The sequence below is a fragment of the Pseudomonas sp. 8 R 14 genome (assembly GCF_900005955.1).
In the GTDB taxonomy this organism is placed as follows: Bacteria; Pseudomonadota; Gammaproteobacteria; order Pseudomonadales; family Pseudomonadaceae; genus Aquipseudomonas; species Aquipseudomonas marginalis.
Window position 1 is genome coordinate 1 of record NZ_CVTH01000030.1, and the last position, 52,164, is coordinate 52,164.

General features: G+C 61.2%; 50 protein-coding genes. 14 read left to right on the forward strand and 36 right to left on the reverse strand.

Annotation, left to right across the window (positions count from 1 at the left end; genetic code table 11):
- Positions 1-277, forward strand: a 277-nt coding sequence (locus tag BFQ01_RS04310) for a DUF3482 domain-containing protein (protein ID WP_141691244.1), incomplete at its 5' end; no start/stop codon positions are given.
- Here the strand turns inward: BFQ01_RS04310 and BFQ01_RS04315 are convergent.
- From BFQ01_RS04315 to BFQ01_RS04345, 7 genes are all read right to left on the reverse strand, one after another.
- Positions 274-828: a phosphonate degradation HD-domain oxygenase gene (locus BFQ01_RS04315; protein WP_065924339.1), complete on the reverse strand. Its 555-nt coding sequence runs from the start codon at positions 826-828 to the stop codon at positions 274-276. The two genes, BFQ01_RS04310 and BFQ01_RS04315, sit on opposite strands and share 4 nt — an antisense overlap.
- Positions 828-1,952 carry a TIGR03364 family FAD-dependent oxidoreductase gene (locus BFQ01_RS04320; protein WP_065924340.1) on the reverse strand — a complete coding sequence of 375 codons (1,125 nt, stop codon included), beginning with the start codon at positions 1,950-1,952 and terminating at the stop codon, positions 828-830. The genes BFQ01_RS04315 and BFQ01_RS04320 overlap by 1 nt, the downstream gene beginning before the upstream one ends.
- 130 nt (positions 1,953-2,082) lie before the next feature.
- Positions 2,083-3,096, reverse strand: coding sequence for a putative 2-aminoethylphosphonate ABC transporter substrate-binding protein (locus tag BFQ01_RS04325; RefSeq protein WP_065924341.1), 1,014 nt, complete (start codon positions 3,094-3,096; stop codon positions 2,083-2,085).
- A gap of 22 nt (positions 3,097-3,118) precedes the next feature.
- On the reverse strand, positions 3,119-4,825 hold the full coding sequence (locus tag BFQ01_RS04330) for a putative 2-aminoethylphosphonate ABC transporter permease subunit (protein ID WP_065924342.1): 1,707 nt from the start codon (positions 4,823-4,825) through the stop codon (positions 3,119-3,121).
- A 1-nt stretch (position 4,826) separates the two neighbouring features.
- Positions 4,827-5,891, reverse strand: coding sequence for a putative 2-aminoethylphosphonate ABC transporter ATP-binding protein (locus tag BFQ01_RS04335; protein WP_065924343.1), 1,065 nt, complete (start codon positions 5,889-5,891; stop codon positions 4,827-4,829).
- Between the two features lie 144 nt (positions 5,892-6,035).
- Positions 6,036-6,899: a LysR family transcriptional regulator gene (locus BFQ01_RS04340; protein WP_027606132.1), complete on the reverse strand. Its 864-nt coding sequence runs from the start codon at positions 6,897-6,899 to the stop codon at positions 6,036-6,038.
- A gap of 16 nt (positions 6,900-6,915) precedes the next feature.
- Positions 6,916-9,168, reverse strand: coding sequence for a heavy metal translocating P-type ATPase (locus BFQ01_RS04345; protein ID WP_065924344.1), 2,253 nt, complete (start codon positions 9,166-9,168; stop codon positions 6,916-6,918).
- Positions 9,169-9,252: 84 nt separating this feature from the next.
- Between BFQ01_RS04345 and cadR the strand changes: the two genes are divergently transcribed.
- Positions 9,253-9,693: a Cd(II)/Pb(II)-responsive transcriptional regulator gene (gene cadR, locus BFQ01_RS04350; RefSeq protein WP_027606134.1), complete on the forward strand. Its 441-nt coding sequence runs from the start codon at positions 9,253-9,255 to the stop codon at positions 9,691-9,693.
- Between the two features lie 44 nt (positions 9,694-9,737).
- Here cadR and BFQ01_RS04355 read toward each other — a convergent pair whose 3' ends face one another.
- The 3 genes from BFQ01_RS04355 to BFQ01_RS04365 form a co-directional block, all read right to left on the reverse strand.
- Entirely contained in the window at positions 9,738-10,571 is an 834-nt protein-coding gene (locus tag BFQ01_RS04355) for a thymidylate synthase (RefSeq protein ID WP_065924345.1), read from the reverse strand.
- Between the two features lie 52 nt (positions 10,572-10,623).
- On the reverse strand, positions 10,624-11,436 hold the full coding sequence (gene lgt / locus BFQ01_RS04360; RefSeq protein WP_065924346.1) for a prolipoprotein diacylglyceryl transferase: 813 nt from the start codon (positions 11,434-11,436) through the stop codon (positions 10,624-10,626).
- A gap of 65 nt (positions 11,437-11,501) precedes the next feature.
- Positions 11,502-12,284 carry a sulfite exporter TauE/SafE family protein gene (locus BFQ01_RS04365; RefSeq protein WP_065924347.1) on the reverse strand — a complete coding sequence of 261 codons (783 nt, stop codon included), beginning with the start codon at positions 12,282-12,284 and terminating at the stop codon, positions 11,502-11,504.
- A gap of 121 nt (positions 12,285-12,405) precedes the next feature.
- Between BFQ01_RS04365 and BFQ01_RS04370 the strand changes: the two genes are divergently transcribed.
- Positions 12,406-13,152: an NRDE family protein gene (locus BFQ01_RS04370; RefSeq protein WP_065924348.1), complete on the forward strand. Its 747-nt coding sequence runs from the start codon at positions 12,406-12,408 to the stop codon at positions 13,150-13,152.
- An 80-nt stretch (positions 13,153-13,232) separates the two neighbouring features.
- Here the strand turns inward: BFQ01_RS04370 and ptsP are convergent, their stop codons facing one another.
- Positions 13,233-15,512, reverse strand: coding sequence for a phosphoenolpyruvate--protein phosphotransferase (ptsP, locus tag BFQ01_RS04375; protein WP_027608425.1), 2,280 nt, complete (start codon positions 15,510-15,512; stop codon positions 13,233-13,235).
- A 22-nt stretch (positions 15,513-15,534) separates the two neighbouring features.
- On the reverse strand, positions 15,535-16,014 hold the full coding sequence (locus BFQ01_RS04380) for an RNA pyrophosphohydrolase (RefSeq protein ID WP_003176750.1): 480 nt from the start codon (positions 16,012-16,014) through the stop codon (positions 15,535-15,537).
- A 143-nt stretch (positions 16,015-16,157) separates the two neighbouring features.
- Here BFQ01_RS04380 and BFQ01_RS04385 point away from each other — a divergent pair, with 143 nt between their 5' ends.
- Complete coding sequence (locus tag BFQ01_RS04385) at positions 16,158-16,817, forward strand: histidinol-phosphatase (RefSeq protein ID WP_065924349.1); 660 nt, start codon at positions 16,158-16,160, stop codon at positions 16,815-16,817.
- A gap of 24 nt (positions 16,818-16,841) precedes the next feature.
- Here the strand turns inward: BFQ01_RS04385 and BFQ01_RS04390 are convergent, their stop codons facing one another.
- Together BFQ01_RS04390 and ilvA are read right to left on the reverse strand one after the other, a co-directional pair.
- Positions 16,842-17,258, reverse strand: coding sequence for a DUF2269 family protein (locus BFQ01_RS04390; RefSeq protein WP_065924350.1), 417 nt, complete (start codon positions 17,256-17,258; stop codon positions 16,842-16,844).
- Between the two features lie 41 nt (positions 17,259-17,299).
- A complete protein-coding gene (gene ilvA / locus BFQ01_RS04395; protein WP_065924351.1) occupies positions 17,300-18,814 on the reverse strand; it encodes a threonine ammonia-lyase, biosynthetic in 1,515 nt (504 codons plus the stop codon).
- 136 nt (positions 18,815-18,950) lie between these two features.
- On the opposite strand from ilvA, the gene rpiA reads away from it, so the two are divergent.
- The gene (gene rpiA / locus BFQ01_RS04400; protein WP_065924352.1) at positions 18,951-19,622 is read left to right on the forward strand and encodes a ribose-5-phosphate isomerase RpiA; all 672 of its coding nucleotides are present in this window, start codon (positions 18,951-18,953) and stop codon (positions 19,620-19,622) included.
- 18 nt (positions 19,623-19,640) lie between these two features.
- Here the strand turns inward: rpiA and BFQ01_RS04405 are convergent, their stop codons facing one another.
- From BFQ01_RS04405 to BFQ01_RS04420, 4 genes are all read right to left on the reverse strand, one after another.
- A complete protein-coding gene (locus BFQ01_RS04405; RefSeq protein ID WP_027608420.1) occupies positions 19,641-20,555 on the reverse strand; it encodes an SdiA-regulated domain-containing protein in 915 nt (304 codons plus the stop codon).
- Between the two features lie 121 nt (positions 20,556-20,676).
- Positions 20,677-21,603 (reverse strand): SdiA-regulated domain-containing protein, encoded by a 927-nt coding sequence (locus BFQ01_RS04410; RefSeq protein ID WP_065924353.1) that lies wholly within the window; start codon positions 21,601-21,603, stop codon positions 20,677-20,679.
- Between the two features lie 336 nt (positions 21,604-21,939).
- Entirely contained in the window at positions 21,940-22,605 is a 666-nt protein-coding gene (locus BFQ01_RS04415; RefSeq protein ID WP_027608418.1) for a fumarylacetoacetate hydrolase family protein, read from the reverse strand.
- A 22-nt stretch (positions 22,606-22,627) separates the two neighbouring features.
- Positions 22,628-24,022, reverse strand: a complete 1,395-nt coding sequence (locus BFQ01_RS04420) for an FAD-binding oxidoreductase (protein ID WP_065924354.1) — start codon at positions 24,020-24,022, stop codon at positions 22,628-22,630.
- Between the two features lie 366 nt (positions 24,023-24,388).
- Between BFQ01_RS04420 and serA the strand changes: the two genes are divergently transcribed.
- Positions 24,389-25,618, forward strand: coding sequence for a phosphoglycerate dehydrogenase (gene serA, locus BFQ01_RS04425; RefSeq protein ID WP_003176761.1), 1,230 nt, complete (start codon positions 24,389-24,391; stop codon positions 25,616-25,618).
- A 67-nt stretch (positions 25,619-25,685) separates the two neighbouring features.
- Here serA and BFQ01_RS04430 read toward each other — a convergent pair whose 3' ends face one another.
- Entirely contained in the window at positions 25,686-26,126 is a 441-nt protein-coding gene (locus BFQ01_RS04430; RefSeq protein ID WP_027608415.1) for a DUF4399 domain-containing protein, read from the reverse strand.
- A 134-nt stretch (positions 26,127-26,260) separates the two neighbouring features.
- On the opposite strand from BFQ01_RS04430, the gene BFQ01_RS04435 reads away from it, so the two are divergent.
- Complete coding sequence (locus tag BFQ01_RS04435; protein ID WP_051429424.1) at positions 26,261-26,785, forward strand: transporter substrate-binding domain-containing protein; 525 nt, start codon at positions 26,261-26,263, stop codon at positions 26,783-26,785.
- On the opposite strand, the gene BFQ01_RS04440 is transcribed toward BFQ01_RS04435, so the two are convergent.
- Together BFQ01_RS04440 and BFQ01_RS04445 are read right to left on the reverse strand one after the other, a co-directional pair.
- A complete protein-coding gene (locus BFQ01_RS04440; RefSeq protein ID WP_065924355.1) occupies positions 26,736-27,218 on the reverse strand; it encodes a DUF523 domain-containing protein in 483 nt (160 codons plus the stop codon). The two genes, BFQ01_RS04435 and BFQ01_RS04440, sit on opposite strands and share 50 nt — an antisense overlap.
- A 2-nt stretch (positions 27,219-27,220) precedes the next feature.
- A complete protein-coding gene (locus BFQ01_RS04445; protein WP_065924356.1) occupies positions 27,221-27,853 on the reverse strand; it encodes a 2OG-Fe(II) oxygenase in 633 nt (210 codons plus the stop codon).
- 131 nt (positions 27,854-27,984) lie between these two features.
- Here BFQ01_RS04445 and BFQ01_RS04450 point away from each other — a divergent pair, with 131 nt between their 5' ends.
- On the forward strand, positions 27,985-28,737 hold the full coding sequence (locus BFQ01_RS04450) for a DUF2059 domain-containing protein (protein ID WP_027608412.1): 753 nt from the start codon (positions 27,985-27,987) through the stop codon (positions 28,735-28,737).
- A gap of 40 nt (positions 28,738-28,777) precedes the next feature.
- Here BFQ01_RS04450 and BFQ01_RS04455 read toward each other — a convergent pair whose 3' ends face one another.
- Positions 28,778-29,719 carry an alpha/beta hydrolase gene (locus BFQ01_RS04455; RefSeq protein WP_065924357.1) on the reverse strand — a complete coding sequence of 314 codons (942 nt, stop codon included), beginning with the start codon at positions 29,717-29,719 and terminating at the stop codon, positions 28,778-28,780.
- 99 nt (positions 29,720-29,818) lie between these two features.
- On the opposite strand from BFQ01_RS04455, the gene BFQ01_RS04460 reads away from it, so the two are divergent.
- Both BFQ01_RS04460 and BFQ01_RS04465 read left to right on the forward strand, forming a co-directional pair.
- Positions 29,819-30,394: a DUF6436 domain-containing protein gene (locus BFQ01_RS04460; RefSeq protein ID WP_065924358.1), complete on the forward strand. Its 576-nt coding sequence runs from the start codon at positions 29,819-29,821 to the stop codon at positions 30,392-30,394.
- Between the two features lie 31 nt (positions 30,395-30,425).
- A complete protein-coding gene (locus BFQ01_RS04465) occupies positions 30,426-32,780 on the forward strand; it encodes a penicillin acylase family protein (protein WP_065924359.1) in 2,355 nt (784 codons plus the stop codon).
- Positions 32,781-32,813: 33 nt separating this feature from the next.
- On the opposite strand, the gene BFQ01_RS04470 is transcribed toward BFQ01_RS04465, so the two are convergent.
- On the reverse strand, positions 32,814-33,779 hold the full coding sequence (locus BFQ01_RS04470; RefSeq protein WP_065924360.1) for a GlxA family transcriptional regulator: 966 nt from the start codon (positions 33,777-33,779) through the stop codon (positions 32,814-32,816).
- 292 nt (positions 33,780-34,071) lie between these two features.
- Between BFQ01_RS04470 and BFQ01_RS04475 the strand changes: the two genes are divergently transcribed.
- Positions 34,072-34,713: an HD domain-containing protein gene (locus BFQ01_RS04475; RefSeq protein WP_065924361.1), complete on the forward strand. Its 642-nt coding sequence runs from the start codon at positions 34,072-34,074 to the stop codon at positions 34,711-34,713.
- Positions 34,714-34,824: 111 nt separating this feature from the next.
- Here the strand turns inward: BFQ01_RS04475 and BFQ01_RS04480 are convergent, their stop codons facing one another.
- The 7 genes from BFQ01_RS04480 to BFQ01_RS04510 all read right to left on the reverse strand — a co-directional run bounded on the left by BFQ01_RS04480 (position 34,825) and on the right by BFQ01_RS04510 (position 43,138).
- Positions 34,825-35,709, reverse strand: a complete 885-nt coding sequence (locus tag BFQ01_RS04480) for an ABC transporter permease subunit (protein ID WP_015886412.1) — start codon at positions 35,707-35,709, stop codon at positions 34,825-34,827.
- Positions 35,706-36,626 (reverse strand): ABC transporter permease subunit, encoded by a 921-nt coding sequence (locus BFQ01_RS04485; protein ID WP_027608406.1) that lies wholly within the window; start codon positions 36,624-36,626, stop codon positions 35,706-35,708. The genes BFQ01_RS04480 and BFQ01_RS04485 overlap by 4 nt, the downstream gene beginning before the upstream one ends.
- Positions 36,623-37,765 carry an ABC transporter ATP-binding protein gene (locus BFQ01_RS04490; protein ID WP_027608405.1) on the reverse strand — a complete coding sequence of 381 codons (1,143 nt, stop codon included), beginning with the start codon at positions 37,763-37,765 and terminating at the stop codon, positions 36,623-36,625. Before BFQ01_RS04490 ends, BFQ01_RS04485 begins: the two co-directional genes overlap by 4 nt.
- Positions 37,766-37,831: 66 nt before the next feature.
- Entirely contained in the window at positions 37,832-38,926 is a 1,095-nt protein-coding gene (locus tag BFQ01_RS04495) for a polyamine ABC transporter substrate-binding protein (protein ID WP_027608404.1), read from the reverse strand.
- Between the two features lie 154 nt (positions 38,927-39,080).
- A complete protein-coding gene (locus BFQ01_RS04500) occupies positions 39,081-40,175 on the reverse strand; it encodes a polyamine ABC transporter substrate-binding protein (RefSeq protein ID WP_065924369.1) in 1,095 nt (364 codons plus the stop codon).
- A 181-nt stretch (positions 40,176-40,356) separates the two neighbouring features.
- Positions 40,357-41,721 carry an aspartate aminotransferase family protein gene (locus BFQ01_RS04505; protein ID WP_065924362.1) on the reverse strand — a complete coding sequence of 455 codons (1,365 nt, stop codon included), beginning with the start codon at positions 41,719-41,721 and terminating at the stop codon, positions 40,357-40,359.
- A 58-nt stretch (positions 41,722-41,779) separates the two neighbouring features.
- Positions 41,780-43,138, reverse strand: coding sequence for a glutamine synthetase family protein (locus BFQ01_RS04510; protein ID WP_003176780.1), 1,359 nt, complete (start codon positions 43,136-43,138; stop codon positions 41,780-41,782).
- A gap of 597 nt (positions 43,139-43,735) precedes the next feature.
- Between BFQ01_RS04510 and BFQ01_RS04515 the strand changes: the two genes are divergently transcribed.
- Entirely contained in the window at positions 43,736-45,112 is a 1,377-nt protein-coding gene (locus BFQ01_RS04515; protein ID WP_003213894.1) for a glutamine synthetase family protein, read from the forward strand.
- A 214-nt stretch (positions 45,113-45,326) separates the two neighbouring features.
- Complete coding sequence (locus tag BFQ01_RS04520; RefSeq protein ID WP_065924363.1) at positions 45,327-45,956, forward strand: TetR/AcrR family transcriptional regulator; 630 nt, start codon at positions 45,327-45,329, stop codon at positions 45,954-45,956.
- A gap of 68 nt (positions 45,957-46,024) precedes the next feature.
- Here BFQ01_RS04520 and BFQ01_RS04525 read toward each other — a convergent pair whose 3' ends face one another.
- The 6 genes from BFQ01_RS04525 to ssuE all read right to left on the reverse strand — a co-directional run bounded on the left by BFQ01_RS04525 (position 46,025) and on the right by ssuE (position 50,696).
- Positions 46,025-46,240 (reverse strand): TOBE domain-containing protein, encoded by a 216-nt coding sequence (locus tag BFQ01_RS04525; protein WP_003176783.1) that lies wholly within the window; start codon positions 46,238-46,240, stop codon positions 46,025-46,027.
- A gap of 19 nt (positions 46,241-46,259) precedes the next feature.
- Positions 46,260-47,066 (reverse strand): aliphatic sulfonates ABC transporter ATP-binding protein, encoded by an 807-nt coding sequence (gene ssuB / locus BFQ01_RS04530; RefSeq protein WP_065924364.1) that lies wholly within the window; start codon positions 47,064-47,066, stop codon positions 46,260-46,262.
- Positions 47,063-47,851 (reverse strand): aliphatic sulfonate ABC transporter permease SsuC, encoded by a 789-nt coding sequence (gene ssuC / locus BFQ01_RS04535; protein ID WP_065924365.1) that lies wholly within the window; start codon positions 47,849-47,851, stop codon positions 47,063-47,065. The genes ssuB and ssuC overlap by 4 nt, the downstream gene beginning before the upstream one ends.
- A gap of 9 nt (positions 47,852-47,860) precedes the next feature.
- Positions 47,861-49,009 carry an FMNH2-dependent alkanesulfonate monooxygenase gene (gene ssuD, locus BFQ01_RS04540; protein ID WP_065924366.1) on the reverse strand — a complete coding sequence of 383 codons (1,149 nt, stop codon included), beginning with the start codon at positions 49,007-49,009 and terminating at the stop codon, positions 47,861-47,863.
- 25 nt (positions 49,010-49,034) lie between these two features.
- Positions 49,035-50,003 (reverse strand): sulfonate ABC transporter substrate-binding protein, encoded by a 969-nt coding sequence (locus tag BFQ01_RS04545; RefSeq protein ID WP_065924367.1) that lies wholly within the window; start codon positions 50,001-50,003, stop codon positions 49,035-49,037.
- 99 nt (positions 50,004-50,102) lie between these two features.
- Entirely contained in the window at positions 50,103-50,696 is a 594-nt protein-coding gene (ssuE, locus tag BFQ01_RS04550) for an NADPH-dependent FMN reductase (protein WP_027608396.1), read from the reverse strand.
- 256 nt (positions 50,697-50,952) lie between these two features.
- On the opposite strand from ssuE, the gene BFQ01_RS04555 reads away from it, so the two are divergent.
- Complete coding sequence (locus BFQ01_RS04555; RefSeq protein WP_065924368.1) at positions 50,953-52,158, forward strand: ISL3 family transposase; 1,206 nt, start codon at positions 50,953-50,955, stop codon at positions 52,156-52,158.
- Positions 52,159-52,164 lie beyond the last annotated feature (6 nt).

The window sequence follows — 52,164 nt, forward strand, 5'->3', positions numbered from 1 at the left end:
ACGCGAGCTGACCGTGGACGACAGCGTGCTGCGCCTGCTCGCCCTGCGCCAGCGCCAGTTGCTCAAGGCCCTGAACCTGCGCGGCCATGCGGCGATGCACAGCATCAAGGTCGATACGCCCCAGGACAAGACCTGGCGCGAAGGCAAATTGCCGGACGCGTTGCACAAGGCCCGCGCCCACCCGCAATGGTCGTCCCTCAACCCCCAGGCCAGACTGAGCCAGGCCGAACGCCAGGAACAGGTCGAAGCCCTGGCCCAGCGCCTCGACGAGACTTAAGCCGCCAGCAGCTGCCGGGCCTTGGCCTTGAGCACTTCCAGGTCGAGCACCGGCACGTGCATTGCCTTGGCCTGTTCGTCCCAGTGGCGCAGGCGCAGGCTGACCTGACACAGCGGGTCTTGCTCAAACGCCCGAGCCTCCTCGGCCGTCATCACGCCGCCCTGGTAACCCAGGGTGCGGCGGCTCGCCTCGCTCAAGCATGCGTAGTAGTCCGGCCGGCTGAACGTCAGGTAGCGCTTGGCCTGGACGTGGTACTCCACCAGCCTGGCCAGGCGCTCACTGAAGCCTGCACGGCGCAAATAATCCGCGCCCAACCGCTCATGGCTGACCACGCCATAACCGCCCATGTTCTCGCCACCCTGGCCACACAGATGGCCGATATCGTGGAAAAACGCCGCCAGCACCACTTCATCATCGAAGCCTTCGGCCATGGCCAACTGCGCGGCCTGGGACATGTGCTCGATCTGCGACACCGGCTCGCCGATGTAATCCGCCGCGCCGTGCTGCTCGTACAAAGCGAAGATTGTGGCAATCGCCTGTTCCGGGCTCATCACGCCGGCCCCCACAGGGTTGTGATATTGCGCTCGGCCATCGCCGGCCCCACGCTCATGCCCACACCGGTGTGCATCAAGGCAGCGCTCACGCCAGGTGCGGCCTGCACAAATGAAAACGGTGCCGGGCCCCTGGCGCCGTAGACGCCCTGCCAGCGTTCCATTACCTGGATCTTGCAACCCAAGGTCTGTTCGGCCAACTCGATCATCCAGTCATCCACCTGCTCGGCATTGAACGGCGAGGCATCGCTGCCGTAGTCGTGGGAGTCGCCGATGATCAGTTCGCCATGGGGCGTCGGGCTGATCAGCAGGTGAATCCCGTGCTCGTGCAAGTGCGGCGCCTCGCGCAGGATCTGCGCCTGTACCGGCGCGGCTTCAGGCAGGTCGGCAAAAGCGCCGTAGTGCACACAACTGAGGCCGGTGAGCAAGGCGTGTTGCAGGTTGAGGTTGAGTGCAGGCCGGGCGCGCAGCATTTGCAGGCGGCAGATCTGCGGGTTGAGTTCGGCGATGGCCTCGGCCAACAGGGTTTGATAATCGTGGCCGGAACAGACGATAACCTGCTCGCCACGAAAGCTGCCCGCCGTGCTGTGCACCTGGCCCGGTTCGACATCGCGCACCAGGGTGGAGAAGTAAAATTCCACACCCAGTTGCTGGCTCAGGTAGTGGATCAGCGCCGGTATCGCCTCGCGCGAATACAGTTGCTGGTCGTCCCGGCCATGCAGCGCGGCGCGGTGATGGCGGAACTGGCCGCCGTACAGATCCTTCAACGCCGCGCCTTGCAACAGGACGACGTTATAGCCGTGTTCACGCGCGCGGCCGGCGCAGAAGGCTTCCAGCAGATGTTCTTCGGCTTCGGTACGGGCGAACAGGTACGAGCCGTTGCGCTTGAGCTGCAGGCCGGCAACCCGAGCCCATTGCCCCCAGATATCACGGCTTTGCCGTGCCAGGTCAAGCATCGGCCCCGGCGGCTGCCCGGTGACCAGGGCCTGGCCGAAGTTGCGTACCGAGGCACCCAGGGGCGTGGCGCTGCGCTCGAACACCTTGACCTTGAGCCCGCGCCTGGCGGCGGCGTAGGCGTGGGACAGGCCGAGGATGCCGGCACCGATGATCAGTAAATCTGTCATGGAATATGCAACCCTCTGTAGGAGCGAGCTTGCTCGCGAAGAACGTCAACGATAAGGCAGCGCTTCAGGTTATCCGCGCCGTCTATTCGTTCTTCGCGAGCAAGCTCGCTCCTACAGGTAGAGGTGAAAATTATTGTTTCTCCGACTTGCCGTCATAGCGCTTGCGCCACTCAGCCAGGATGCTGTCGCGGTTTTTCGAGGCCCAGCCGAAGTCGTTCTTGATCAACCGCTGCTCGTAGTCAGCCGGCAATTCGGTCTGCGGCTTGGCGATCCCCGGCTGGGCGAGCACAGCGAAGTTGTCCTTGTACAGGTCCATTGCCGCTGTACTGGCGGAGAAGTCAGCGAGCTTTCTGGCGGCGTCCGCATGGGCGGTACCCTTGATCACGGCGGTGGCTTCGATGTCCCAGCCCAGGCCTTCCTTCGGCAGGATGATGTCCAGCGGTGCGCCCTGGCGCTTCAACTGCACGGCCGGATACTCAAAGGAAATACCAATCGGGAACTCACCGGAAGCCGCCAGCTTGCACGGCTTGGAACCGGAGTGAACGTACTGGCCGATGTTCTGGTGCAAGTCGTCCATGTACTGCCAGCCCTGCTTCTCGCCGAAGGTTTGCAGCCACGCGCTCACATCCAGGAAGCCGGTGCCGGACGAGGCCGGGTTGGGCATCACGATCTTGCCCTTGTACTCGGGCTTGGTCAGGTCTTGCCAGCTCACCGGCTTGGTCAGGCCCTGTTTCTCGGCTTCGACTGTGTTGAAGCAAATGGTCGCGGCCCACACATCCATGCCGACCCAGGCCGGTGGGTTGGCGGCGTCACGGTAATGCTTGCCGATCTTGTCCAGGTCCTTCGGCGCGTAGTTATCGAGCATGCCCTGCTGATCGAGGATCGCCAGGCTCGACGCGGCCAGTCCCCAGACCACATCGGCCTGCGGGCGGTCTTTTTCGGCCAGCAGCTTGGCGGTGATGATGCCGGTGGAGTCACGGACCCATTTGATCTCGACGTCGGGGTTGGCCTGCTCGAAGGCTTTTTTGTAGGTCTTTAACTGCTCGGCTTCAAGGGCCGTGTACACGGTCAACTCGGTCTTGGCGAAGGCATTCAGGCTGAATGCAGTGAGTACGGCAGCGACCAGCGCCAGGGGCTTGAACATGGAGCACCTCCTTCAGGGATATTTATTGGCCGGGCGCGGTCTGGCGCCAGGCTTGGGAGCGGCGCAAGGCGCCACGTGAAGCCCACGCCAGCAGCAGCGAAACGCCGCCTGAGGTGAACAGGATCAGGGTCGACATGGCCGCCGCGCCGCCCACATTGCCGGCGTCGTCCATGTTCAACACGGCGACGGCGGCGAGAATGGTGTCGGGGCTGTAGAGGAAGATCGCGGCGGACACGGTGGTCATCGCCGACACAAACAGGTAGCGCACGATGTCCAGCAGTGCCGGCAGGCAAATCGGTACCGTGACTTTCAAGTAATGGCGATACAGCGGCGCCTTGAGCGACAGCGCCGCCGCTTCGAACTCGGCGTCCAGCTGGCGCAGCGCGGTGGTGGCGGTCATCTGTGCGGTGGTCAGGTAGTGAGCAATGGTGCACACCACCAGCAGGGTCATGGTGCCGTAGAACACATGCAGCGGGTTGCCACTCAGGTTGAAAAAGAACACGTAGCCCAGGCCCAACACCAACCCAGGCACGGCCATCGGCACAAAGCTGAGCATGCGCAGCGCCAGGTTCAGGCCCTTCTGGCCCTTGGTCTTTTCCATCAGGTAGGCGCCGGTGAAGATCAATACGCTGCCGATCAATGCCGTGCACAACGCCAGGGTCAAGCTGTTGCGATAGGCCAGCCAACCGCCGCCGGCCGTGTCTTCGAACTGGTAGTGGCCGAGCGACAGCGACAGGTTGTACGGCCAGAACTTCACCAGCGAGGAGTACACCGCCATGCCGAACACCAGCAGCAACACGGCACTGATGAGCAGCACGATAAGCAGATAGGCGCTATCCCTCAGGCGCGACGGCGCCGGCTGGAAGACCTGGGCGCGGCCACTCATGGCATCGCCGTGGCGACGGCGCAACCAGGCGTCGACGCCAAAGCTGAACAGCGCCGGCAGCAGCAACACCATGCCGATCAACGCACCCCGACCAAACTGTTGCTGGCCGACCACCGCCTTGTAGGCTTCCAGCGCCAGCACCTGGTAATCCCCGCCCACCACCACGGGCACGCCGAAATCCGTAATGGTCAGGGTGAACACCAGGCAGAACGCAGCAAACACCGCCTGGCGCGTGGCCGGCCAGGTGATGCTGCGGAACGCCCGCGCAGGGCTGGCGCCCATGCTCGAGGCCGCGTCGAACAAGCGCGCATCGGCCAGGGACAGCGCCGACAGCAAAATCATCAGGGCATGTGGGAAGGTGTAGATCACTTCACCGAGGACAATGCCCCAGAAGCCGTAGATGTTGTCCGAGAGCAGCCCGCGCAACAGGCCCTGGTTACCGAACAGGTAGACCAGTGCAATCCCCGGCAGCATCGACGGTGCCATCAGCGGAAGCAGCGACAGGCCTCGCCAGAGGGCCTTGCCGGGAATCAACGTGCGTTGCAGGGCGTAGGCAAACAGGTAGGCCAGCGGTACGACAATGGCCGCCACGCTGAGGGAGACTTTCAGGCTATTGCCCAGCAGCCAGTGGAAGTTGGCGCTGGTGAGCAACGCCCGTGCGGCCACCAGGCCACCGCCCTGCCCGGTCTCGCTGCTGAAACCGCGCCAGAAGATCGCCAGCAGTGGTAGCAATACGGCGATGCCCAGCAGCACCAGCCAGAGCAGTTTGCCGCCGACCACGAAAATACGGTCGCCGGTTTCGGCGCGTGACGCTTGACGCGCCAGAGTCAAGACAGCGGCCATCTCAGGCAAACACCTGCAGGCTGCGCGGCGGCAAGGCTACCCAGATGTCCTGGGCGCCCAGGCGCGGCATGGCTTCCGGGGCCAGTTCGGCAAGCAGCGGATGGCCGGGCAGTTGCTCCAGCTCAAAGCTCATGCGGCAGCGGTTGCCGAGGAAAGTGATCTCGCGGACCTTGGCCGGGAACAGGTTCTCCTCATGCACCGACGGGTTGACGCTGATCGCTTCCGGGCGGCAGAACAACCGGCCGGACCTGGCCACGCCGGCATCCTCGGCCAGGCGCATGTTCATCCCGCCGACCTGGGCATGGCTGGCACTGTTGCGGCTGAACGGCAGCCAATTGCCCTGGCCGACAAACTCCGCCACAAACGGCGTGGCCGGGCGGTCGTAGATTTCCTGGGGCGTGGCGTATTGCTCGACCTTGCCGTTGTTCATCACGGCAATGCGGTCGGCCATCAACATGGCTTCGTCCTGGTTGTGGGTGACCATCAGGGTGGTGATACCCAGGCGCCGTTGCAGTTGGCGCAGCTCGGTGCACAGATGCTCGCGCACGCGGGCGTCGAGGGCCGACATCGGCTCATCCAGCAACAGCAATGACGGGGCCGGCGCCAGGGCACGGGCCAGGGCGACCCGCTGCTGTTGGCCGCCGGAGAGTTGGCCGGGGTACTTCTTTTCACTACCAAGCAGCCCCACCAGTTCAAGCATCTGGCCGACGCGCTGGCGCACTTCATCGCGACCGCTGCCGGTGAGGCCGTAGCCGATGTTCGCTTCGACGGTGAGATTGGGAAACAGCGCGTAGGACTGGAACAGAATGCCGTAGTCCCGCGCCTGGGGCGGCAGCAGGGAAACATCGTGGTCACCCAGGTAAAGTTCGCCGCTGTCCTGGCGTTCCAGGCCGGCGATGCAGCGCAGCAACGTGGTCTTGCCGCAGCCGGAAGGGCCGAGCAGGCACACCAGCTCGCCGGCAGCCACGTCCAGGGACACATTGTCCAACGCCGTAAAGGCGCCGAAGCGTTTCTGGATACCGCGCACTTTCATCGGCGCGCCGGGTTGGGTCAGGACTGTGTTCATGGTGGCACCTCATCAAACTGATGAAGGCCATGCTAGGCAGGCAATGCGTCGCTCTTGTGGCAGGAAGGCAAAAGGCGGCGATAGTGGTATTCGCAGATTTGTGTAGGACGCTTGGCGGTGGGCTGCCTGGTCTACCGCAAGGCTTTAGATCGGCGACATTTCCTGCGCCAACCCCAGAAACGCCGCCGGCAGACGAGCGCCTTTTCTTTCCTTGAGGCAGTACAGGTACTCGGGAATCTGCGGCGCATGCTCGAGGGTCAGCACCTTCAGCTGCGGGTCATGGGGCACTTCCTGGCGGGCGATGATGCTGATGCCGATATTGCGCAGCACCGCTTCGCGGATCGATTCACGGCTGCCGATTTCCAGCAGCGGCCCGTAACTGACGCCCGCACCTTGCAGCATCTCTTCCGTAAGCCGCCGCGTGGTGGAGCCGGCTTCACGCATCAACAGCGTATGCCCCGCCAACGCACTGAGGGGTACATGGTCGAGCTTGGCCAGTGGATGGTTGCGGTGTACCGCCAGCACCAACGGGTCGGTGCCCAATACACGGCGGATCAGGCGCGGGTCTTCGAGCAACTGCGAGGATGCAGCGACATCGACGCGGTAATCGTCCAGCGCTTCGAGTACCTGCTGGGAGTTACCGATTTCCACCGATACCTCCACCTGCGGCAGGCGTTCGCGAAAGGCTTTGACCAGGTCGAGGATGTAGTACGGCGCCGTCGCGGCAATCCTCAGTGCGCCCTGGACCTGGCCGCTGTTGCGCAGGAAAAACTCGATGTCCGCTTCCTGCTGCAGCAGCGTCTTGACCATCGGCAGCAGGCGCGCGCCCTCGTCGCTGACGGTGAGGCGGCGCCCGCCACGGTAGAACAGCTCGACGCCGTACTGGCTTTCCAGGTTGCGAATCTGGGTGGTAACGGTGGGCTGGCTCAGGCCGAGTTTTTTCGCCGCCTGGGTGATGCTGCCCAGGCGGGCAACCATAAAAAACGCCTTCAGCTCGGCACTCAGCACACCACCCTCTCATCCTCTATTTGCGCAACAGGCGCAGGCCATTGAACACCACCAGCAGGGCCACGCCCATGTCGGCGAACACCGCCATCCACATGGTCGCCATGCCGAGGAACGTGACCACCAGGAAGATCGCCTTGATCACCAGGGCCAGGGTGATGTTCTGCTTGAGGATACTCGACGTTTGCCGCGACAAACGAATGAATGCCGGAATCTTGCGCAAATCATCGTCCATCAAGGCCACATCGGCCGTCTCGATAGCGGTGTCGGTACCTGCTGCGGCCATGGCAAAGCCAATCTCGGCGCGGGCCAGGGCCGGGGCGTCGTTGATGCCGTCGCCGACCATGCCCACCCGGTGGCCTTGGCCGTAGAGGGTTTCGATGGCGTGCAGCTTGTCGGTGGGCAACAGGTCGCCCTGGGCCTGATCGATGCCGACCTGGGCCGCAATCGCCTGGGCGGTGTGGGTGTTGTCGCCGGTGAGCATCAGAGTCTTGATGCCCAGCTCATGCAGTTGCTGGATGGCTTCGCGGCTGCTGTCCTTGACTGTGTCGGCCACGGCGAACAGCGCCAGCGGGCCGGACTTGTCGAGCAACAGCACCACGGACTTGCCCTGTTTTTCCAGGGCGAACAGCTTTTCTTCCAACTCCGGCGAACACAGGCCGAGGTCTTCCACCAGGCGGTGGTTGCCCAAGTGATAGGTCTGGCCATTAATATCGCCGCGCACGCCGCGACCGGCCAGGGCTTCGAAGTTATCCACAACGTGCACCGGCAGGTTTTTATCCACCGCCGCATTGGCAATCGCCAGCGACACCGGGTGATCGGAGCGCCCGGCCAAACTGGCGGCCAGGGCCGGGGCGCTGTCTTCGACAGTGGGGAACAGTGCCAGGTAATCGGTTTGCACCGGCTTGCCGTGGGTGATGGTGCCGGTCTTGTCGAGGGCCAGGTAGTCAAGCTTGTAACCGCCCTCCAGGTACACACCGCCCTTGATCAGGATGCCTTTGCGCGCCGCAGCCGCCAGGCCGCTGACAATGGTCACCGGGGTGGAGATCACCAGCGCGCACGGGCACGCCACTACCAGCAGCACCAGGGCGCGGTAGATCCAGTCGAACCAGGCGCCGGCCATGAACAGCGGCGGGATCAGCGCCACACCCAGGGCGAACAGGAATACGGCCGGGGTGTAGATTTTCGAGAAGCTGTCGACGAACCGCTGGGTCGGTGCCCGCGCGCCCTGGGCCTGCTCCACCGCATGGATGATGCGGGCCAGGGTGGAGTTGTTGGCAGCCGACGTGACCTTGTACTCCAGGGAACCGGCCTGGTTGATGGTGCCGGCGAAGACCTTATCGCCGACGGTCTTTTCAATCGGCAGGCTTTCACCGGTGATCGGCGCCTGGTCGATGGTGGACTGGCCGGCGGTGACTTCACCGTCAAGGCCGATACGCTCGCCGGGTTTTACCCGCACGATTGCGTCCAGCTCAATGCTTTTGACCTCCATTTCAACCCAGCTTCCATCAGCCTGCCGAACCGTGGCCTGTTCCGGTGTCATCTGCATCAAGCCACTGATGGCATTGCGCGCACGGTCCAGGGACTTGGCTTCGATCAGCTCGGCCACGGTAAACAGGAACATCACCATGGCCGCTTCCGGCCACTGGCCGATCAGGACCGCGCCAGTGACCGCGATACTCATCAACGCGTTGATGTTCAGGTTGAGGTTTTTCAGGGCGATCCAGCCCTTCTTGTAGGTGGTGAGGCCGCCGCTGAGGATCGACACCAGCGCTACCAGCGCAATCACCCAAGTGGGCGCGGCGTTGGTGAAGTGCAGTACTTCGGCGCCCAACGCCCCCACACCGGACAACGCCAGCGGCCACCAATGCTTCTTGGCGGGCGGCTCGGCGGCCGGGGTGCCCTCCACGATCGGATCGGCCTGCATACCCAGGGATTTGATCGCATCGATGATCGGCGCGGTACTCGGCAGGTCATGGGTGACGCCGAGGATGCGGTTGATCAGGTTGAATTCCAGCTGCTGCACACCGGCCAGCTTGCCCAGTTTGTTCTGGATCAGCGTCTGCTCGGTGGGGCAGTCCATGGCTTCGATGCGGAAGGTACTCAGGCGCGAGCCGGCGGTGGGCGCCTCGCTCAACTGCACCAGCGCAGGCGCAGGCGTGCCGGAACAGCAGGAACCGCCATGGCCGTGATCGTGCACGGGGGTGAGTTTCTTCGGCCCATGATCATGGTCATGGTCGTGTTTGTGCGGGGTGTGAATGGAGTCGCTCATCAGGTCGCGTCCGTAAGGTGCCTGTTGCCAAGTAAAGACCCTGTAGCCACTATAGGGTCAAGCACCCATTTGGAGATTGCTGCAATGAAGATCGGCGAACTGGCCAAACTGACCGATTGTCCGGTGGAAACCATCCGTTATTACGAGAAGGAAGGCCTGCTGCCACCCCCGGCACGCACCGAGGCCAACTACCGCGTGTACACCCAGGCGCACACCGAGCGACTGATCTTTATCCGCAACTGCCGCAGCCTCGACATGACCCTGGAAGAGATCCGCAGCCTGCTCGGGCTACGGGACAGCCCCCAGGACCAATGTGAAAACGTGAATGCGTTGATCGACGAGCATATCCACCATGTAAAAGCGCGGATTGACGGGCTGCTGGCGTTGCAGGAGCAGTTGCTGGACCTGCGCCAACGCTGTGGCGGTGGGGACCACTGCGGGATTTTGCAGCGACTGGAGGTCAACGGCGGTGTAGCCGCCAGCGAGGCCGAGCCCTCACACGTAGGCAGAAGCCACGGGCATTAACCGCCCCTCCCACACAAGCCCACACCCTTAGACTGAGGCAGCCTTTAGATAGCCACGTCGGCCTTGATGCTTGGATCAGCGTCATAGCCCACGATTTCAAAGTCTTCGAACTTGTAATCGTAGATCGACGCCGGCTTACGCTTGATCACCAGTTCCGGCAGCTTCTTCGGCGTGCGCGCCAGCTGGGTGCGGATCTGCTCCATATGGTTGCTGTAGGCGTGGGTGTCGCCGGTGGTGACGATGATCTCGTGGGGAATCAGGTCGCATTGCTGGGCCAGCATATGGGTCAGCAGCGCCAGGGCGGCGGTGTTGTACGGCAGGCCGAGGAATACGTCGGAACTGCGGATGTACAACTGCATCGACAGATGGCCGTCATGTACGAACGCCTGGTACAGCAGGTGGCACGGTGGCAGGGCTTGCTTGCCGTTGCGCGCGTTTTCCTGCGGGCTCCTTGTTTCGTCCGGCAGGTATTCGACGTTCCAGCCGTGGAACAGGATGCGACGGCTGTTGGGGTTGGTCTTGAGCGTGTGCACCATGTAGTCGATCTGGTTGATCGTGCCGCCATCCTTGGTCGGCCAGGCGGTCCACTGCTCGCCATACACCGGGCCCAGGTCACCGTCTTCGGTGGCCCACTCGTCCCAGATTTTCACACCGTTTTCGTTCAACCACTTGATGTTGGTGTTGCCGCTCAACATCCAGATCAGTTCGTTGGCGATGCTTTTGAAGTGAAGCTTCTTGGTGGTCAGCAGCGGGAAGCCGTCGGCCAAGTTATGCCGATACTGACGGGCGAACACGGCCTTGGTGCCGGTGCCGGTACGGTCGCCTTTGGTCAGGCCATTGGTCACGACGTCGTTCAGTAGTTCGAGATATTGCTTCATGTCATTACCCGTATCGTTGAAGCCGAGACCTCGCGGGCCTCGGCATTCGAATTTAAAGCGCGGTGTGCTTCAGCGGTTGCGGGCGATTGTACGCCCACCACAGCAGGCCCAGGCCGACCAGGATCATCGGAATGCTGAGCACTTGTCCCATGGTCAGCCAGCCCCACGCCAGGTACCCCAGCTGGGCATCCGGCACGCGCACGAACTCGACGATGAAACGGAAGATCCCGTAGAACAGCGCGAACATGCCGGAAACGGCCATGGTCGGGCGTGGTTTGCGCGAAAAGAGGTACAGGATAAGGAACAGGGCCACGCCTTCCAACGCGAACTGGTACAGCTGCGACGGATGGCGCGGCAGTTGCGCCGGGTCGCTGAACGGCGGGAACACCATGGCCCACGGCACGTCGGTCGGCTTGCCCCACAACTCGGCGTTGATGAAGTTGCCGATGCGCCCGGCGCCCAGGCCGATCGGTACCAGCGGCGCGACGAAGTCCATCAGTTGGAAGAACGACTTGCCGTTGCGCCGGCCAAACCACCAGGCCGCGATCATTACGCCGATAAAGCCACCGTGGAATGCCATGCCGCCTTTCCACACTTCGAAGATCAGCGTCGGGTTGGCGATGTAGGCCGAGAGATCGTAAAACAGCACATACCCCAGGCGCCCGCCGACGATCACCCCCATCGACAACCAGAACACCATGTCGGAGAGCTTCTCCTTGGTCCAGGTCGGGTCGAAACGGTTCAGGCGCCGGGAGGCCAGCAGCCATGCACCGCCGATGCCGATCAGGTACATCAACCCGTACCAGTGGATTTTCAGCGGACCGATGGCCAGGGCCACCGGGTCGATCTGCGGGTAAGGCAGCATTGCGACTCCTCGTTAAATCATTCGTTATGGCAACCGGACCATGCCCGGGCGCGATTAAGCCTGCGTTACAGCAAAAAATTCAAACCGACACAAAACAGCAAGCCGGCGAACAACCGCTTGAGCAAGCGCGGCGACAACCGGTGCGCCAGGCGTGCGCCGAAACGGGCAAACACCATGCTGGTCAGGGCAATGCCCAGCAGCGCCGGCAAATACACGAACCCTAGACTATGAGCGGGCAACAGCGGGTCATGCCAGCCCAGAATCATGAAACTTAACGCACTGGCCAGGGCAATCGGCAGGCCACAGGCGGACGAGGTGGCCACCGCTTGTTGCATCGGCACGCTGCGCCAGGTCAAAAACGGCACGGTCAGCGAGCCGCCGCCGATGCCGAAAATCGCCGAAGCCCAGCCAATCACGGTACCGGCCACAGTCAGGCCGAGCTTGCCCGGCACCGTGCGGCTGGCCTTGGGCTTGACCTCCAGGGCCAGTTGCACGGCGATGATCAGGGCGAATACGCCGATGATCTTCTGCAAGTGGGGGCCGGAAATCGCCTCGGCGGTCAGCGCACCAAAACCGGCGCCGAGCAGGATGCCCACGGTCATCCAGACAAAGATCGGCCAACGCACCGCGCCACGTCGGTGGTGCTCACGCACGGCATTGACCGAGGTAAAGATGATCGTCGCCAGGGAGGTGCCCACGGCCAGGTGGGTCAGCACCTGCGGGTCGAAGCCCTGCAAGGTGAAGCTGAACACCAGCACCGGCACGATAATGATCCCGCCGCCCACGCCAAACAGCCCGGCGAGTACGCCCGCGCACGCGCCCAGCAGCAAATACAGCAGAAATTCCATGGGAGCCCCCAAACCAGGTCCGGCATGTTAACGGATGGAAGGCATGCGACCCAACTGGATACGATGGAACACCGCTGCCGGTGTGGGTAGAGTGGCAAAAAACACAAACGGGAATCGCCTGATGTGCCTGATTGTTTTTGCCTGGCGGCCGGGCCATGCCCAGCCGCTGATCGTCGCGGCCAACCGTGATGAGTTCTACGCCCGCCCCAGCCTGCCGCTGGCGCAGTGGCCGGATGCGCCCGAAGTCTACGCCGGCCGCGATCAGGAAGCGGGCGGCACCTGGCTGGGCGTGAATGCCGATGGGCGTTTTGCTGCCCTGACCAATATCCGTGATCCGCACCAGCCGCCGGCACGCAAGTCCCGCGGGGAGCTGGTGGCACGGTTTCTCAGTGGTTCGCTGCCGATTGACCAGTATTTGGCCGAGGTTAACGGCCGTTCGATTGAATATGCCGGGTTTAACCTGCTGGTGGGGACGCGGGAAGAGTTGTGGCATTACAACGCCAATCACACCGAGCCGACGCAGTTGAAAGCGGGCGTGTATGGGTTATCCAATGCAGGGCTGGATACACCTTGGCCAAAACTGCTTAAGGCCAAAGCCGCGCTGAGTGAGTTGCTGAACGATCCCCGGCCCGAAGCGCTACTGGAGATTCTGAGCGATCCGCAGATTGCACCGTTTGCCGAGCTGCCGGATACCGGCGTGGGGTTGGCGACGGAGAGTTTGCTGTCGAGTGTGTTTATCGCCAGCCCCAGTTATGGGACACGGGCGAGCACGGCGTTGATTGTGAATGCCGATGGCACGCGGCGGATGGTGGAGCGCAGCTTTGGACCGCATGGTGGACGGCTCGGAGAGGTAGAACTCAAGTTCTGACGCTGATGTACCCAGCAGCGCGCCCGACGCAGCCTCGCTTGCGCTCGACAGCTGCTACGGGCGGGGGCTGCGTATCGCCATTAAAGGGTCTTGGCAGACGCCGGGTTGATCATCCGCGTCAGCCCCAGGTTTTTCAGCGCCAATTGCAGCGAGCTGTGGATAACCTGCGGGTTGTCGATGGTCATCAACTCCGCCAGCAGATCCTTGGCCATGCTCAGTTCAACCTGGCGCAGCATCCACTTCACCTTCGGCAGGTTGGTGGCGTTCATCGACAGGCTATCAAAGCCCATCGCCATCAACAGCACCGCTGCCGCCGGGTCACCGGCCATTTCACCGCAGATGCTCACCGGCTTGCCTTCGGCATGGGCGTCGCGCACCACGTGTTGCAGGGCTTGCAGCACCGCCGGGTGCAGGTAGTCGTAGAGGTCGGCCACCCGTGGGTTGTTACGGTCCACGGCCAGCAGGTACTGGGTCAGGTCGTTGGAGCCCACGGACAGGAAGTCCACCTGCCGCGCCAGTTCCTTGGCCTGGTACACCGCCGCCGGGATTTCGATCATCACGCCAATCGGCGGCATCGGTACGTCGGCGCCTTCGTCGCGCACTTCGCCCCAGGCACGGTGGATCAGGTGCAAGGCTTCTTCCAGCTCATGGGTGCCGGAGATCATCGGCAGCAGGATGCGCAGGTTGTTCAGGCCTTCGCTGGCCTTGAGCATGGCTCGGGTCTGCACCAGGAAGATTTCAGGGTGGTCGAGGGTAACGCGAATACCGCGCCAGCCGAGGAAGGGGTTGTCTTCCTTGATCGGGAAATACGACAGTGACTTGTCGCCACCGATGTCCAGGCTGCGCATGGTCACCGGCAACGGGTGGAAGGCGGACAGTTGCTCGCGATAAATCGCCAGCTGCTCCTTCTCACTCGGGAAACGCTGGTTGATCATGAACGGCACTTCGGTGCGGTACAGCCCCACGCCTTCGGCGCCGCGCTGTTGCGCGCGCGCCACATCGGCCAGCAGGCCGGTGTTGACCAGCAGCGGTACACGGTGACCGTCGAGGGTCACGCACGGCAGTTCGCGCAAGGAATCGAGCCCGAGCGCCAGTTGCTTCTCTTCTTCCACCACCTCGGCGTATTGCTTGCGCAGGACTTCGCTGGGGTTGGTAAACACCTCGCCGCGATGCCCATCGACGATCATGTCGATACCGTCGACCTTGGAGTACGGCAGGTCCACCAGGCCCATCACCGTCGGAATGCCCATGGCCCGGGCCAGGATCGCGACGTGGGAGTTACCCGAACCCAGGACCGAGACCAGGCCCACCAACTTGCCTTCGGGCACTTCGCCGAGCATGGTGGCGGTCAGTTCTTCACTGATCAGGATGGTGTTGTCGGGGTAGACCAGGTTGGTGCTGCGGTCTTCCTGCAGGTAGGCCAGCAGGCGGCGGCCGAGGTCGCGCACATCCGAGGCCCGCTCGCGCAGGTAGGCGTCGTCCATCAATTCGAAACGGTTGACGTGATCGGTGACCACCTGACGCAGCGCGCCCTGGGCCCACTGGCCAGTCTTGATCACGGTCTTGACTTCGTTCCCGAGGGACGCGTCGTCGAGCATCATCTGGTACACGTCAAACAGCGCGCGCTCTTCGGGGCGCAACTGGGTGGCCAGCTTGGTCGACAGGTTGCGCATGTCGGCGCGCACGCCTTCCAGGGCCGTCTTGAACAGTTTGATTTCAGCGTCGATGTCGTCGACGTGCTTGTCCGGCACCACATCGAGGTCGGCCGGCGGCAACATGACCACGGCAGTACCGACCGCCGCACCCGGCGAACCCGGTACACCGACGAACTTGGCTTCCTGGATACCCTTGCCCTGGCCGCCCAGGCCGCGAATCGAGCCGGTGGCTTCGGCGTGGGCGATAACCCCGGCGAGCTGCGCGCTCATGGTCACGAGGAAGGCTTCTTCGCCCTCGTCGAACTGGCGACGTTCTTTTTGCTGGATGACCAATACGCCGACGACGCGGCGGTGGTGAATGATCGGTGCGCCGAGGAACGAGGCGTAGCGCTCTTCGCCGGTTTCGGCAAAGTAGCGATAACGCGGGTGATCGGCCGCGTTTTCAAGGTTCAGGGGTTCTTCACGCGTCCCCACCAAGCCCACCAGACCTTCATTGGGCGCCATGCTGACCTTGCCGATGGAGCGCTTGTTCAAGCCCTCGGTGGCCATCAGCACAAAACGGTTGGTCTCTGGGTCCAGCAGGTAAACCGAGCAGACCTGGCTGCCCATGGCTTCCTTGACGCGCAACACAATAATCCCCAACGCCGCCTTGAGATCCTTGGCGGAGTTAACTTCCTGGACGATCTTGCGCAGCGTATTGAGCATGGCTCGGGGTCGAACTCCGTCGTCAGTCGCGCGCTAAAAGGCGCGGGGCAAGCTCTTTGAGAGCGCGACGATAAACCTCGCGCTTGAATGTCACCACCTGGCCCAGCGGGTACCAATAACTGACCCAACGCCAGCCATCGAACTCCGGCTTACCGGTCAAATCCATCCGCACCCGCTGCTCGTTGGAGATCAGGCGCAGGAGAAACCATTTCTGCTTCTGGCCGATGCACAGCGGTTGGCTGTGGGTACGCACCAGGCGTTGCGGCAAACGATAGCGCAACCAGCCCCGGGTACAGGCCAGAATCTGCACATCTTCACGCTCAAGGCCGACTTCTTCGTTCAACTCACGGTACAAGGCGTCTTCAGGGGTTTCGTCGGGGTTGATTCCGCCTTGAGGAAACTGCCAGGCATCTTGGTTGATTCGGCGAGCCCATAGCACCTGTCCGGCATCATTCGTAAGAATAATCCCGACATTAGGACGGAAACCATCGGGGTCGATCACGGCAACAACCTCGCAAACGCATGTCGCCGCATTGTTCCACAAAGGTTGTTCCAGCGGCAACGAGGCTTCTTACCTTATGTGCACTCTTGTGAAAAGACCGTATTCTGGACGCCTTTTTACAGACTTTTCAGCGAGTAACTGCAATGCGCCTGGCTTTATTCGACTTGGACAACACCCTTCTCGGCGGTGACAGCGACCACGCCTGGGGCGATTACCTCTGCGAACGGGGGATTCTCGACGCGGTCGCCTACAAAGCCCGCAACGACGAGTTCTACCAGGACTACCTGGCCGGCAAGCTGGACAACGCCGCCTACCTGAACTTCTGCCTGGACATCCTCGGCCGCACCGAGATGGCCCAGCTGGACGAATGGCATAACGACTATATGCGCGACTGCATCGAGCCGATCATGCTGCCCCTGGCTGCTGAACTGCTGGCCAAGCACCGCGCCGCTGGCGACAAGCTGGTGATCATCACCGCCACCAACCGTTTCGTCACCGCGCCAATTGCCGCACGCCTGGGCGTCGAGACGCTGATCGCCACCGAGTGCGAGATGGAAAATGGCCGCTACACCGGGCGCAGCACTGATGTGCCGTGTTTTCGTGAAGGCAAGGTGACGCGCTTGAATCGGTGGTTGGAAGAGACTGGCTACAGCCTGGAAGACAGTTACTTCTACAGCGACTCGATGAATGACCTGCCGCTGTTGGAGCAGGTGACGCATCCGGTGGCGGTGGATCCGGATCCGAATCTGCGCGCTGAAGCCGAGAAGCGGGGTTGGCCGGTGATTACCCTGCGTAGCGAGTAACCGTGGTGAGCGGGCTTGCCCCGCTCACCACACCGGCTTGGCGCCCATGAGCCCGGCAATCGCCACAAACCCCACCAGGCTTACCACCGCCAGCACCAAGGTGAAATTCAGGCTGCCGCCCTCGCCTTTGCGCAGCCGGTTAAGCCGTGCCACCAGCCAGAACCAGGCCAGCGCGGCCACGGTGTAGAGGATGCTGGAACCCAGGATCCAGGTCTGCCCCAGCGGCCAGCCGACCAGGTGCACCAGCCACCAGCCGGTAAACGGCATGCTGACCATGCAAACGCCCATCAGCAACCACACGAACGCCCACGGGCGCTGCACAGTCACGGCCGGGCCGGCGCTGCGCTTGCGCCAGGCCAACAGCGCCAGGCCGATGCCGCTGAGCAGCAGCAACACCGTGGCGGCGATGTGGATAACTTTGAGGGTGGTCAGGGTTTCCATATGTCGTTTTCCTTAAAGGCCGCCCCAATCAGCGTAGTCGCTCAACCGAGAAACAGTTTGTAGGCCGGGTTATCGCTTTCATCCCAATACGGGTAGCCAATGGCCTCCAGGGCCGCCGGTACCAGATGGCGCTCGTTCGCCGGCACTTGCAGGCCGGCGACCACACGGCCGTCAGCGGCACCGTGGTTGCGATAGTGGAACATCGAGATGTTCCAGCGTCCGCCCAATTTATTAAGAAAGTTGAACAGCGCCCCCGGACGTTCCGGGAATTCGAAACGGAACACCACTTCATCACTGACCTTGGCCGCATGCCCGCCGACCATATGGCGGATGTGCAACTTGGCCAGTTCGTTCTCGGTCAGGTCCAGCACCGGGAAACCCTGGCCGGTGAGGCTGGCGATCAGCGCACTGCGCGGGTCGTTTTCCGGGTGGGTCTGCACGCCGACAAAGATGTGCGCTTCGCTGCCGGAGTGGTAGCGGTAGTTGAACTCGGTGATCTGGCGCTTGCCCACCGCCTCGCAGAACGCCTTGAAGCTGCCCGGTTTCTCAGGGATGGTCACGGCAATAATGGCTTCGCGGCCTTCACCCAGCTCGGCGCGCTCGGCCACATGGCGCAGGCGGTCGAAGTTGACGTTGGCGCCGGAGTCGATGGCCACCAGGGTCTGGCCGGTGACGCCACGGGTCTCCACGTATTTCTTGATGCCTGCTACGCCGAGCGCGCCGGCCGGCTCGGTGATGGAACGGGTGTCGTCGTAGATGTCCTTGATCGCGGCACAGATTTCATCGGTGCTGACGGTGATCACTTCATCCACATAGTGTTTGCAGATGTCGAAGGTGTGCTGGCCGATCTGCGCCACCGCCACGCCATCGGCAAAAATGCCCACGGTGGGCAGCACCACACGCTCGCCGGCGGCCATGGCAGCTTGCAGGCAGTTGGAGTCGTCCGGCTCGACGCCGATGATCCTGATCTCCGGGCGCAGGTATTTCACGTACGCCGCAATGCCCGCGATCAGCCCGCCGCCGCCCACCGGTACGAAAATCGCGTCCAGGGGCCCCGGGTGCTGGCGCAGGATCTCCATCGCCACGGTGCCCTGCCCGGCAATGGTGTGCGGATCATCGTAGGGGTGAATGTAGACGTAGCCTTTTTCGTCGACCAGCTTCAGCGAGTAGGCCAGGGCTTCCGGGAAGGAATCGCCGTGCAGCACTACTTTGCCGCCACGGGAGCGCACGCCTTCGACCTTGATCTCCGGAGTGGTCTTGGGCATCACGATCGTGGCCTTGACCCCCAGCACCTTGGCCGCCAGGGCCAGGCCCTGGGCATGGTTGCCCGCCGAGGCCGTGACCACGCCGCGCGCGCGCTCTTCAGCCGTCAATTGAGTCAGCTTGTTGTACGCGCCGCGAATCTTGAACGAGAACACCGGCTGCAAGTCTTCACGCTTGAGCCAGACCTTGTTGCCCAGCCGCTCGGAGAGCTGGCGGGCGGTCTGCAGCGGGGTTTCTACGGCAACGTCATAGACGCGCGAGGTGAGGATCTTTTTGACGTACTGTTCAAGCATCGGCGGAAATCACTGGGCGGGTTGGGCAGGGCCAAGGAGTCTAACCCAGCGTTTGGCCGGGCGACCACACGAATCCGGAGGTTTTGTTGGGTTATACTCGCGCCCCTCTTTACTCCCCGCCCGTTCCGGAGCCCGCATGACCCAGGATCAACTCAAACAGGCAGTGGCCCAGGCCGCCGTCGATTTAATCCTTCCCAAACTCGACGACAAGAGCATCGTCGGTGTCGGCACCGGCTCCACCGCCAACTGCTTTATCGATGCGCTGGCCCGGCACAAAGGCGCATTCGACGGCGCCGTGGCCAGTTCCGAAGCCACCGCCGCGCGTCTCAAGGGCCATGGCATTCCGGTGTACGAACTCAACACCGTGAGCGACCTGGAGTTCTACGTCGACGGCGCCGATGAAAGCGACGAACACCTGAACCTGATCAAGGGCGGCGGTGCAGCCCTGACCCGCGAGAAGATCGTCGCGGCGGTGGCCAAGACCTTTATCTGCATCGCCGACGCCAGCAAGCTGGTACCGGTGCTCGGCGCGTTCCCGCTGCCGGTGGAAGTCATCCCGATGGCTCGCAGCCACGTAGCCCGCGAACTGGTAAAGCTCGGTGGCGATCCGGTGTACCGCGAAGGCGTGTTGACCGACAACGGCAACATTATCCTCGACGTGTTCAATATGCAGATCACCCACCCGGTGGAGCTTGAGACCCAGATCAACGCCATCGTCGGCGTGGTCACCAATGGCCTGTTCGCTGCGCGTCCGGCGGATGTGCTGCTGCTGGGCACTTCCGAAGGCGTGAAAACCCTTAAAGCCTGATGCAAAACCCAATGTGTCTCAGGGATTGGGTTTCTTGAACACATAAAACAGGTTCGGCTCGCTGACCAGGTACAACGTACCCTCGTCATCCATGGCGATTCCTTCGGCCTGGGGCACCCGTTTTTTCAGGCCATGGCGTCCATTGAGCAGAGACAGGCTGCTCAATGGGCGACCGTCGATGTCCAGCTCCAGCACCAGGAACGACTCATCCGACAGCGCCAGCAAATGACCGCTGCGCTCGTCGTATTGCAGGCTCGACAGGTCGCGTACAAACAACCCGGCATCGCGCTTGGGGTTGTTGATCACGTGCACCGAGTAGGTTTTTTCCGGTTTGAAATGGGGAAAGCCGTGGACCTCGTAGATCAGCATCGGGTCGCGTTCCTTGGCCACGAACAGGCGCTTGCCCACCGAGTCATAGGCCAACCCCTCAAACCCCTTGTTGCCCCCGACATGCAGGCCCAGGGTCATCTGTTCCGCATCGGCGGCGTCGAGGAATTGGGTATCGTCGTCCACATGCACCTTGATCAGCCGCTGCTGGCGCTCGTCGGTGATGACATAGATGTTGTCGCTGATAAATTCCACCGCCTCGGCATCACCAAACCCCACCAACGGGATGCGTCGCAGGATCTTGCCCTCAAGGGACAGCTCGATCAGCTCGGCGTTTTTATTGGTGACGGTAAACAGGCTCTTGCGTACCGGATCGTAGGTGAGGGCCGAGACATCGTCGTCGAGCCCTTCGATAACCTGGGCTTCAAGGGTCACTCGGTAATCCGCCAGGCCGATGGAGCGCTCGTCCGCCGGCTGACGCCAGGCCTGCCAGTTGAACCAGGCGCGCTCGAACAGGCGAAAATGCTGCGCAACAGCCCCGGCGCTGACCAGGGCGATCAACACCAGCATAAAAAGAATGGGTTTGGGGCGGGCAAATCGACGCATCGGGCGGTGCTCAAAGTCAAAAGTGGCGAATGAATATCACGCCTGTCTGAATTTAAACTTAAACGCGCCCCGGTGTCTGGCGAATGCCGCTAATAGAGAAATATCCGACGTGATTCGTCTGTTATTTCTGCTTTTCGAAACGATAGAACAGGTTTGGCTCACTGACCATATAGAGCGTGCCGTCCTCATCCATCGTTACCCCCTCCGCACGGGGGATGGTGTTCTTGAGGCCGTTGAAGCCACCGAGCAGGGTCATGAAGCTGACTTGTTCACCCTTCTCATCCAACTCCAGCAACAAGTGGGAGTCGGCCGATAACACCAGCAGATGGCCGGTGCGCGGGTCGATGGCCAGGGCCGAAAGGTTGCGCATCTCCAGCTCTTTGCTGGCCAGTTTCTGTTTATCGCCGACAAGGGTCTGGCTGCCGTCGCTTTTCCAGGTGAACAACGCCGGCGGCCGCTCTTCTCCCAGCACAAATTGCTGATTGCGCTTGTCCCAGGTAAGCCCCTCGAACGCTTTGTTCTGATCCTTGGACGGGCCCAGGTCATAGCTCGGGAAGTCGGCCTTGTTCAATTGCTGGGTGGCAGCGTCGATCTTGACGATGGTCAGGTTGTGCTGGCGTTCGTCGACCACGGCCATCAGGCCATTTTCCATCACGGTCACGCCTTCCGGGTTGTCCCAGCCATTGAGCGGCATCTTGCGCAATACATCGCCTTGCAGGCTCAGCTCGACAAGGAACGGGTTTTTACCCATGACGGAAAACAGGGTTTTGGTCTGCGGGTTATAGGAGACGTCCGAGGCTTCGTCTTTCTCCATGCCCGGCAAAACCTTGGCGTCGATGACAACGTGATAGTCAGGCAACCACACACTTTCGCTGCGCTCGGCGGGCGTTTCAAAGCCCTCCAACAGCCACAGCACGCCGCGATCGTCCCAATGCATGGCCCAGGAAATGCCGTACACGATGGCACCCGCCAGAAATAGCCAGGAATACCAGCGCAAGGCAAAGCGAGAGCGCGGCTTGGGTGTGGCGGAAGGCAGGGACACGGCCATTGGGTGCTTTTCCGGAAAGTCAGCGGTAGGTGATAGCACAGGATCAATGGACCCGCGCGCAGGAGGCTGAGGATTATCCGGATGGGGTGTGAAAAAAATGCAAAAGCCGATGCACGAGATGGACTCGGACCCAATGTGGAAGGGGGCAAGCCCTAATGCCAGTCAGTTAAGCGTACATCGCCTCCTGTAGGAGCGAGCTTGCTCGCGAAAAACGTCAACGATAACGCGTGCTTCCTGAATGAACGCGGCGCCTGTGAGTTTTTCGCGAGCAAGCTCGCTCCTACAAAAAGCCTTAACTGACTGGCATTAGGGCAAGCCCCCTTCCACATCAGGTGCTTATCGAACGCTGCTTTCGAAACGATTCACGCCGGTCAATTCCAACACCAGGTCATCACCCACATTCAATGGGCCCACGCCGGCCGGGGTGCCGGTGAGGATCACGTCGCCGGCCTGCAGCGAGAAGCAGCCGGCCATGTACTGGATCATCGGCACGATCGGGTTGAGCATGCTCGCGCTGTTGCCGTCCTGGCGCACTTCGCCATTGATGGTCAGGCGAATGCCAATATCGGTCACGTCCGCGAAGGTGCTGCCGACCACGAACGGCGCAATCACCGCCGCGCCGTCGAAGGACTTGGCGATTTCCCACGGCAGGCCCTTGGCTTTCAGCTCGGATTGCTTGTCGCGCAGGGTCAGATCCAGGGCCGGGGCGAAACCGGAGATGGCGTCCAGCACCTCTTCACGGCTGGGCTTGTTCGACAGCGGCTTGCCGATCAGCACCGCGATTTCCGCCTCGTAGTGCACCGAACCGCGCTCGGTCGGAATGCTGAAACCGCCTTCCAGCGGGACGACGCAACTGCCCGGCTTGATGAACAGCAACGGCTCGGTCGGCACCGGGTTGTCCAGTTCCTTGGCATGTTCGGCGTAGTTACGCCCAATACACACCACTTTACCGACAGGAAAGTGGATATTGGTGCCGTCGACATACTTGTGCTGGTAGCTCATGAAACGACTCCTTCGGGGGCGGTTAAACCGCGAAAATCTTGCCAGGGTTCATGATCCCGTTCGGGTCGAACACCGCCTTCACTGCTTTCATGTATTCGATCTCAACCGGCGAACGGCTGTAGGTCAGGTAATCACGCTTGGTCATGCCCACGCCGTGTTCGGCGGAGATCGAGCCGTTGTACTTCTGAACGGTTTCGAACACCCACTTGTTCACCGTGGCGCACTTGGCGAAGAACTCATCCTTGCTCAGGTTTTCCGGCTTGAGGATGTTCAGGTGCAGGTTGCCGTCGCCGATATGGCCGAACCAGACAATTTCGAAGTCCGGGTAGTGTTCGCCGACGATAGCGTCAATTTCCTTCAAGAACGCCGGAACTTTGGAGACTGTGACCGAAATATCGTTCTTGTACGGCGTCCAGTGGGAAATGGTCTCGGAGATGTACTCGCGCAGTTTCCACAGGTTATGCAACTGGGTTTCGCTCTGGCTCATCACGCCGTCCAGCACCCAGCCCTGCTCGACGCATTGCTCGAAGGTTTCCAGGGCGTGGTTGGCGACTTCTTCGGTGGTGGCTTCGAATTCCAGCAGCGCGTAGAACGGGCACTCGGTTTCGAACGGCGCCGGCACATCGCCACGACCGAGGACTTTGGCCAGGGCCTTGTCGGAGAAGAACTCGAAGGCGGTCAGGTCCAGCTTGCCCTGGAAGGCGTGCAGCACCGGCATGATCGAGTCGAAATCGGTGGTGCCGAGCACCATCGCGGTGAGGTTTTTCGGCGCACGGTCCAGGCGCATGGTGGCTTCGACCACAAAGCCCAGGGTGCCTTCGGCGCCGATAAACAGTTGGCGCATGTCATAGCCGGTGGCGTTCTTGATCAGATCGCGGTTCAGCTCCAGCACATCACCCTTGCCGGTGACGACCTTCATGCCAGCCACCCAGTTGCGGGTCATACCGTAGCGAATGACCTTGATCCCGCCGGCATTGGTGCCGATATTGCCGCCAATCTGGCTGGAACCGGACGACGCGAAGTCCACCGGGTAGTACAGGCCTTTTTCTTCGGCGACGTTCTGCAATTGCTTGGTGACCACGCCCGGCTGGCACACGGCGGTGCGGTCGGTGAGGTTCACGTCGAGGATCTGGTTCATATAATCGAACGAGACGACCACTTCGCCATTGGCCGCCACGGCAGCAGCCGACAGGCCGGTACGACCACCGGATGGCACCAGCGCCACCTTGTGCGCATTGGCCCAACGGACGATGGCCTGCACCTGCTCGGTGGTCTTGGGGAACACGATGGCGGTCGGCGCGGGCGCGAAGTGCTTGGTCCAATCCTTGCCGTAAGCCTCCAGGGAGTCGGCGTCGGTCAGCACTTTGCCGGGCTCAACCAGGGTCTTTAGCTCATCAATCAGGGCAGGATGGGTCATCGACAGAACTCTCGAACAATTCATGGTCATCCTGAGAACGCTTCACGTCGCAGGAATAGGTGTTTAGCGGGGCGCGTATGCTAGCATACCGCCCCCGCAGGACAGAGCCCAAGGGCGTTTCTGCGGTGACGGCTTTCCTGCCGTCCGGGTCAGCTCTGTGCCCTGATTTACCAATACGTTTCTGTTTGACGAGTGGCTGTTGTCGTCAGGCAAGACGCCGCGACGACTCATAGCTGGCTATGGGGAGGAGCGGCAACGCAGCATGACGGCAACAGACGCCGTCAAACGGGAACAGTATTGGTGAATCAGGGCACATCCGGCTATTCGATTCCCTGCCATTTTTCTCCGGGATACAGGTTTACGCAGATGAGCAAGACTTCTCTCGATAAGAGCAAGATCAAGTTCCTTCTTTTGGAAGGCGTCCACCCATCGGCTGTCGACGTTCTGAAAGCTGCCGGGTACACCAGCATTGAGTACATCACCAGTTCTCTGCCGGAAGCCCAGCTCAAGGAAAAGATCGCCGATGCACACTTCATCGGCATTCGCTCCCGCACTCAACTGACCGAAGAGATCTTCGATCACGCCAAGAAACTCGTGGCAGTTGGCTGTTTCTGCATCGGCACCAACCAGGTCGACCTCAATGCAGCGCGCGAGCGCGGCATCGCAGTGTTCAATGCCCCGTACTCCAACACCCGTTCCGTCGCGGAGCTGGTGCTGGCCGAGGCCATCCTGCTGTTGCGCGGTATCCCTGAGAAGAACGCCTCCTGCCACCGTGGCGGCTGGATCAAGAGCGCGGCCAACTCCTTCGAAATCCGGGGCAAGAAGCTGGGTATCGTCGGTTACGGTTCGATCGGCACGCAACTGTCGGTACTGGCCGAAGGCCTGGGCATGCAGGTGTTCTTCTACGACACCCTGACCAAGCTGCCATTGGGCAACGCCACCCAGGTGTCGAGCCTGACCGAACTGCTGGGCATGTCCGACATCGTCACCCTGCACGTTCCGGAAACCGCTGAGACCCAGTGGATGATCGGCGAGAAGGAAATCCGCGCCATCAAGAAAGGCGGCATCCTGATCAACGCTGCACGGGGCACCGTGGTCGAGCTGGACGCCCTGGCCGACGCCATCAAGGACAAGCACCTGATCGGCGCGGCAATCGACGTGTTCCCGGTGGAGCCACGCTCCAACGACGACATCTTCGAAAGCCCGCTGCGTGGCCTGGACAACGTGATCCTGACCCCGCACATCGGTGGTTCCACTGCCGAAGCCCAAGCCAACATCGGCCTGGAAGTGTCGGAGAAGCTGGTCAAGTACAGCGACAACGGTACCTCGGTCTCGTCCGTCAACTTCCCGGAAGTGGCCCTGCCGGCTCACCCTGGCAAGCACCGCCTGCTGCACATCCACCAGAACATCCCTGGGGTGATGATGGAGATCAACAAGGTGTTCGCGGAAAACGGCATCAACATCTCCGGTCAGTTCCTGCAGACCAACGAGAAGGTCGGCTACGTGGTGATCGACGTCGACGCCGAGTACTCGGACCTGGCGCAAGAGAAGCTGCAGCACATCAACGGCACTATCCGTAGCCGCGTGTTGTTCTAACGCTGCACACGCTGCACAAAAAATGGGAGACCCGCAGGGGCCTCCCATTTTTTTGTCTGAACAAATCTTACTTGACGTTAACCGTGATCACTTTCGAGGCTACAGTGGGCTCGAATTGGCGATGCACGTTGTCGCCTGCGACCAGTTGCAGGGTGTGCTTGCCTGGAGCCAGGGTCAGTTCGGTTTCAGTCTGCGCCTTACCGAAGTGAATCGACGTGGCGGTGGCTGGGATGGCCTCATCAGCCTTCAGCGACTGTACATCCTGGTCTACCAGCAGATGATGGTGGCCGGCGTTTGGTACTTGCTTGTCGATAGGCTCAAGGTCCAGGCCCTTGACGCCGAATTTGACGGTGAAGGTTTTGTCGACGGTCGCGCCATCCTTGGGCGAGACGATAAACACCTCAGCCCCCTTGGGCGCGGGGGTACGCGGAACATCGGCGGCATTCGCCAACATCGAGGCACCCAGCAGCAGGCTGGCAATGGTTGCACGGGACAATAGGGCTTTCATTCGCTTCTCCAGTTTTTCCATGAAATCTGTAGGGTTCTGACAACTTCGCGACAAATTGCTGTCCAAGGCACTCACCACCATAGCAAAGCGATGCTGAACGGCGCCTCGCACATTCGAATTCTTTAGGAGTGACCATGCGCTTTTCGCCTGGCCTGTTACTGTTGCTGCCCCTTCTGAGCCCCCTGGCTCATGCCGAACTGATCGACGATGTAAACGATCGCGGCGAACTCCGCATCGCCCTTGAAGCCAACACACCACCGTACAATTTCAAGGAAGGCGACAAACTCACCGGCTTTGAAGTCGAGCTGGGTGAACTGCTGGCAAAGGAAATGGACGTGCGCCCCTCGTTTATCACCACCGACGATGCCGACATGCTGCCGGGGGTCTCAACCGGCAAATACGATGTGGCCATCAACCATGTCGCTATGACTGCCGAGCTTAAGGATCAGTTCGATTTCAGCGAGGCTTATCACGACAAGCCTGAACTGGCGATCCCGTTCCAGAAGGGCAACCCGGCCTTCAAGACCAGCCTGGACGGGGCGTTGAAGCGGGTGAAGGACGATGGCCGATTAAAGGCACTGTCCCAGAAGTGGTTCGAGGACCAGGCCCCTACAGGCGCGCCAACGCCTGTGCCGCCGCAGGCAACTCCAGCTCACTGAACACCTGCACGCCATGGCGCTTGAGCAGCGCCGCCGTGACGCCTTCGCCACTGACCTTGACACCGGTGAAAGTGCCGTCATAAGTCAGCAGGTTGCCGCAGGACGGGCTATTGGCCTTGAGAATGGCGATGCGGATGTGATGGCGCTGCACCAACGCCAAGGCTTGCCGGGCGCCGTCGAGGAAGGCGGCGCTGAAGTCTTCGCCCTCGGCCGTCAACACTTGGGCGCGGCCTTCCCACACATCGATGCCCTGCCCACCTGGAATCTCGGCAGAGGGCCTGGGCGTCGGCAGACCGCCCGACACTTCCGGGCAGATCGCAACCACGCGCCCTTCAGCCTGCCACGCCGCCAGTTGATCGAACGGCCCGCTGGCCCCACCGTCGTAGCGCACCTTGTGGCCAAGCAGGCAGCGGCTGATCAGAATCTTTTGCATGGTTAGAACGGCTCGTTGCCGCGCCGACGAAACCAGCCGGTGAGAGACAGGCGCTCGCGCGTAGCCGGCATGACTTCGTGGGGCACTTCGCCCGACAGGAACACCACCAGGCATCCACCGCTGGGCACCACGTCGTATTCGACGCCGTCCTTGAGGTACATACGCAACTGGCCACCGTGCTCGGGCAACCAGGCGTCGTTCAAGTAGATCACCGCCGAAACCATGCGCCGATCATCGTCGCGGAACCGGTCCAGGTGCCTGAGGTAAAACGCGCCGGGGGGATACATCGCGAAGTGGCTTTCGAAATCCTCAAGGCCGAGGAACAAACCACGGTTCATCGCCAGGCGCAGCGTGTCCATCAACGCCATATAGCTGTCACAGACCGCCGCGTCGCCCTCCTCCAGCCACTGGATATGGTCGCCGCGAATACCCTCGCGAATCTCCTGGGCCGGCCCGCGCCCCACTGCCGCCGGGGCCAGTTCACCCTCGGCCGCACGTTTACGGCACTCAGCCGCCAGTTCCAGGGTCAGAGCCTGGGGCAGGAAGCCGTTCTGCTGCGACCAGCCTTTTTCGGCCAGGTCATCGACGATGCGTTGCAGCAGGGGGTGATCGAGGGGTATTTGCATGGCGCGCATAGTATCCATACGCCTGTGAATCCGACAGAGCCGCCGAGCGTCTGAATACACTTTAGTCAGCTGACTGATAGGACTTCTCGACAAATCCTACGCCCGACACGGACAATAGTGGCCGACTGACAGGAGTCCATATGCGTCGTTTGTTTTTTTCCTTGCTGATGTTCTGCGTTTTGCCCGCCTGGGCAGACGGCCATGACCAGTTGTACAAGGTCGCCGGCTGGGCCGAACAACGTGCGCATTTCAATGACGCCCTCAGTGCTGCCCAGCAACGCTACCGTAACAGCCTGCCGCCGGCGGTGTACCAGGCGCTGGTGGACAACAGCAACAAGCGCTTTGCCGCCCAGGCCATGGACCAGCGCGCCGAAGCCCAGTTACGCAAGCACCTGGCGGACCCTGCGCCGGCCCTGGCGTTTTTCCAATCGCCCCTGGGCCGCAAGGTCGTTGCGGCCGAGTTGCTGGCCACGCGCCGCGACCAGTTGGCAAAAAACGCCCAAGGCCTGCCGCACATCGAGGCTGACGCCACTCGCAGCCTGATCATCGGCCACCTGGCCCAGGCCTTGCCCGCTCGCGAAGCCGGGGCGGAAGTGAGCCTGGCGATCGCCGGCGTGGCCGCCGACAGCTTGAGCCAGATGATCCCCGGCCTGCTGGGTGGCGGCCAGGCCCAAGGCATGCTGAATGGCCAGCGTGAGCGGCTGATGCAACAGATTGGCAATGACCTGAACAACACTCTGCTCTACGTCTATCGGGATTTGTCCGACCCGGAGCTGGAAGAGTTCGCGACGTTTGCGGAGTCACCGGAAGGTAAGGCGTATTACCAGGCGGCGCTGGCGGCGATTCGCGCAGGTCTGGCAGTCGGCCAGAGCACTTCAAGCCTGACGCAGTAATAAAATGTGGGGGCTTGTCCCCTCCCACATTTGGACTGCGTTATTTCAGATGGTCTGTCAAATACCGGAAGTACTCTTCGCGAATCTCAGGAATCTCATTCGCCAAGTGATGCCGGCCGCGCGGCAGCATCAACACCTCGGGCTGGTCGAACTTGCCCCGCAGCACCTGCAAGTTGTGCTGCCAATCCACCGTCATGTCTTCCTCACCCTGCACAATCACCGGCCGCCGAGGGCTGCGCGGGGCGGCTTCGATGCGTTTGATCCAGCGCGCCAGGGCACCTACCCAGGCGGTGGGCAGTTGGCGGGGTTGCAGCGGGTCGGCTTCCAGGAACGGCTTGAACGCCGGGTCGTGAGTGTTCTCGCTGAAACGCCGGGCGATGCCTTTGACGAACGGGCGCAGCAGGTAATAGCTGACCTGTGACCATCCCCACGCACGCGGCCGCACCAGCGGTGAGAGCAGGAAGGTCTTGCCCTGGGCGGGGCTGTCGGCCCCCCGGTTGAGCAAGTGATCCACCACCACCGCGCCGCCGGTGCTTTGCCCGAACAAGTGCCAGGGCTGCGGCAATTGCAGCGCTTGGGCCTGGGCGAACAGTGCCTGCACCACATCCTGGTACACGGCAAAATCATCGATGCTGGCGCGCGCGCCGCTGGATAAGCCATGGCCCGGCAAATCGCAGGCGATTACCACAAAGCCCTGGTCCAGGGCCCAGTCCACCACGTGGCGATACAGGCCCATATGGTCGTAGAAGCCGTGGAACATAAACATCGTCGCCACCGGCACGGGCGGCCACCACACCTGGGCGACCACCTCGAACCCAGCCACCTCGAAACGCCCCAGCCGACTCACTGTCGGCACTTTGCGTGCACTCAGGTCCAGTCCGTAGAAACGCTGGTAGACCCGTGCTTCGGCTGAAAGCGGTTGCGCATCCACCAGGGGCCGCAGGCTTTCGCGAAGGTGATCAGGGTCAAAGGTCACAGGCATAAAGGCTTCCAGACTTGCGGCGAAGATGAATATCGAGCTGCGATATTCATCTGTCAGGACAAGCATGGCAAGCTACGCGACCTGCGAGGATAGATCCGAATGCGACAGCCTTACCGTAACGCCATGTTCACCAGCCTGATCCTGATCATCTGCGCCGGTGTGCTGTGGGCGGCGTATGACTGGTTCCAGGGCCGCTACCTGCGCGCCTTCAGCGAACACACCGCGGTATTCTCCGGCGACGCCCTGCGCCTGCCCGCCGAACTCAGCGGCCCCGGGCCGATCCGCCTGGTGCACTTCTGGGACCCCGCTTGCCCGTGCAACGTCGGCAACCAGCAGCACCTGGGCGAGTTGATCGCGCAATACGCACCCCAGGGCGTCGAGTTCTATGCCCTGCAAAAAGCCGGCAGCCACGGCCAGTTGCCCGATAACCTGCGCAAGATGAAAACCCTCACTGCCCTGCCCGGCGCCGAGCAGGTGCCGGCCAGCCCGGCCGTGGGCATCTGGGACCGAACCGGCAAGCTCGCGTATTTCGGGCCCTACAGCGAAGGGCTGACGTGTAATTCCAATAACAGTTTTATCGAGCCGATCCTGAAAGCCCTTGAAGCCGGCCGAGACGTGAACGCCACGCACACCCTGGCGGTGGGCTGCTATTGTTCGTGGTCGAAAGATGAGTAGCCCGCCACCCCACTCTTGGTAAGGAATGTTCATGAAGCGCGTCCTGCAGGTTCTTGCGGTTCTGCTGGTGCTGATCGCCCTCGGTGCGGGCTGGTACGTCTACAGCAAGCAACCCACCCGCCAGGGCACGGTTGAACTGGCCAACCTGCAAGGCTCGGTCACCGTGCGCTACGACGACCGTGGCGTGCCGCATATTCGCGCCGAGAACGAGACCGACCTGTATCGCGCCCTGGGCTACGTGCATGCCCAGGACCGCCTGTTCCAGATGGAGATCATGCGTCGCCTGGCCCGTGGCGAACTGGCCGAGGTGCTCGGACCGAAGCTGCTGGAGACCGACAAGTTGTTCCGCAGCCTGCGCATTCGTGACCGCGCCGCCACCTACGTGGCCCAGCAGGACCATGAGTCGGCGCACTGGAAGGCCCTGCAAGCCTATCTGGACGGGATCAACCAGTATCAGGACAGCCACGCCCGCCCGATGGAGTTCGACGTACTGGGCATCCCCAGGCGCGCGTTTACCGCCGAGGACACCATCAGCGTCGCCGGGTACATGGCCTACAGCTTTGCCGCTGCGTTTCGTACCGAGCCCTTGCTGACTTACGTCCGCGACCAACTGGGCAGCGACTACCTGAACGTCTTCGACCTCGACTGGCAACCCAAGGGCGCCCTCAACCTGGCCGACAGTGACTGGAAAACCCTCGGCGCCCTCGCCGCCCTGAGCGAGCAGGCGTTGGCCGACAACGGCTTGCCGCAATTCGAGGGCAGCAACGCCTGGGCCATCAGTGGCAGTCGCACCAAGAGCGGCAAACCGCTGCTGGCGGGTGACCCGCATATTCGCTTCTCGGTGCCGTCGGTGTGGTACGAGGCGCAGCTGTCGGCGCCGGGCTTCGAGCTGTATGGCTATCACAACGCGCTGGTACCCGTGGCGTTCCTGGGGCACAACCTGGATTTCGGCTGGAGCCTGACCATGTTCCAGAACGACGACCTCGACCTGATCGCCGAAAAGGTCAACCCGGACAACGCCAACCAGGTCTGGTACCACGGCCAGTGGGTCGACATGACCCGCAGCGAGCAACAGATCGCCGTAAAAGGCCAGGCACCGGTCAGCCTCACCCTGCGCCAGTCACCCCACGGCCCGATCGTCAATGACGTGCTCGGCGACAACGGCGGCAAGACGCCGATTGCCATGTGGTGGGCGTTCCTCGACACCCAGAACCCGATCCTCGAAGGTTTCTACCAGCTCAACCGCGCCGACACGTTGGCCAAGGCCCGTACGGCGGCGTCCAAAGTGTCGGCACCGGGGCTGAATATCGTGTGGGCCAATGCCAGGGGCGATATCGGCTGGTGGGCGGCGGCACAGTTGCCGATTCGCCCGGCAGGTGCCAACCCAGGGTTTATCCTCGACGGCAGCACCGCCGAGGCCGACAAGCTGGGCTTCTACCCCTTCAGCGCCAACCCCCAGGAAGAAAACCCGGCGCGTGGCTATGTGGTCTCGGCCAATGCCCAGCCGGCGTCGCCCACCGGCATGGAAATCCCCGGCTATTACAACCTCGCCGACCGGGGCCAGCAGTTGAACGCGCAGTTGAGCGACAAGAGCGTGAAGTGGGATGTGACCAACAGCCAGGCCCTGCAACTGGGCACCACCACCGCCTTCGGCCCGCGCCTGCTGGCGCCGCTGTTGCCGGTGCTGCACGAGGTGGTCACAGACCCGGCGCAGTTGAAGCTGGTGGAACAGCTTGCCGGCTGGAAGGGTGACTACCCGCTGGATTCCACCAGCGCCACGCTGTTCAACCAGTTCCTGTTCAACCTCGCCGACGCGGCCTTCCACCCGAAGCTGGGTGACGGGATGTTCAAGACCCTACTCACCACCCGCGTGATCGACGCCGCCCTGCCCCGCCTGGCTGCCGACCCGGCCTCGCCCTGGTGGGACGGCAAGCGCGCCGACACCGTCAAGCGGGCCTGGGACAACAGCCTCGCGCACCTCAAGGCCACCTTCGGCGATGACCCGACGCAATGGCAGTGGGGCAAGGCTCATACCCTGACCCACGGTCATCCGCTGGGCTCACAGAAACCCTTGGACCTGATCGTCAACGTCGGCCCGTTCCCGGCACCCGGCACCCACGAAGTGCCGAACAACCAGTCGGCCGTCATCGGCCCCGCGCCATGGCCAGTGACCTACGGCCCGTCCACTCGCCGCCTGATCGACTTTGCCGACGTGGCCCACGCCCTCACCATCAATCCGGTGGGGCAAAGCGGCGTGCCGTTCGACAAGCACTATGGCGACCAGGCCGAGACCTATATCGAAGGGGGTTATGAGCAGGCGCATTTCAGTGATGAGGAAGTCACGGCCAATACCCGCAGCACGCTGAAACTGCTGCCGGCGCGATAGCCCCTTGGAAATCGGTCAACCTGTGGAAGGGGCTTAGACCGGTGCCGCAAAATTGAGCCGGAACTGTTGCGGCGTCACGCCCAGCCGGCGATTGAACACGCTGCGCATGTGCTGGGCATCGCGAAACCCGCATTGGTAGGCCACGGTCTTCAGCGGCGCATGCGTGCTTTCGAGCATCACCCGCGCCGCATCCACCCGCGCCCGTTCGACAAACTCCGCTGGCGTAATCCTCGCCTCACGGGCAAACACCCGGGAGAAGTTGCGCGCGCTCATGTTGGCGGCCTTGGCCAGGTCGGCGATGGTCAGGTCGCCCGTCAGGTTCGCCAATACGTATAACTGCACCAGCGCCACCGCCGAGTTGGTTTCGGCGTGGGGCGTGAGGAACGGGCTGAACTGCGACTGCCCACCCGAGCGCTGGGTGAACACCACCAGGCGCTTGGCCACGCTCAACGCCACTTCCGGGCCGTGGTCCTGGGCCAGCAGGTACAGCGACAGGTCGATGCCTGCCGTGACGCCCGCCGAGGTGTAGAGATTGCCATCCTGTACGTAGAGGCGGTCGGCTTCGATCTGGGCCGAGGGGCACAGACGCGCCAGGTCGGCGGCGTCGTTCCAATGGGTGGTGACGGTTTTTCCGTCCAGCAATCCGGCGCGCGCCAGCATGAAGGCCCCGTTGCAGATTGAGCCAAACCGTCGCGCCCGGGCGGTGGCGCCACGCAGCCAATCATCGAACGGAGCGCCGAAGTCCTCGAAGGGTAACTGCGGGCCGCCCGCGACCAGCAGCAGGTCATAGGCCTGCAGGGCTTCGCTGTAATGATTATGGGCCTGGAGTGACAGGCCATTGGAAGCCGCCATCGTGCCGTGGCCTAAACCTATCACTTCCAACTGGTAATGATCTTCGGGCACCAGAAAGCGGTTGGCCTCGTAGAACACGTCCATGGGACCGGTCACATCCAGTGACTGGACGCCGGGGAAGATCAGGATCGCGACGGTCTTGTGCATGCTCACAGACACCTTTTTCTAGCGGAATAAAATGCAAACCCTGTGGGAGGGGGTTTGCTCCCGATGGCGCTGTATCAGTCAGCAGATGCAGTGCCTGGTACTCAGCAATCGGGAGCAAGCCCCCTCCCACACTGGGATTTTCGCAGGCTTCCAGAGTGATATCGCCCGCTACACCCTAGTCGATTTCTGCTTGGCACGATGTGTCGGCACATTGGCCGGGATCGCGCCCTCACCGCGATGTTCGCTGCACCGACCAGCGACCAAACTGACTGCTTTCCAGAGGAGAACCACCATGACCACCACCATCGCCGGTATCAAGATCCCGGACAGCGCCCTGGCCAAAGCCACCACCGACTACATCCGCGACATTGAGTCCGACCTGCTCTACCACCACTCCCGCCGGGTGTTCCTGTTCGGCGCATTGAGCGGTGAGCGCAAGCAACTGGCCTACAACCCGGAGCTGCTCTACGTCGGCGCCATGTTCCATGACCTGGGCCTGGTGGCAGGCCATCGCAGTGATGACCAGCGCTTCGAAGTGGACGGCGCCAACGCCGCCGCGGCCTTCCTCAAGCCTTACGGGCTGAGCGACGACGATATCGAACAGGTGTGGCTGTCCATCGCCCTGCACACCACGCCGGGCGTGCCGCAACACCTGCGCCCGACCGTGGCACTGGTGACCGCCGGTGTAGAAATGGACGTGCTGGGCATGGACTACGCCGCGTTCAGCAGCGTGCAGCGCGAAGCCGTGGTGCATGCGCATCCACGCGGTGAAGGGTTCAAGGAGTGCATCATCTGCGCGTTTGCCGACGGCTTGCGCCATCGCCCGCAGACCACGTTCGGCAACGTGAAGACCGATGTGCTGGTGGATCAGGAACCGGGGTTCAAGCCGATGAATTTTGTCGAGGTGATTCGCAAGTCGCCGTGGTTGGCGTAGCGGAGTTGAAATGCGATCAAATGTGGGAAGGGCTTGCCCCCGATAGCTGAGTGTCAGTCACTGCATCTATTGACTGACCCACCGCCATCGGGAGCAGGCCCCCTCCCACATTTAGACCGGCGCTGGAGCCCGACGCTTGTCCGGCTGCTGCCAGCCATCGGCGGCGGCTTCTTCAATCGCCTGCTGGATCGCTTTCTTGCGCATCTCTTCGGCACGTCGGCTGAAGAACCACACCAGGAAGGTCACCAACGACACTGCCAGCAGAATCAGGCTGGCCACGGCGTTGATCTCGGGTTTAACCCCAAGGCGCACGGCCGAGAACACTTCCATCGGCAACGTCGTCGAACCCGGTCCCGAGACGAAGCTGGCCAGTACCAGGTCATCCAGGGACAGTGCGAACGACATCATGCCGCCCGCCGCCAGCGACGGCGCGATCATCGGGATGGTGATCAGGAAGAACACCTTCCACGGCCGTGCACCCAGGTCCATCGCCGCTTCTTCGATCGACAGGTCCAGCTCACGCAGGCGCGCCGATACCACCACCGCCACATAAGCGGCACAGAACGTGGTGTGGGCGATCCAGATGGTGACGATGCCACGCTCCTGGGGCCAGCCGATCATCTGCGCCATGGCCACGAACAGCAGCAGCAGCGACAGACCGGTGATCACTTCCGGCATCACCAACGGCGCGGTCACCAGGCCGCCGAAAAGCGTGCGGCCCTTGAACTGGCTGATGCGCGTCAGCACAAACGCCGCCAACGTACCCAGCGCCACGGCGGCCACCGCCGTGTAGCAGGCGATTTCCAGAGAACGTGCCACCGAGCCCATCAACTGGGTGTTGTCCAGCAGGCCCACGTACCACTTGATCGACCAACCGCCCCACACCGTCACCAGCTTGGATTCGTTGAACGAGTAGATCACCAGGATCAGCATCGGCAGGTAGATGAACAACAACCCCGCCACCAGCATGAAGCTTGAGAAACTGACGCGCTTCATATCTTGCCCTCCATCTCTTTGGCTTGGCTGCGGTTAAACAGAATGATGGGCACGATCAGGATCGCCAGCATCACCACCGCCAGGGCAGACGCCACCGGCCAGTCACGGTTGTTGAAGAATTCTTGCCACAACACTTTACCGATCATCAGGGTTTCCGGGCCGCCGAGCAGTTCCGGGATCACGAACTCGCCCACCACCGGGATAAACACCAGCATGCAGCCGGCGATGATGCCGTTCTTGGACAGCGGCACGGTGATTTTCCAGAAGCTGTTGAAGGTGCTCGAACCCAGGTCCGATGCGGCTTCCAGCAGGCTCTGGTCATGCTTCACCAGGTTGGCGTACAGCGGCAGGATCATGAACGGCAGGTACGAATAGACCACGCCGATATACACCGCGATGTTGGTGTTGAGGATCTGCAGCGGTTCGTTGATCAGCCCCATGGACATCAGGAAGCCATTGAGCAGGCCGTTGTTGCTGAGGATGCCCATCCACGCATACACGCGGATCAGGATCGCGGTCCAGGTCGGCATCATGATCAGCAGCACCAGCACGGTCTGCATCTCTTTGCGCGCGGTGGCAATGGCATAGGCCATCGGATAGCCGATCAGCAGGCACAACAGTGTGCTGAAGAACGCCATCTTCAGTGAGCCCAGGTAAGCCGCGATGTACAGCTCATCACCTGCCAGCAAACTGTAGTTGGCCAGGTTCAGCACCACCTGCAGCTTCTGCTCGACGTAGGTGTAGATCTCGGTGTACGGCGGGATCGCCACGTCGGCTTCGGCGAAGCTGATTTTCAGGACGATGAAAAACGGCAGGGCGAAAAACAGGAACAGCCACAGGAACGGAATCCCGATGACCACCTGCTTGCCGCTGGGGACGATGCGGTGCAAGCGCCGCTTGAGCTTCTTCATGTTCATGTGCGCAGTACCACGCCGCTATCGTCTTCCCACCACACGTACACCTGGTCACCCCAGGTTGGGCGCTGGCCACGGCGTTCGGCGTTGGCGACGAAGGACTGCACCAGCTTGCCGCTTGGCAGCTCGACGTAGAACACCGAGTGGCCGCCCAGGTAGGCGATGTCGTGCACCTTGCCGCTGGACCAGTTGTGTTCGCAGGTCGGCATTTCGGTGGTGACCAGCAGTTTTTCCGGGCGGATGGCGTAGGTCACCGACTTGTCTTCCACCGAGGTGGCGATGCCGTAGCCCACGTAGATGTCACGGTCCAGGTCCGGGCACTTGAGCACCGCGTGACCTTCGGCGTCATCCACCACCTGGGTGTCGAAGATGTTGACGTTACCGATGAATTCGCACACCAGGCGGCTGGTCGGCGTCTCGTAGATGTCGATCGGGCTGCCGATCTGGGCGATCCAGCCCAGGTGCATGATCGCGATGCGCTCGGCCATGGTCATGGCCTCTTCCTGGTCGTGCGTCACCATCACGCAGGTCACGCCGACGCGCTCGATGATCTCCACCAGTTCCAGTTGCATCTGCGAACGCAGCTTCTTGTCGAGGGCGCCCATGGGCTCATCGAGCAGCAGCAGTTTCGGGCGCTTGGCCAGGGAGCGGGCCAGCGCCACCCGCTGACGCTGGCCACCGGACAACTGGTGCGGCTTGCGCTTGGCGTACTGGCTCATCTGGACCAGCTTGAGCATTTCGGCCACGCGGGCATCGACTTCGGCCTTGGGGATCTTGTCCTGTTGCAGGCCGAACGCAATGTTCTGCGCCACGGTCATGTGTGGGAACAAGGCGTAGGACTGGAACATCATGTTGATCGGCCGCTCGTAGGGCGGCATATCGGTGATGTCCACGCCGTCGAGGTAAATCCGACCTTCTGTCGGGCGCTCGAAGCCTGCGAGCATGCGCAGCAGGGTGGACTTGCCCGAACCCGAACCGCCGAGCAAGGCGAAGATCTCGCCTTTCTTGATTTCCAGGGACACATCGTCCACGGCAATCGTCTCGTCGAACTTCTTCGTGACCCGGTCGATTTTGACCAGCACCTTTTTCGGTGTCTGGTCGCCCTCGAGGGCTTTCTTATAGGCGCCGGAGGCAACTGCCATTTACGAAACTCCCAAAAAAAAGAGTGCAGTTCGCCCGAGGCGGGCGAACCTTGGATAGTTTGAGCCTTACTTGCCCGTCTTGACCTTGGTCCAACTACGGGTCATTAAACGTTGCACTTTCGGGGGTAGCTCGAAGTTGACGAATGTCCGGTCGAGAACCGCCTGCGGTGGGTAAACCGCTTCGTCGGTGCGTATCGATTGCTCCATCAGTTTGTCCGCCCCTGGGTTAGGGTTGGCGTAACCGACGGTGTCACTGACCTGGGCGATCACCTCAGATTGCAGTAAATAGTTGATGAAGGCGTGGGCTTCCTTGATGTTGGTGGCGTCCTTGGGAATCGCCAGCACGTCAAACCACAGGTTGCCGCCTTCCTTCGGAATTGCGTAGGCGATGTTCACGCCTTTGCCCGCTTCGCTTGCGCGAGCCTTGGCCTGGAACACGTCGCCGGAGAACCCGGCGGCCACGCAGATGTTGCCGTTGGCCAGGTCCGAGATGTATTTGGAAGAATGGAAATAGGTCACGTAGGGCCGCACTTTGAGCAGCTTTTCCTCGGCCTTCTTGTAGTCTTCAGGGTTGGTGCTGTTAGGGTCCAGGCCCATGTAGTTGAGCACCGCCGGCAGCATTTCATCCGCCGAGTCCATGAACGACACACCACAGGTGGCCAGCTTCTTCATGTTTTCCGGTTCGAACAGCACGGCCCAGGAGTCGATCTTGTCGACACCCAGCACTTCCTTCACTTTGTCGACGTTGTAACCGATGCCGTTGGTACCCCACAGGTACGGCACGGCGTACTGGTTACCCGGGTCGTTCTTCTCCAGGCGCTTGAGCAGCACAGGGTCCAGGTTGGCGTAATGAGTCAGCAGCGACTTATCGAGTTTCTGGAACGCCCCGGCCTTGATCTGCTTGCCAAGGAAGTGGTTGGACGGCACTACCACATCATAGCCGGTACGCCCGGCCAGTAACTTGCCTTCCAGGGTTTCGTTGGAATCAAACACGTCATACACGGGTTTGATGCCGGTGGCCTTTTCGAAGTTGGCCAGGGTGTCGGGACCGATGTAATCCGACCAGTTATAAATATGCACGGTCGGTGCGGCCTGCACGCTGACAGCCAGCGTGAGACCTGCACCTACCAGCAAGGCTTGGCGAAACAAAGAAATTGGCAAGTGGAGGTCCTCTTAAATAGTTGGGCCCAAAGTTGTTGCCCGGCAACAAAACCGGCGCGCAACTTACCCTCGATAAACCGATCCGGCAAAACTTTCTGTCATTTATTTGTTTCATTAACCACCGCGGGGCGCGCGGTGGTTAATGAAGGCCGGTTTATTTACCGGATTTGATCTTGGTCCAGCTGCGTGTCATTTCACGCTGGGTGGCAGCCGGCAAGTCCGCAATGGCGTAGAGCTTGGCTTGCACATCCGCTGGCGGGTAGATGCCCGGGTCATTGGTGATGTCTTTGTCGACCAGTGCGGTGGCCTTCTCGTTACCGTTCGGGAAACGCACGCTGTTGGTGATCGAAGCCATGACTTCCGGCTTGAGCAGGTAGTTCATGAACTTATAAGCGGCGTCGACGTTTTCGGCATCTTTAGGGATGGCGACCATGTCGAAGAAGCTACCGGCACCTTCTTTCGGAATGTCGTAGGCCACCTTGACCTTGCCACCGGCTTCAGCCGCACGGGACTTGGCCTGCTGGATGTCACCCGAGTAACCCACGGCTACGCAGATGTTGCCGTTGGCCAGGTCGGAGATGTACTTGGACGAGTGGAAGTAGCCAATCGAAGGACGGATTTTCAGGAACAGGTCTTCGGCTTGCTTGAGGTCGGCCTTCTTCTGGCTGTCGGTTGGCAGGCCCAGGTAATGCAGCGCGATCGGCAGCATTTCGGTCGGCGAGTCGAGGAAGCTCACGCCGCAGCTTTTGAGCTTGGCGATGTTTTCAGGCTTGAGCAGCACGTCCCACGAATCGATCTTGTCCACGCCCAGCGCGGCCTTGACCTTGTCCGGGTTGTAGCCGATGCCGATCGAACCCCACATGTACGGGAAAGCGTGCTTGTTGTCCGGGTCGCTGACCGACACGGCTTTAAGCAGGGAGGTGTTCAGGTTGCCATAGTTGGACAGCTTGGACTTGTCCAGCTCCTGGTAGACACCGGCCTTGATCTGCTTGGCGAGGAAGTTGTTCGACGGTACGACGATGTCGTAGCCGGACTTGCCTGCCAGCAACTTGGCTTCGAGTGTCTCGTTGCTGTCAAAAACGTCGTACACCACTTTAATGCCCGACTCTTTTTCAAAGTTGGCGATGGTGTCCGGAGCAATGTAGTCGGACCAGTTGTAGACGTGCAGCACTTTATCGTCGGCCTGGACCGCGCCCGCCATTGCGCCCATCAGGGACAAGGCGAGGAGGGTCTTGCCAGCGTTCTTCAAACCTAATGCCTTCATTTGGTGATGCTCCAATTTTTCTTTTTTGGGCCACGTTCTTTTATGTTCAGCGACCCTTCCAGAGGGCAGCAAAACAGGGCGACAGTCTGGCAAGTTCAGGGGCCGGCTTTCAACCAAAGCCCCTGCATTTATAACTGCCCGGTGCGCTGCGCACTGAGCCTAGCACTTAGCCCTGCAATGCCGCCAAAGTCAGGTCCAGGCAATGACGAGCCTTGGTCACCAGCTCGTCGATTTCAGCCTTGCTGATCACCAGAGGCGGCGAAATGATCATGGTGTCGCCCACGGCGCGCATGATCAGGCCATTCTCGAAGCAGAAGGTTCGGCAGATCATGCCGACACCACGGCCCTCGTAACGCTTGCGCGTCGCCTTGTCCTGAACCAGCTCAATTGCACCGAGCATGCCGACACCGCGCACCTCACCCACCAACGGGTGATCCGCCAGCTCCCGCAGACGTTTCTGCAAATACGGTGCCGTTTCGTCGTGGACGCGGTTAACGATTGTTTCATCGCGCATGATGCGGATGTTTTCCAGGGCCACGGCCGCCGCCACCGGGTGACCGGAGTAGGTGAAACCGTGGTTGAAATCACCGCCTTCGTTGAGCACGGCCACCACGTCGTCGCGCACGATCAGGCCACCCATGGGGATGTAGCCCGAGGTCAGGCCCTTGGCGATGGTCATCATGTGGGGCTTGAGGTCGTAGAAATCGCTACCGAACCACTCACCGGTACGGCCGAAACCGCAAATCACTTCGTCGGCCACAAACAGGATGTCGTACTTGGCGAGGATTTCCTTGATGCGCGGCCAGTAGCTGTCCGGCGGCACGATCACGCCACCGGCGCCCTGGATCGGCTCGGCAATAAAGGCACCGACGTTGTCCACACCCAGTTCCAGGATCTTCTCTTCCAGTTGGTTGGCGGCCCAGACCCCGAACTCTTCGGGGCTCATGTCGCCGCCTTCGCCGAACCAGTACGGCTGGGCGATATGGACGATGCCCGGGATCGGCAAGTCGCCCTGTTCATGCATATAGGTCATGCCGCCCAGGCTGGCGCCAGCCACGGTGGAGCCGTGGTAGCCATTCTTGCGGCTGATGATGGTTTTCTTGTTCGGCTGGCCCTTGATCGCCCAATAGTGGCGGACCATGCGCAACATAGTGTCGTTGCCTTCGGAGCCGGAGCCGGTGAAGAACACGTGGTTCATGCCGGCAGGCGCGATGTCGGAAATCGCCTTGGCCAGCTCCAGCACCGGCGGGTGAGCGGTCTGGAAGAACAGGTTGTAGTACGGCAGTTCTTTCATCTGCCTGGCGGCGGCGTCGGCCAGTTCATCGCGACCGTAACCGATCGCCACGCACCACAGGCCGGCCATGCCGTCGAGGATCTTGTTGCCTTCGCTGTCCCACAGGTAAACGCCGTGGGCTTTGGTGATGATCCGTGGGCCTTTCTCTTTCAATTGCTTGAAGTCGCTGAACGGCGCCAGGTGGTGATCACTGCTCAAGGCTTGCCATTCACGGGTTTGCGGGTTGTTGCTGGACATACCAATCTCCTAGACTTTTCAGTGAGGGGCGCGCCGTGTGACGGGCGCGCCCGGCGCATCAGACGGCGAAGAGCAGGAATTCCCGCTCCCACGAACTGATCACGCGCTTGAAGTTTTCATGCTCGGCCCGCTTGACCGCGACATACCCTGTGATGAATTTCTGACCCAGGTATTTTTCGATGGTCTTGCTGTTTTCCATGCGTTCCAGGGCGTCTTCAATTGTCAACGGCAGGCGCAGGTTGCGGCGCTCGTAACCACGACCCACTACCGGGGCGCTGGGGTTATGGCCTTCGACCATGCCGATGTAGCCACACAGCAGGCTGGCGGCAATCGCCAGGTACGGGTTGGCGTCGGCGCCCGGCAGGCGGTTTTCCACGCGACGGTTCTGCGGGCCGGCATCCGGTACGCGCAGGCCGACGGTGCGGTTTTCTTCGCCCCACTCCACGTTCACCGGCGCCGAGGTGTCGGGCAGGAAGCGGCGGAACGAGTTCACGTTGGGGGCAAACAGCGGCAGCAACTCAGGGATGAACTTCTGCAGGCCGCCAATGTGGTTGAGGAACAGCTGGCTCATGGTCCCGTCTTCATTGGAGAAGACGTTCTTGCCGGTGGCGATGTCGATGATGCTCTGGTGCAGGTGCATGGCGCTGCCGGGCTCGCCGGTCATCGGCTTGGCCATGAAGGTGGCCGCCACGTCGTGCTTGAGCGCGGCTTCACGCATGGTGCGCTTGAATACCAGGATCTGGTCGGCCAGGGACAGGGCATCGCCGTGACGGAAGTTGATTTCCATCTGGGCCGTGCCGTCTTCATGGATCAGGGTGTCGAGGTCCAGCTCCTGCAGCTCGCACCAGTCGTAGACGTCTTCGAACAGCGGGTCGAATTCGTTGGCGGCTTCTATAGAGAAGGATTGGCGGCCGGTCTCCGGGCGCCCGGACCGACCGATCGGCGGTTGCAGCGGGAAGTCCGGGTCTTCGCAGCGTTTGGTCAGGTAGAACTCCATCTCCGGCGCCACGATGGGCTGCCAGCCTTTGTCGGCGTAGAGCTTGAGGACTTTCTTGAGCACGTTGCGCGGCGACAGCTCGATCGGGTTGCCTTGCTTGTCGTAGGTGTCGTGGATCACCTGGGCGGTCGGCTCGATGGCCCAGGGCACCAGGAACACCGCGTTCTGGTCGGGGCGGCAGATCATGTCGATGTCTGCCGGGTCGAGCAATTCGTAATAGATGTCGTCTTCGACATAGTCGCCGGTCACGGTCTGCAACAGAACGCTCTCGGGCAGGCGCATGCCTTTTTCGGCGATGAACTTGTTGGTCGGCGAGATCTTGCCCCGGGTGATACCGGTCAGGTCGCCAATCATGCATTCGACTTCTGTGATCTTGTGGTCTTTCAACCAATCGGTGAGCTGGTCGAGGTTGTTACTCATAAATGCCTCTGGGCTGGGTTTCCTGGCATCCATTAAAGGCCAGGCGTTGGTTGACGCAGCATCCGCGTCGTTTTTTCGTTCAGGGTAGGAGCTTACCTGCCATTTGCTGCAGCGTTGCATTCCTCAAGCCAAAGTCGTGCAGAATCATGAGCGGCCGCGCAGAGGGGAGCCGGTCAGTGACAGTCGAGGAGGCAAAAAAGAGAGCGGATGGGCCGTCAAGAATATTGGCCGGTGCGTGGGCATTCACGCGGGACGAACGGACTGCGGACAAAGCCTGGCTGAAGCAGGCTGAGACGCCGATTGGCGGCAGGCGAGACATGAAGCACCCCGGTATTATTGCTGTTATGGGTTTGAATCGAGCTTAGCCTTGTTCATTTTTTTACACAACACCCCCGTAAAAAATACAACACGGCCCGCTCAAGCCTGCGAGTCCCAAGCCGGTCAAACCGAAAAAACCGCCCCAAAAAGCCCCAAAAGTGCGGTCACGGCGCTTTTTTAGGGCAAAAAAGGCCTCGCTTGACTTCGGCATGCCGTTCGGGTTGACTGAAACCAGAAAAGATCAATGATTGATATTTTTAACAACAAAGGTGTTGCATCATGTCGGTACCCCCGCGTGCCGTTCAGCTTAACGAAGCGAACGCGTTCCTTAAGGATCATCCTGAGGTTCTGTACGTAGACCTTCTAATTGCGGATATGAATGGTGTGGTGCGCGGTAAGCGCATCGAACGCACCAGCCTCCACAAGGTTTACGAGAAGGGCATTAACCTGCCTGCCTCTTTATTTGCCCTGGATATCAATGGCTCGACGGTGGAAAGCACCGGCCTGGGCCTGGACATCGGTGATGCTGACCGAATCTGTTATCCGATCCCTGACACCCTGTGCAATGAACCTTGGCAAAAGCGCCCTACCGCGCAATTGCTGATGACCATGCACGAACTTGAAGGTGAACCTTTCTTCGCCGATCCGCGCGAAGTGCTCCGCCAAGTTGTAAGCAAGTTTGACGACCTCGGTCTGACCATCTGCGCCGCCTTCGAGCTTGAGTTCTACCTGATCGACCAGGAGAACGTGAACGGCCGCCCACAACCGCCCCGCTCGCCGATCTCCGGCAAACGCCCGCACTCGACACAGGTTTACCTGATCGACGACCTCGACGAATACGTCGACTGCCTCCAGGACATCCTGGAAGGTGCCAAAGAGCAAGGCATCCCGGCCGACGCCATCGTCAAGGAAAGTGCCCCGGCGCAGTTCGAAGTGAACCTGCACCACGTGGCCGACCCGATCAAGGCCTGCGACTACGCAGTGTTGCTCAAGCGCCTGATCAAGAACATCGCCTACGACCATGAGATGGACACCACCTTCATGGCCAAGCCTTACCCAGGCCAGGCAGGCAACGGTTTGCACGTACACATCTCGATCCTGGACAAGGACGGCAAGAACATCTTTGCCAGCGAGGATCCCGAGCAGAACGCCGCATTGCGTCACGCGATCGGCGGTGTGCTCGAGACCCTACCCGCCCAAATGGCGTTCCTGTGCCCTAACGTCAACTCCTACCGTCGTTTCGGCGCACAGTTCTACGTGCCGAACTCGCCGTGCTGGGGCCTGGACAACCGCACCGTGGCGATTCGCGTACCGACCGGCTCGTCCGACGCCGTACGTATCGAACACCGTGTGGCCGGTGCCGACGCCAACCCTTACCTGCTGATGGCTTCGGTCCTGGCAGGCGTGCACCACGGCCTGACCAACAAGATCGAACCGGGCGCACCCGTGGAAGGCAACAGCTACGAGCAGAACGAACAGAGCCTGCCGAACAACCTGCGCGATGCCCTGCGCGAGTTGGACGACAGCGAGGTGATGGCCAAGTACATCGATCCTAAATACATCGATATCTTCGTCGCCTGTAAGGAAAGTGAGCTGGAAGAGTTCGAACACTCCATCTCCGACCTTGAGTACAACTGGTACCTGCATACCGTTTAACCGGCGGCTGCATTAAATGTGGTGAGCGGGCTTGTCCCGCGCTGGGTGGCGAAGCCGCCCTAAAACCAGACGCCGCATTCTGCCTGTCAGAATGCGGCGTTTTTATTGGGGCCGCTTCGCAGCCCAGCGCGGGGCAAGCCCGCTCACCACAACAAGCGGTATGGATCATCCCCAGGCTCTGCGTACAATGCCCGCTGCCTTGTAGGAGACTTCCATGCCCACCCGCCCCGCCGCCCCTCGCAAACCCCGCGCCCGCAGCCAGGCACGGATCGACGCGATTCTCGATGCCGCCCGCACCTTGCTGGCCGCCGAAGGCGTGGCGAGTTTGTCGATCTACAGCGTGGCCGAGCGCGCGCAGATTCCGCCGTCGTCGGTGTATCACTTTTTCGCCAGTGTGCCGGCGCTGCTGGAGGCACTGACCGCCGATATACATGCAGCCTTCCGCTGCGCCATCCAGGCCCCCATCGAGCATGATTCACTCAAGCATTGGCGCGACCTGTCCTACATCGTCGAACAGCGCATGCTGACCATCTACAGCAACGACGCCGCCGCGCGCCAGTTGATCCTGGCCCAGCACGGGCTGACCGAAGTGACCCAGGCGGACCGCCAGCATGATCTGGAGTTGGGGGATTTGATGCTGGAGGTGTTCGACCGCCACTTTGAAGTGCCGAGCTTGCCAACCGATGTGGATGTGTTTGCGCTGGCGTTGGAATTGAGTGATCGCGTGTATGCGCGTTCGGTGCATCAGCATGGGCTGATTACGCCGCGTATGGCGGAGGAAGGGATGCGGGTTTTTGATGCGTATGTGGGGCTGTATTTGCCGGCTTACCTGCCCAAGCGCTGAGTTTTGTGCTGGCCGGACTGGCCTCATCGGGGGCAAGCCCCCGATGACGGCCTCAAGAGCGACGCAAATCACAACTTGGCGATCGACACCTCAGTCGACTTCACAAAGGCAATCACTTCACTGCCAATCACCAGCTCCAGCTCTTTGACGGAGCGCGTGGTGATCACGGAAGTGACGATACCGGAGGCGGTCTGCACATCGATTTCCGACAGCACGTCGCCGACCACGATTTCCTTGATGGTGCCTTTGAACTGGTTACGCACGTTGATGGCTTTGATAGTCATGATGGTGTTCCTCTATGAGTTATTGAGCCCAACGCAGTTGCGTAGGCAGCGGTGAAACAGGTTCGGGTTCCGGCGGTGTGCCGGGCAACGACAGCACACGGTTAAGTACTTGCGCTTCCAGTGCGGCCAGGCGATGTGAGCCTCGGGCCCGTGGGCGCGGCAGATCGACGATCAGGTCGAGGCCGATTTCGCCGTCTTCGATCAGGATCACCCGGTCGGCAATGGCCACGGCTTCGCTGACGTCATGGGTCACCAGCAACACGGTGAAGCCGTGTTTTTGCCACAGGTTTTCGATCAGTTGCTGCATCTCGATGCGGGTCAGGGCATCCAGTGCGCCCAGCGGCTCGTCGAGCAACAGCAGGCGCGGTTGGTGGATCAGCGCGCGGGCCAGGGCAACACGTTGTTTCTGGCCACCGGACAACGCCGCCGGCCATTCATCGGCGCGCTCGGCCAGGCCGACCGCTTCCAGGGCCTCCAGCGCCTTGGGACGCCAGTTGCCTTTAAGGCCCAGGCCCACGTTGTCGATGATCTTTTTCCAGGGCAGCAAACGTGCTTCCTGGAACATCAGCCGCGTGTCTTCAATCGCTTCGCTCAGCGGTGCGGAACCGGCCAGCAGCTCGCCGCCGCTGGCCTTGTCCAGACCGGCCAGCAGACGCAGCAAGGTACTTTTGCCGCAACCGCTGCGACCCACCACGGCGACGAACTGGCCCGCCGGAATGTGCAGGTCAATCTCTTTGAGCACTTCCCGTGCGCCAAAGGATTTGCGCAATTTGCGCACCGCCAGGGGGATCCCCTTGAGCAGGCGCGGAGGTTGTTGAGCCGTCATGCCGCACCGCCTTTATTCACTTGATACGCCGGATGCCAGCGCAGCCAAACCCGCTCCAGGCCACGCGCAGCCAGGTCGGCCAGTTTGCCGAGAATCGCGTACATCACGATGGCCAACACCACCACGTCGGTTTGCAGGAATTCGCGGGCGTTCATCGCCAGGTAGCCGATACCCGAGCTGGCGGAAATGGTTTCCGCCACGATCAGCGTCAGCCACATAAAGCCCAGGGCAAAGCGCACGCCCACCAAGATCGATGGCAGCGCGCCCGGCAGGATCACTTGCCAGAACAGGCTGAAACCGGACAAGCCATAGCTGCGCGACATTTCTACCAGCGCCGGGTCGACGTTGCGGATGCCGTGGTAGGTGTTGAGGTAGATCGGGAACAGCGTGCCGAGGGCGACCAGGAAAATCTTCGCGGTCTCGTCGATGCCAAACCATAGGATCACCAGCGGAATCAGCGCCAGGTGCGGCACGTTGCGGATCATCTGCACCGAGCTGTCCAGCAGGCGTTCGCCCCACGTCGACAGGCCGGTGATAAACCCCAGCGCCAGGCCGATGCTGCCACCGATCACAAAGCCCAGGCCGGCACGCCAGCCACTGATGGCCAGGTGCGTCCAGATTTCGCCGCTGCGCACCAGGTTGACCCCAGCCTCAATCACCGCACTGGGCGCCGGCAGGATGCGTGTCGACAACCAGCCCGCCGACACCGACAACTGCCACACCGCCAGCAATAGAATCGGCAGCACCCAGGGCGCCACGCGATGGCTCAATTTTTCAAAAGTCATGGCGCCGCCTCAGCTCTGTGACGCAGCTTTGGGAAGGATGTCGTTGGCGACCATCTCACCGAACGGGCTCACGTAACCGGCGCTTTTCGGCAACTCCGGACGTTCGATATCCAGGTGCGGGAACAGCAGCTCGGCGACCCGATAGGACTCTTCCAGGTGTGGATAACCGGAGAAGATAAAGGTGTCGATGCCCAGCGCGGCGTACTCCTTGACCCGTTCTGCAACCGTCGGGCCATCGCCCACCAGCGCGGTGCCCGCACCGCCACGCACCAGGCCGACGCCGGCCCACAGGTTGGGGCTGACTTCCAGGTTGTCGCGGTTGCCGCCATGCAAGGCCGCCATGCGCTGCTGGCCGACGGAATCGAAGCGCGCCAGGGAAGCCTGGGCACGGGCGATGGTGTCGTCGTCGAGATGGGAGATCAGTTTGTCGGCGGCTTTCCAGGCTTCTTCGTTGGTTTCGCGCACGATCACATGCAGACGAATGCCGAAGCGCACGGTGCGCCCGAGTTTCGCTGCCTTGGCCCGCACCTGCTCGATCTTCTCGGCGACCGCGGCCGGTGGCTCGCCCCAGGTCAGCACCATCTCCACTTGTTCGGCGGCGAGTTCCTGGGCCGCTTCGGAGGAACCGCCGAAGTACAGCGGCGGGCGCGGTTGCTGGATCGGCGGGTAGAGCAACTTGGCGCCTTTGACGCTGATGTGCTCGCCGTCGTAATCCACGGTTTCGCCTTCCAGCACACGACGCCAGATGCGGGTGAATTCCACCGAAGCCTGATAACGCTCCTCGTGACTGAGGAACAAGCCATCGCCGGCCAGCTCTTCCGGGTCACCACCGGTTACCAGGTTGAACAACGCACGGCCGCCGGACAGGCGATCCAGGGTCGCGGCCTGGCGCGCCGCCACCGTCGGGGAAATGATCCCGGGGCGCAGCGCGACAAGGAATTTCAAACGCTGGGTCACCGGGATCAGCGAGGCGGCCACCAGCCAGGAGTCTTCGCAGGAACGGCCGGCGGGGATCAGTACCCCGCCGAATCCCAGGCGGTCAGCGGCCTGGGCCACTTGCTGCAGATAACCGTGATCAACGGCGCGAGCGCCTTCGGCGGTGCCAAGGTAATGGCCGTCGCCGTGGGTAGGCAGGAACCAGAAAATAGTGAGGCTCATGGAGTTGTCTCCTGAAGAAATCGGATTACGGCGCTTTAGCCACGGCAGCCGGTGGCGTCCAGATCACGTCCTTGATGTTCAAGGGCTTGGGGATCAATTTGAGTTGGTAGAAGCTATCGGCGATTTTCTGCTGGGCCGCCACCACTTCCGGGGTCAGGAACAGCGCGCCGTAGCCCTGGCGTTTTACCGAGGTCAGGGTGATGTCTGCCGGCAGGCCCAGCAGCGGCGCGACCTGTTCGGTCACTTCCTGGGGGTTGGCCTTGGACCACTCGCCCACCGCGCGCACTTCTTCGATCAGCGCCTTGACCACTTCAGGGTGTTTTTCGGCGTACGGCTTGGTGGCCAGGTAGAACTGGTGGTTGTCGGCGATGCCGGTGCCGTCACGCAGGGTGCGCGCTTGCAGTTGCTTCTCGGCGGCGGCCTGGTACGGGTCCCAGATCACCCACGCATCCACGCTGCCACGCTCGAAGGCGGCACGGGCATCGGCGGGCGGCAGGAACACGGTCTGCACGTCGGTGTATTTCAGGCCGGCGTCTTCCAGGGCACGCACCAGCAGGTAGTGCACGTTGGAGCCTTTGTTGAGCACGACTTTCTTGCCCTTGAGCTCGGCCACCGATTTGATCGTCGAGTCTTTCGGCACCAGGATCGCTTCACTGGTGGGCGCTGGCGGTTCGTAGGCCACGTAGAGCAGGTCGGCACCGGCGGCCTGGGCGAAGACCGGCGGGGTTTCGCCGGTGACACCGAAGTCGATGGAACCCACGTTCAGGCCTTCGAGCAGTTGCGGACCGCCGGGAAACTCGGTCCATTGCACCTGCACACCTTGAGCGGCCAGGCGTTTTTCCAGGGTACCCTTGGCCTTGAGCAGCACCAGGGTGCCGTATTTCTGGTAACCGATCCGCAGGGTCTCGGCAGCTTGAGCCTGAACAATGGCGCCGAAGGACACAGCCGCAGCAAACAGTGCGACCAGACCACGACGCAAGATGACAGTGCGCATGGCGCTCTCTCCAAATAATGCGATGAGGGGGTTGGCTGCACCTGCTTGGCCGTTGGCGGCTGAGTAAGGTGAGTACATCTATATAGCGGTGAGGCTGACTTAAATGCTCCAGCGAGCACTCAACAAACGTTCATTCAACACATGCGGGTCCAACGGTTTCGGACGACGGGCCATGGCGCCATAAAGCGTCTCCAGGGCCTCGTGCAAACGGTGTTCGAGGACCGGTACCAGTTGTGCCTGGGCACTGCCTTCGCCGTAGGCGATCTGGCTGTCTTCGGCAAAGATGCCGTGGAGCAGCTCCTGGGCTTTGAGGGCCGACAATACCGGCTTCAGGGCGTAATCCACCGCCAGCATGTGGGCGATGCTGCCGCCGGTCGCCATCGGCAGCACAACCTTGTGGGCCAGGGCGCGCTCGGGCAGCAGGTCGAGCACGGTTTTCAACGCCCCGGAGAACGAAGCCTTGTACACCGGCGTTGCGATCACCAGGCCATCCGCGTTAGCCACCTGTTGCAGCAGGTCAATGACCTTGGGGCTGTCGAAGCGTGCATGCAGCAAGTCTTCAGCCGGGAAGTCCCGTATCTGGTAACTCACCACTTCAACGCCTTTGTCTTGCAACCACTGACGGGTTTTTTCCAGCAAGACCCCGGAGCGGGAACGCTGGCTGGGACTGCCTCCAAGTGTTACGACCAACATGCAGGAATTCCTTGAGCAAGTGCCGGCGGTTCGCTGTGTGGCGATGGCGCCAAGATGGAACAGACCTTATCAGCAGATTCATATATCTATAAATCTTATTTTTTCATTTGTTTATTCTTTAAATGCATATGAGATTTATAAACCGCCAGGCGAAAAAAAAGGTTCATCACGGAATCCCGGGAAACACAGAAACAAGAACGCCGATTTGATTGATGATGTTCGTGCGAGCAAACACATCTAAAAAACCGGCGTTCTTATGCGTGATATTAATACTTTCCTTCCTTTTTGGGAGGGCTTTTCTGTCGTCACGATCAAGCCCGATGGTGACGCTCTAAAGATCGATCTGATTCCCCACGCCACCCGATTCCCTTCCTGCGGCGGCTGCCAAAAACCTTGTTCAACCACTCATGAGTATTGCGAGCGAACCGTTCGTGATCTGCCCATTCTCGGTCGCGCGGTGCGCCTCAGCATTTTGCTCAGGCGTGTTGGCTGCCGCGACTGTGGAAAACGCATGGAGGCCGTCAGTTGGCTGGATCGCTATGCCCGCATGACGCGCCGCTTGGCCGAGGCGGTCATTCAGGCCTGCGAGCGCCTTCCCACCCTGCACGTGGCCCAGATGTTTGGACTGCATTGGGACACTGTTCGGTTGCTGGAGCGTCGAGCCTTGCAGGCGGTGTTGAGTGAGTTGCCGAAGGCGCAACCACGACGCCTGATCATGGACGAGTTCGCGTTATTCAAAGGTCATCGTTACGCCAGCGTTGTGCTGGATGCCGATACACGACGAGTGCTGTGGATCGGTGAAGGCCGTAGCCGAGCGGCAGTCAGGCCGTTCTTCGAGGAGCTGGGGCCGGAGGGCTGCGCTCGAATCGAAGCGGTGGCGATGGACATGAATACTGCTTTTGATCTGGAGGTTCGCCAGCATTGCCCGAAAGCGCGAGTGGTCTACGACCTTTTCCATGTGGTGGCCAAATATGGCCGAGAGGTGATTGATCGGGTCCGCGTCGACGAAGCTAATCGGCTGCGTCATAACAAGCCGGCTCGCAAGGTCATCAAGCAGGCACGATGGCTGTTGCTGCGTAACCCACAGAACCTGAAAACGCCGGAACAACAGGTCCATTTGCAGGATTTATTGGAGGCCAACCAATCGCTGATGACAGTTTATTTGATGAAGGCTGAACTCAAAACGCTCTGGACACCGAGCACTGCCTGGACCTGGAGATCGGCCTGGAAGCAATGGCTGCGCCATGCATATGAAAGTGAAATACCGGCTCTGATCCAGTTTGCCAAACGGCTAAAGGGTTATTGGCGGGGCATCGTCAGTCGGGTTCGCTGGCCGATGCACACCGGTCAGTTGGAAGGAATAAACAATCGAATAAAGGTCATCAAACGGATGGCGTACGGTTACCGGGATAGCGAATTCTTCTTCATGAAGATCAAGAGCGTCTTTCCCGGTAATCCGTGATGAACC

Coding starts and splice junctions, on each gene's coding strand:
- BFQ01_RS04485 (WP_027608406.1), bottom strand. CDS start 36,626: ATGAACATGAAGAAGCTCAAGCGGCGCTTGCACCGCATCGTCCCCAGC.
- BFQ01_RS04390 (WP_065924350.1), bottom strand. CDS start 17,258: ATGGAAACCCTGACCACCCTCAAAGTTATCCACATCGCCGCCACGGTG.
- BFQ01_RS04455 (WP_065924357.1), bottom strand. CDS start 29,719: ATGCCTGTGACCTTTGACCCTGATCACCTTCGCGAAAGCCTGCGGCCC.
- ssuD (WP_065924366.1), bottom strand. CDS start 49,009: ATGAGCCTCACTATTTTCTGGTTCCTGCCTACCCACGGCGACGGCCAT.
- ssuC (WP_065924365.1), bottom strand. CDS start 47,851: ATGACTTTTGAAAAATTGAGCCATCGCGTGGCGCCCTGGGTGCTGCCG.
- BFQ01_RS04405 (WP_027608420.1), bottom strand. CDS start 20,555: ATGCGTCGATTTGCCCGCCCCAAACCCATTCTTTTTATGCTGGTGTTG.
- BFQ01_RS04320 (WP_065924340.1), bottom strand. CDS start 1,952: ATGACAGATTTACTGATCATCGGTGCCGGCATCCTCGGCCTGTCCCAC.
- BFQ01_RS04370 (WP_065924348.1), top strand. CDS start 12,406: ATGTGCCTGATTGTTTTTGCCTGGCGGCCGGGCCATGCCCAGCCGCTG.
- BFQ01_RS04385 (WP_065924349.1), top strand. CDS start 16,158: ATGCGCCTGGCTTTATTCGACTTGGACAACACCCTTCTCGGCGGTGAC.
- BFQ01_RS04435 (WP_051429424.1), top strand. CDS start 26,261: ATGCGCTTTTCGCCTGGCCTGTTACTGTTGCTGCCCCTTCTGAGCCCC.
- BFQ01_RS04470 (WP_065924360.1), bottom strand. CDS start 33,779: ATGCACAAGACCGTCGCGATCCTGATCTTCCCCGGCGTCCAGTCACTG.
- rpiA (WP_065924352.1), top strand. CDS start 18,951: ATGACCCAGGATCAACTCAAACAGGCAGTGGCCCAGGCCGCCGTCGAT.
- BFQ01_RS04525 (WP_003176783.1), bottom strand. CDS start 46,240: ATGACTATCAAAGCCATCAACGTGCGTAACCAGTTCAAAGGCACCATC.
- BFQ01_RS04545 (WP_065924367.1), bottom strand. CDS start 50,003: ATGCGCACTGTCATCTTGCGTCGTGGTCTGGTCGCACTGTTTGCTGCG.
- BFQ01_RS04520 (WP_065924363.1), top strand. CDS start 45,327: ATGCCCACCCGCCCCGCCGCCCCTCGCAAACCCCGCGCCCGCAGCCAG.
- BFQ01_RS04430 (WP_027608415.1), bottom strand. CDS start 26,126: ATGAAAGCCCTATTGTCCCGTGCAACCATTGCCAGCCTGCTGCTGGGT.
- BFQ01_RS04365 (WP_065924347.1), bottom strand. CDS start 12,284: ATGGAATTTCTGCTGTATTTGCTGCTGGGCGCGTGCGCGGGCGTACTC.
- ilvA (WP_065924351.1), bottom strand. CDS start 18,814: ATGCTTGAACAGTACGTCAAAAAGATCCTCACCTCGCGCGTCTATGAC.
- BFQ01_RS04490 (WP_027608405.1), bottom strand. CDS start 37,765: ATGGCAGTTGCCTCCGGCGCCTATAAGAAAGCCCTCGAGGGCGACCAG.
- BFQ01_RS04420 (WP_065924354.1), bottom strand. CDS start 24,022: ATGACCCATCCTGCCCTGATTGATGAGCTAAAGACCCTGGTTGAGCCC.
- BFQ01_RS04315 (WP_065924339.1), bottom strand. CDS start 828: ATGAGCCCGGAACAGGCGATTGCCACAATCTTCGCTTTGTACGAGCAG.
- ptsP (WP_027608425.1), bottom strand. CDS start 15,512: ATGCTCAATACGCTGCGCAAGATCGTCCAGGAAGTTAACTCCGCCAAG.
- BFQ01_RS04510 (WP_003176780.1), bottom strand. CDS start 43,138: ATGAGTAACAACCTCGACCAGCTCACCGATTGGTTGAAAGACCACAAG.
- BFQ01_RS04465 (WP_065924359.1), top strand. CDS start 30,426: ATGAAGCGCGTCCTGCAGGTTCTTGCGGTTCTGCTGGTGCTGATCGCC.
- BFQ01_RS04450 (WP_027608412.1), top strand. CDS start 27,985: ATGCGTCGTTTGTTTTTTTCCTTGCTGATGTTCTGCGTTTTGCCCGCC.
- BFQ01_RS04325 (WP_065924341.1), bottom strand. CDS start 3,096: ATGTTCAAGCCCCTGGCGCTGGTCGCTGCCGTACTCACTGCATTCAGC.
- BFQ01_RS04345 (WP_065924344.1), bottom strand. CDS start 9,168: ATGAGCGACTCCATTCACACCCCGCACAAACACGACCATGACCATGAT.
- BFQ01_RS04515 (WP_003213894.1), top strand. CDS start 43,736: ATGTCGGTACCCCCGCGTGCCGTTCAGCTTAACGAAGCGAACGCGTTC.
- BFQ01_RS04330 (WP_065924342.1), bottom strand. CDS start 4,825: ATGGCCGCTGTCTTGACTCTGGCGCGTCAAGCGTCACGCGCCGAAACC.
- BFQ01_RS04555 (WP_065924368.1), top strand. CDS start 50,953: ATGCGTGATATTAATACTTTCCTTCCTTTTTGGGAGGGCTTTTCTGTC.
- ssuB (WP_065924364.1), bottom strand. CDS start 47,066: ATGACGGCTCAACAACCTCCGCGCCTGCTCAAGGGGATCCCCCTGGCG.
- BFQ01_RS04505 (WP_065924362.1), bottom strand. CDS start 41,721: ATGTCCAGCAACAACCCGCAAACCCGTGAATGGCAAGCCTTGAGCAGT.
- cadR (WP_027606134.1), top strand. CDS start 9,253: ATGAAGATCGGCGAACTGGCCAAACTGACCGATTGTCCGGTGGAAACC.
- BFQ01_RS04440 (WP_065924355.1), bottom strand. CDS start 27,218: ATGCAAAAGATTCTGATCAGCCGCTGCCTGCTTGGCCACAAGGTGCGC.
- BFQ01_RS04460 (WP_065924358.1), top strand. CDS start 29,819: ATGCGACAGCCTTACCGTAACGCCATGTTCACCAGCCTGATCCTGATC.
- BFQ01_RS04445 (WP_065924356.1), bottom strand. CDS start 27,853: ATGCGCGCCATGCAAATACCCCTCGATCACCCCCTGCTGCAACGCATC.
- BFQ01_RS04415 (WP_027608418.1), bottom strand. CDS start 22,605: ATGAGCTACCAGCACAAGTATGTCGACGGCACCAATATCCACTTTCCT.
- serA (WP_003176761.1), top strand. CDS start 24,389: ATGAGCAAGACTTCTCTCGATAAGAGCAAGATCAAGTTCCTTCTTTTG.
- BFQ01_RS04475 (WP_065924361.1), top strand. CDS start 34,072: ATGACCACCACCATCGCCGGTATCAAGATCCCGGACAGCGCCCTGGCC.
- ssuE (WP_027608396.1), bottom strand. CDS start 50,696: ATGTTGGTCGTAACACTTGGAGGCAGTCCCAGCCAGCGTTCCCGCTCC.
- BFQ01_RS04355 (WP_065924345.1), bottom strand. CDS start 10,571: ATGAAGCAATATCTCGAACTACTGAACGACGTCGTGACCAATGGCCTG.
- BFQ01_RS04335 (WP_065924343.1), bottom strand. CDS start 5,891: ATGAACACAGTCCTGACCCAACCCGGCGCGCCGATGAAAGTGCGCGGT.
- BFQ01_RS04480 (WP_015886412.1), bottom strand. CDS start 35,709: ATGAAGCGCGTCAGTTTCTCAAGCTTCATGCTGGTGGCGGGGTTGTTG.
- BFQ01_RS04410 (WP_065924353.1), bottom strand. CDS start 21,603: ATGGCCGTGTCCCTGCCTTCCGCCACACCCAAGCCGCGCTCTCGCTTT.
- lgt (WP_065924346.1), bottom strand. CDS start 11,436: ATGCTGCCTTACCCGCAGATCGACCCGGTGGCCCTGGCCATCGGTCCG.